Below are 55,887 nucleotides of genomic sequence, written 5' to 3'. Positions count from 1 at the left end.
GGTCGCCGAGATTCGCCCCCACCATGCCTATAAAGGTGCAGCCCAAGGGATCCGGTGTCACTGGGTGTCATCCGAATGCCGCGAGGTGCGATCAAACGGTGGATGAGTTCGTCGCCCTGTGCAGCCAAAGCCCGCTCTGGCGAGCGAGCCGGAGTTCTCACGGTGAGTAATGGCTACCGAGCGTGTTCGCTGGTGCTGTCCCGGACGACGAGGTCGGTCGCCAGCTCGACCCGAGGGCTGTCCGGCTGCTCACCCCGGGCCAGCCGCAGCAGGGTCCGGGTGGCCAGCATCCCCATCTCGCTCAGCGGCTGACGGACGGTGCTCAGCGGCGGTGAGGACCAGCGGGCCTCCGGCAGGTCGTCGAAGCCGACGACGCTCACGTCGTCAGGCACCCGCAGCCCGCGTTGGCGCAGGCCCTCGTACACGCCCAGCGCCATCTGGTCGCTGGCCGCGAAGATCGCCGTCGGCGGGTCCCGCAGGTCCATCAGCTCGCTCGCGCCCCGGAAGCCCGACTCGTGGTAGAAGTCGCCCGGTTTGATCAGGGTGTCGTCCACGTCGATACCGGCGGCGTCCAGGGCGGCGCGGTAACCGTCCAGCCTGGCCCGGCTGCACAGCAGGGCCGGCGGTCCGGCGATGAAGCCGATCCGCCGGTGCCCGAGCGAGGTCAGGTGCTCGGTGGCGGCCATGCCACCGGCCCAGTTGGTGGCGCCGATCGTGGGCACGTCCAGGGCCGGGCCGCCGGCCGGGTCGATCACCACGGTCGGCACGTTCAGCCTGCGCAGCTCCTCCTGGTGGGCCGGCTGAAGTGTCGACAACACCAGGATCACACCGTCGGAGGCGCGGGCGCGCAGGTTCTCCAACCACTGCCGGGTCGCTCCGGAGTGCCGGTGCACGGCGCTGACGACCGTGCCGAGGGCCGCGGCGTGCGCGACGTCCTCCACGCCCCGGATGATCTCGACGGCCCAGGGGCTGTCGAGGTCGTTGAAGACCAGGTCGATCAGGCCCGAGCTCTCCCTGCGCCGGGACACCCGCCGCCGGTAGCCGTGCTGGGCCAGCAGTGCCTCGATGCGTGCTCTGGTCTTCGGGGACACGTCGGAGCGGCCGTTGAGCACCCGGGAGACCGTGGGTACCGAGACCCCGGCCTCCTGGGCGATCACGGTGATCGTGACCTTGCGTTCGTCTGTGCTCATGGTTGGCTCACGGTCGCCCGCCCCCTGAACTCTCGAAACTCTTCCGGAAGGTTACCTGCCACCCATGCCGGCCAGCCCGGCGATCAGCCAGCGACGCGCCACGAGGTACAGCACGAACACCGGGAGCGCGGTCAGCAGCACCGCCATCATCATCCCCGGCAGGTTGATCTGGAACTCCTGGCGGAACTTCGTCAGGCCGAGCGTGAGCGTCCGCAGGTCCGGGTCCTGGGTCAGGATCAGCGGGAACAGGAACTGGTTCCAGGCGCCGAGCGCGGCGTAGGTGCCGACAGCGGCGATGCTGCCCCGGGACACCGGGACGACCAGCTGCCACAGGATCCGGAACGGGCCGGCGCCGTCCACCGTCATCGCGTCGTACAACTCGTCGGAGACGTCCCGGAGCGAGCCGGCGAGCACGAGGATCGCCAGCGGCAGGCCGAACGCGACGGTCGGCAGCACGATCGCGGTCAGCGAGTCGTACAGCTGGAGCCGGTTGATGATCAGGTAGAGCGGGATGATCGTCGCCTGGGCCGGGATCGCGAGTCCCAGCAGGAAGATCCGGAACGCCGTGCTCGCCAACCAGCTTCGCGATCGGACGATCGCGTAGGCCGCCGGGATCGCCGCCACCAGCGTGAGCACCACGCACGCGACCGTGACGATCACAGTGTTGACCAGGTACCTGCCGAAGCCGTCGTTGACCACCGTGAAGAAGTTCTCCAGCGTCAACGCGCGCGGCAGGGCGATCGGCCCGTTGTCGAGGAAGCCGTCGCGGGTCTGCAGGCTCCAGGACACCATCGTGTAGAGCGGAACCCCGACGATCACCAGCCAGGCCGCGGTGAACGTCCCGGCGAACCAGTTCGGCCGGTCGTGGGGGGTCGCGGTCTTCACATACCCTCCAAGGTGGACCGCATCTTGGCGAAGCCGGAGAACTTCACGATGACCAGGGAGACCGTCGTCGCCAGGACCACCAGCACGGTCGCGATGGCCGAGGCGTAGCCGAACTCCAGTGCCCGGAAGCCCCGGATGTACATCTCGAACGGCAGGATGTAGGTCGCCGTCCCCGGTCCGCCGTTGGTGAGCAGCAGCACGATCTCGAAGTGCGTCAGCGAGCCGACGACCATGATCGTGGACGAGGTGATGATCGTGTTCCGCAGCTGGGGCAGCGTGATCTGCCAGAACATCTGCGAACGGGAGGCGCCGTCCAGGGTGGCAGCGTCGTAGAGGACCTTCGGGACGTTCCGCGCCGCGGCTTGGTACAGCAGCATGTGGAACGGGATGTACTGCCAGCCGATCACGAACACGATCGCGGCGATCGCCCCGGTGCCGGTGCCGAGCAGGTTCCGCAGCGGGCCGAGCTCGGTGGCCAGGCCGAAGTACGGGTCGAGCAGCCGTTGCCACATCAGCGCGAGCGCCGCGGTGGACAGCAGCAGCGGCAGGAAGAAGATCGAGGACAGGATCGCCCGGTTGCGCTGTGGCCCGGCCGCCCACACCCCGAGCAGCAGGGCCGCCGGGGTCTGGGTCACCCAGCAGAGCACGGTGAGCAGCAGCGTCGTCCCGGTCACGTCGAGGACGCGCTGGTCGCCGAACAGTCGGACCCAGTTGTCCAGACCGATCAGCGCCGGGTCGCCGATGCCCTCCCACTCGGTGAACGACAGGAAGACCACCAGCACCAGCGGGAACGCGGCGAACAGGCCGAAGAGCAGGGCGGCCGGCAGCAGGTACCAGGAGCGCGGCCGGCTGACCGCGGGACGTGCGGGTTCCCGGGGACCGGGGCGGGGCGACTCGTCGCTGGCCGCCTCCTCCCCGGTTCTCGTGTCGACGCCGGCTACCACTAGCTCGCGTCCTCGTTCGCCTTGACGAACCCGGCCGCGTCGAGCTGGCCGAGGAAGACCTTGGCCAGCGCGTCGAGCATCGGCTGCGCGAGGTGGCGCTCGACGGCCTGGTCCCAGGACAGCTGGAAGCTCGGCGCCTCGGCGACCATGTCGTAGACCAGCTCGGCGAACTCGGGATCGGTGGCGGCGTCCATCCGCTCCTCGAGGTTGGTCACCGCCGGCACGTCGCCGGCCTTGAGCCAGGCGTCGATGTACGCGTCGGAGGCCATCTCGTCCTTGAGGAACTTGATCGCGGCGTCGACGTTCGGCGTGTCCTTGGAGATCGAGAAGTAGTTCGTCGGGTTGCCCACGATCGCCTTGGGGTCGCCGGTGCCGCCATCGACCACCGGGAAGTCGGTGAAGCCGAGGTCGTTCGCCGCGTACTCCGGCTGGTCGGTGACCTGGTTGGTGTACTCCCAGGAGCCCATCAGGTGCATCGCGGCCCGTCCCTGGGCGATCAGCGTCGAGGCACCGGCGCCCTCCCAGCGGACCGACGCGAAGCTGTCGCCGAAGGCACCGCGCTGCACCAGGTCGGAGATCATGGTGATCGCCCTGGTGATCGCGGGGTCGCGCCACGCGCCCTGCTCCCCGGCCGCGATCCGCTCGAACACCTGCGGGCCGCCGATCCGGTCCACCAGGTACTCCGGCCACACGAGCTCGGTCCAGGGGTCCCCGCCGGCCAGCGCGAACGGGATGATGCCGGCCCGCTTGATCCGGTCGGTCACGGCCAGCAGCTCGTTCCACGTCTTCGGCGGTTGGACGCCGACGTCCCGGAAGACCGCCTTGTTGTAGAACAGGATGATCGGCTGCATGCCGCGGGCCGGGATGCCGAAGTACTTGCCGTCGATCTGGCCGGCGTCGAGCACCGAGGGGATGAACCTGTCCTTCCAGGCCTGGTCCTCGTTGAGGTGCGGGGTGAGGTCGACCAGCAGGTCGTCGCGGGCGTACGCCCGGATGCTGCCGCCGCCCCAGTTGTAGAAGACGGCCGGCGGGTTGTCCGATCCCATGGCGACGTGCAGCTTGTCCCGGTAGCCGTCGTTGCTGTAGGAGACGAGCCGGGCCTTGGTGTCCGAGCCCTGGTTGAAGTGGTCCAGCGCGACGCGGTGGGCGACGTTCTGGGCCTCCTCCTGGAGAACCCATACCTGCATCTGGCCGCCGCCGTCGCCGCCGCCGGTGGCGTCCGTTCCGCAACTGGTTGTGCCGACGAGACCGGCGCCGACCCCCGCGCCGACGAGACCGAGGAACCTTCTCCTGGGGAGGGTTGACATGAGCCGCGCGCCTTTCCACGAAGTGGTCTACGACGCCAGGGCCCGCCGACTAGCGACCGCCCCAGCGCGATCACAAAAATTTCGGTCAAGATTCGATAATTGCGACAAGTTGAGGGCAGGTTACGGCCCGGCTATTCGGGCGTCAATCCCTTGATACCGTCGTAACCAGAGGGTTAGCGTGGGTACAGTGGTTCCGGAAAATTTCGGAACATGACCGAACAGGACGTCGGCATGCGCAACGAGCCCGAGGGTACGGTGACGGTCGCGGAGCCATGGCGAGATCCGCGGCTGCCGGCTGCGGAGCGGGTGGCCGACCTGATGGCCAGGATGACCCTGCCGGAGAAGGTGGGGCAGCTGTACGGCATCTGGTTGGGGATGTCCGACGGCGACGACGACGTGGCGCCGTTCCAGCACGAGCTCGTGGACAACGTCCTGGACTGGCCGCGGTTGATCGAGCAGGGGCTCGGCCAGCTCACCCGCCCCCTCGGCTCGGCACCGGTGACCCCGGTCGCCGGGACGGCTCGGCTGGCCGCGATGCAGGCCGACATCGTGGCCGCCGGGCGGTTCGGCATCCCCGCGCTCGTGCACGAGGAGTGCCTGGCGGGGCTGATGGCCTGGGGCGCCACCGTCTACCCGACCGCGCTGGCCTGGGGTGCGAGCTTCGCCCCCGAGCTCGTCGAGGGAATCGCCGAGCAGATCGGCGCGACGATGCGGCAGCTGGGGATCCACCAGGGGCTCGCCCCCGTTCTCGACGTGGTCCGGGACCCGCGCTGGGGCCGGACGGAGGAGACCGCCGGCGAGGACCCGTACCTGGTCGCCACGATCACCACCGCCTACGTGCGCGGACTCCAGTCGACCGGGATCGTCGCCACCCTCAAGCACCTGGTCGGGTACTCGGCCTCCCGGGCGGGGCGCAACTTCGGCCCGGTCGCGGTCGGTCGCCGTGAGCTGGCCGACGTGCTGCTGCTCCCGTTCCTGCACGCCGTGACCGAGGGCGGCGCGGGGTCGGTGATGCCCTCCTACGCCGAGGTCGACGGCGTTCCGCCGACGGCGGACCCCAACCTGCTCACCCGGCTGCTGCGCGAGGACTGGGGGTTCGACGGCACGGTCGTCTCCGACTACTTCGCGGTCACGTTCGTCGAGACCCAGCACGGGCTGGCGGCGGGCCCCGCGGAGGCCGCCGCGCTCGCGTTGGAGGCGGGTGTCGACGTGGAGCTGCCGACCGTGCGGTGCTACGGCCAACCGCTCATCGAGGCGGTGCGCACCGGGCTGGTCGACGAGTCCGTCGTGGACCGGGCGGTCCGGCGGGTGCTGCGGCAGAAGTGCGAGCTCGGCCTGCTCGACCCGGACTGGGAGCCCACGACGGTGGACGGCCGGGTGACGCTCGACCCGGAGCCGGGGCGCGAGCTGGCCAGGCGCCTGGCCGAGGAGTCCGTGGTGCTGCTGGCCAACGACGGCACCCTGCCGCTGCGCGCCGGCACCCGGATCGCGGTCGTCGGCCCGCAGGCCGACGACGTGAGCGCGATGTTCGGCTGTTACAGCTTCCCCAGCCACGTGGGCAGCCAGCACCCCGAGGTGCCGATGGGGGTGGAGATCCCGACGCTGCTCGAGGCGCTCGCCGCCGAGGTGCCGCCCGAGCTGGTGGAGTACGCCCGCGGCTGCGACGTCTCGGACCTGAGCACCGACGGGCTCGACGAGGCCGTCGCGGTCGCTCGGCGAGCGGACGTCTGCGTGGTCGCCATCGGCGACCGGGCCGGGCTGTTCGGCCGGGGCACCTCCGGCGAGGGCTGTGACGTCCCCGACCTGCGACTGCCCGGGGCGCAGCACCAGCTGGTGGAGGCGGTACTGGCCACTGGGACCCCTGTCGTCCTCGTTCTGCTGAGCGGCCGGCCCTACGCTCTCGGGCCCTACGCCTCCCGGACCGCCGCCATCGTCCAGGCGTTCTTCCCCGGCGAGGAGGGCGGCTCCGCGGTGGCCGGGGTACTGAGCGGGCGGGTCGAGCCGGCCGGTCGGCTCCCGGTGAGCGTGCCCGCCGACCCGTACGCCCACGCGGCCGGCTACCTCGCCCCGCTGCTCGGCCACCAGAACGGCGCGAGCAGCGTGGACCCCACCGCGCTGTTCCCATTCGGGCACGGCCTGTCCTATTCGGACTTCAAGTGGGACTCGTTCGCCCTGTCCACTCGGGACGTCCCGACCGACGGCGCGACGACGCTCTCGTTGACCGTCACCAACACCGGCGAGCGGGCCGGCGCGGACGTCGTGCAGCTGTACCTGCACGACCCGGTCGCCCAGGTGACCAGGCCGGTGGTGCGGCTGATCGGCTACGTGAAGGTCCGCCTGGCGCCGGGCGAGTCGCGGCGGGTGGAGTTCGACGTCCCGGCGTCGGCCGCCGCGTTCACCGGGCGCGCCGGGCACCGGGTGGTGGAACCGGGTGAGCTCGAGCTGCGGCTGAGTGCCTCCAGCACGGCGGTGCGGCACGTGGAGTCGCTGCGTCTGGTCGGGCCGGAGCTTCCGGTGGGACCCACCCACGTGGCCAGGGTCGGCGTCACCGTGCGGTGAGATGACCGCCCCCGTCCGGAGCGCGATCGTGGGAACCGGCGCCGTCGCCGGTTTGCACGCCGCTGCCCTGTCCCGGTTCGGGGACCGGTCGCGGATCGTCGCCGCGGCGGACGTCGACCTCGCGGCCCGCACCGCCTTCGGTGAGCGGTGGGGAGTGCCGGCGTCCTACCCGGACCTGGACGCGCTGCTGGCCGCCGAGTCCCCCGACCTGGTGCACCTGTGCACCCCGCCGGGGCTGCACGCGCCGCAGGCGGTCGCCGCGCTGACCCGCGGGCGCCATGTGCTGTGCGAGAAGCCCCCGGTGCTCAGCCTCGCCGAGCTGGACGAGGTCGCGGCCGCGGCCGAGCGGGGCGCAGCCTGGTTCGCCACCGTGTTCCAGCACCGGTTCGGCTCCGGCGCGGCGGCGTTGCGGGAGCTGGTCGGCGACCCGCGTCTGGGCCGGCCGACCGCCGCGGTCTGCCACACGCTCTGGTTTCGTGCCGACGAGTACTTCGCGGTGCCGTGGCGCGGCGGGTGGGACGTGGAGGGCGGCGGGCCGACGATGGGCCACGGGATCCACCAGTTCGACCTGCTGCTGTCGATCATGGGGGAGTGGCGTGAGGTGGTCGCCGTGGCGGCCAGGCAGGTGAAGCCCACCGCGACCGAGGACCTGTCCTGCGCGATCGTCACGTTCGCCAACGGCGCGGTGGCCACCGTGGTCAACAGCCTCGTCTCACCGCGGGAGTCCAGCTACCTGCGGTTCGACTTCGAGCATGCCACGGTCGAGCTCGAACATCTGTACGGCTACGGCGACGAGAACTGGACGGTGACCGGCGCGCCCGGCCACACCGCGGAGGTGGCCCGTGCCTGGGCCGCCGCACCGACCGGGGTGCGCAGCGGCCATGACGCCCAGCTGGCGGCCGTGCTCGACGCGCTGGCCGCCGCGGTCCCGCCGCCGGTGACACTCGAGCAGACCCGTCCTACCGTCGAGCTGGTGGCCGCGATCTACGCGTCGGCGTTCACCGGTGAGCGTGTCGCGGCCGGTGAGCTCGGCCCCGACTCGCCCTTCTACCACCGCATGCGGGGCAGCGGTCCGCCCTGGGGAGGCGCGCGATGACGATGAGCCTGGTCGAGGAGCACGGCAGGTCGATGCGGGTGCTGTGCGGGGACGTGGAGATCGCGCGGTACGTCTACGCGCCGTGGGACCGGCAGCTCGAGTCGCCGCGGCCCTACCTGCACCCCCTCCGGACGCTGGGTGGGAGCCTGGTCTCGCTGTACCGGCCGCACGACCACGTATGGCACAAGGGGATCGCCTGGTCGCTGCCGAACGTCGGCCCGGCGAACTTCTGGGGCGGCCCCACGTACCGGCGCGAACGCGGGTACGAGCAGCTGGCGAACAACGGCGCGATGCGGCACGTCGACTTCTCCGTGGTGTCCACCGAGAAGGGGCAGGTCCAGCTGGCCGAGTCGCTCGCCTGGGAGACCGAGCAGGGCGAGACCTGGTTCGTCGAGGAGCGAGAGCTGGGCTTCGAGGTGCTCGACGGCGCCTGGGCACTCCGCTTCCGGACCAGCTTCACCAACGTCTCCGATGCCGGGATCGTGATCGGCAGCCCGACCACCGAGGGACGCCCGAACGCCGGCTACGGCGGGCTGTTCTGGCGCGGGCCCAGATCGTTCACCGGCGGCGGGGTGCACGTGCCGGGACGGGTCGGCGGTGACGAGCTGATGGGCGTGCGCGCGCCCTGGCTCGCCTTCCGCGGCCGCCACGACGAGCAGGGCGGCGAGTCGACGCTGGTGTTCGTGGCTACCGACGAGCCGAAGTGGTTCGTCCGCTCCCAGCCGTTCGCCGCCGTGTGCCCGGCGCCGTTCTTCGACCGGGAGGTGCTGGTCGTCGAGGACGGCACGCTGTGCTTCCGCTACACCGTCGTGATCGCCGACGGCGCGCCGGACCCGGCGGCACTCGCCAGGATCGCGGGCTGAGTAATCTCCGCGTCATGCCGTTACGTGGTGTGGTTTCCGGGGATGACGTCGACTTCGCCGTGGGCGAGGCCATCGACCGGGGTTCGCCCGACGAGACGATCGACCGAATCATGGCGGCGGTGCACGACCCCGCCCTGCGCGGCGCCGAGTTCAGCGTGGCCTACGCCCTGGTCGCGGTCAGCGAGCTCCAGCTGAGGTTCGGCCGTGGGCCCGAGGCGGAGGCGACGCTGCGGCTCGGCGTTTCAGAGGACGTGCGCGACGAGCTGGTGGTGGAGCTGCGGGCCCACCTCGCCGCGCTGCTGGCCAGGGCCGGCCGCCCCGAGGAGGCGGCACGCGAGTTCGCCCGCCTCGAGGAGCAGGGTCGGGCCGGGGCACAGGAGCACCTGGTCTACGGCGACGCCCTCGCGGACACCGGTGACGTCGAGGGCGCGCTCCGCGGCTACCAGGCCGGCGAGCGGCTGGCGCGGGAGCCGGCGCTGGCGGCGCAGTTGCGCAAGTCCGCCGACCGGGCTCGCTCCAGCGCCTCGGAAGCCGCGGCTGACCGTCGGCCCGCGGGCGGTGTGCCCAGCGTTCTGTTCTGGCGGCGGGTGGACCACACCAGGGCCGTCGCCGCCTGGCCGACCCTCAAGGACGACCTCGGCGCGGACTGGGACGAGCACCGCACGCTCGTCGAGCGCGCCCTGGCCCGCGCTGCCGAGCCGACCTACGCGGTGGCCGACTTCGACTCCTTCGCCGCACACACGCGGGGTCTGCCGCCGATCGGCACGACGCTGAGCGCCTACCGGCGGATGTCCGCGGTGAGCGGAACCTGGCCGCCCGAGGGCGCCGCCACCTGCTGGTGCGGCTCCGGGAAGAAGTACAAGCGCTGCTGCCGGCTGCGCGGCATCGGCGCCGGGTGACCGCTCAGCCGAGCTCGTCCAGGGTCCTGCGGGCGATGGCGAACGCCGAGTTGGCCGCCGGGACGCCCGCGTAGACCCCGGTGTGCAGCAGGACCTCGGCGATCTCGGCCGGGGTGAGGCCGTTGCGGACCGCGGCCCGCACGTGCATCGGCAGCTCCTCGTGGGCCCGCAGCGCGGTGAGCACGGTCAGCGTGATCACGCTGCGGGTGCGGCGGTCCAGGCCAGGGCGGCTCCACACCGTCCCCCAGGCCACCTCGGTGGTGTAGTCCTGGAAGGGCTTGGTGAACTCGGTCATCGTGGTCATCGCCCGGTCCACGTGCTCGTCGCCGAGCACGGCTCGCCGCATCGCGGTCCCTGCCTCGTAGCGCGACGGCAGCAGGTGCTCGAGGATGAGCGCGGTGAACTCGGCCGGCTGTTCGACGTTGCCCAGGTGCGCGGCCCCGTCCACGACCGCCATCCTCGCTCCCGGGATCGCCGCGGCGATCCGCGCGCCGTGGTCGACCGGGGTCGCCTGGTCCTGCAGGGTCGAGATGACCAGCGTCGGTGCCGTGATCGAGGGCAGGTCGTCCTCGACGGTCATCGTCTCGATCGCGGTGCAGCAGGAGGCGTAGCCCTCGGCCGGTGTCGCCGTGAACATCGCCCGGAGCCCGCTCGCCAGCGCCGGTCGCGCGTTCGAGCTCAGCCAGCGGCCGACGGCGGCGTCGGCCAGGGCCTCCATCCCGGACTCGCGCGCCGCGCGGGCTCGGTCGACCCACAGCTGCGCCGGTCCGATCTTCGCCGAGGTGCAGCACAGGACCAACCGCTCGACCCGCGCCGGCTCGTGGGCGGCGAGCCACATCCCGACCATGCCGCCCAGCGACAGGCCCACGATCGACGCCTTGGGCACGTCGAGCCGGTCGAGCAGGGCCACCAGGTCGCCGGCCAGCTCCTCCAGCGTGTACGGCCCCGGTGGAGCCGGGGAGTCGCCGTGCCCGCGGTGGTCGTAGCGAACCACCCGCAGGCCGGCCGCGGCCAACCGTTCCGCCTGCGCGGCCCACATCCGCACGTTGGTTCCCAGCGCCCCGGCCAGCACCACCACCGGCCCGTTCTCGGGCCCACTCACCTCGTAGTAGACCTCGACGCTCATTGGCCGTCCTTTCGTCGGGCGTGGGCGGCCAGGGCGCGGTCGACGAACTCGCCTGCCGCGCCCAGGTAGCCCGCCGGGTCGAGCAGTTCGGCCGCGCGCTCGCGGTCCAGGCCGAGCGCGGGGTGCTCGGCCAGGCGCTGGGCCAGGTCGCCGCCGGCGCGCACGCACTCGGCGACCGCGTCGTGGGCGACCAGGCGGCCGACCCGGGGCGTCAGCTCCGTGGTCACCCGCTCGGCGAGCAGCGCACCGCCGGTGCGGGCGAGGTTTTCCCGCATCCGGTCCGGGTGCACGGCCAGCCGGGAGACGCTCGTGCGTAACCACCACACCGCCGACCCGGTGGCCGCCAGCAGCTCGGTCAGCGGGCGCCACTCCGCGTGCCAGGCACCCGCGGCGCGCTGGTGCTCGTGGCCGGAGTTCGCCAGCAGGGTCGCCACCATTCCCGGCGCCTGGGCGGCCGCCGCCCGCGCGGCGACGGCGGCGACCGGGTTCCGCTTGTGCGGCATGGTCGAGGACCCGCCCACACCCGGGCCGGCCACCTCGCTCAGCTCGCCGACCTCGGTCTGCGCGAGCAGCACCACGTCACCGGCGATCTTCCCGACCGACGCGCTGACCCGGCCCAGCCCGGTGGCCAGGTCGAGGACCCGGCCGCGGTCGGTGTGCCAGGGCATGTCCGGCTCGGCCAGCCCCAGCCGCCGGGCGTACTTCGCCAGCACCGCGGGACCCGCCTCGCCCAGCGACGCCAGGGTGCCGACCGCGCCGCCGAGCTGGGCGGCCGGTCGCACGCCGGCGAGTGCCCGTCCGGCCGCGCCCAGCGAGGACAACCACCCGGCCACCGTGAGCCCGAACGTGGTCGGCAGCGCCTGCTGGAGCAGGGTGCGCCCGGCCTGGACGGTGTCCCGGTGCTCCGCGCACAGCGACCCGAGTGCGTCGCAGCAGGCCCACACGTCAACCAGGACCGCCGACACCGCGCGCCGTGACACGAGCATCGCCGCGGTGTCCACCACGTCCTGGCTCGTCGCGCCGAAGTGGACGTACCGGGCGGCGTCCGCGGAGACCAGGGCGGTGAGCGCCCGGGCGAGCGGGGCCGCCGGGTTCCCCGAGTCGGCGGCGTCCCGGCCGAGCTGTGCGACGTCGAACCGGGCCGGGTCGCAGGCGCCGGCGATCTCGTCGGCCACGGACCGCTCCACGAGCCCGACGTCGGCCTGGGCGGAGGCGAGCGCCGCCTCCGCCTCCAGCATCGCGCGCAGCCAGGCACCGTCGGAGACCAGGTCGCGCACCGGGCCGGCGGCGAGGACCTCGTCGAACAGCATCAGTCGAACAGGTCGGACTCGGCGATCCCGGGTTCCGCGCCGACCCTGATGAACCACTCCGTGCCGAAGGCGTACCGGAACATCTCCTCCGGCATCGCCAGGAAGAACGACTGCTCGCTGATCTGGCTCGCATGCGCCCGCATGGCCCGGCGCTTGTGGTCGATCCACTGCGTCACGTCGACCGCCGTGGTGAGCTCCGCCTCGGGGGTGCCGAAGTCGTCGCCGAGGTCCGGCGGGGTGAAGTCGACGTCGCCCGCGACCTGCTCCTGCCTCCGCTTCATCGCGTCGCGGTTCATCGTGGCCTGGAAGACGCGGGGGGTGCCGGCCAGCTCCGCGGCCCGCATGCCCACCCGGTGCACCTGGATGTGGTCGGGGTGGCCGTATCCGCCGTGGTCGTCGTAAACCGTGAGTACGTCGGCGTTCTCCTCGCGAAGGATCGCCGCGAGCTTCTCCGCGGCCTCCTCCACGTCCGCGGTCCAGAACGTCCCGGGTGCGTCGTTGGTCGGCTCACCCATCATTCCGGAGTCGGTGTAGCCGAGGAACTCCACGCGCGCGGCGCCGAGCACCTCGGCCGCCGCCTTGGTCTCCTCGACCCTGCGCTGCCACAGCTGCTCACCGTCGGCGAGGAAGCCCTCGGGCACCTCGCCGAGCTCGCCCCGCGTCGCCACCACCAGCACCACCCGGTGCCCCTGCTCGTAGGCCTTGCGCATCACACCGCCGCAGGCGATGGACTCGTCGTCGGGGTGGGCGTGAAAGGTCACCATCGTCGCCATGGAGCCGAACCTACGCGAGCCGACCGACGCCGCGGTGGCCCACGCCTGACAGGATCTGTGAGGTGTCCGTCGAGATCGTCTTCTGCGAGGGATGGGACCCCGGAACCCGCTCGGCGGTGCGCCCGCTGCCGGCGGACACCGCGGCCGAGCGGGACGCGGGCGGCGAGCAGTACGCGCTCCTGCTGACCGGGGAGCGCCCACTCGCCCTGGTGGAGGTGTGCTGGGCCGCCAACCACGCCGCCGTCTGGCGCATCGACGAGCAGGGCCGCCGCGATCGCCGGCTCGAGCTGCGGCGTTGGCCGGACGGCCGGCTCCGGGTGCGGGAGCTGCGGCAGTGGGCCTACGAGTCGTCGGCCGAGGCCGAGTTCCAGGCCGGTCGGCCGGCCTGGCGAACCCCGCGGTGGGTGGCCGCCTACCGGCCCGACGGCGAGCGGACGGTGTCCACCGGCGGCTGGTCCGGACCCGACCTCGAGCTCGCGGTCACCTCGTGGCCGGTGCCCACCCCCGAGGGGTGGCCGGCGGTCGTCGCCGAGCTGCTCGGCGAGCCGGTCCAGGCCTCGCCGGCCGAGGACCCGGCCGAGGTCGCCGACCCGCCGCTGACCGCCCCCTGGCACCCGCCGGTGCCGCTGCGGCCCGTGCACGTGCGGGAGGCCTTCGACGAGGGGGCGCGGTTCGAGATCGACGGGGGCCTGGTGCGGGTGGAGGTGGTCGACGCCGGCCCGCTGCGGCTGCCCACCGGCAGCCTCGTCGTCGCCGACCCGGACCCGTGGCTGGCCGACGTCGCGCCGTTCGTCGAGACCGCGCCGCCCGGGGAGTACCCGGTGCGGCTGTCGGTGGTGCGCTTCGCCGACGACCCCGACCACACCCGGGTCGCCGCGGCGGCGGTGGTGCTGTCGGACGCGGACCCGGTCGTCTTCGACCACGCCTGGCGACCCGGCGAGCAGGAGCTGCTGCTCGGCGACGGCGAGTTCTTCGGGGTGGGCGTGGACGGCGGGCGGGTGGCACTGGTCGACGCCTCGGCCGGGGCGGCGTTCGCCGAGCTCGTCGAGGGCGCCTATGGCGAGATGACGGGCTGGGCGCACGAGCTCGCCGCGGACGGCGCCAACCTGGTCAGCGTCGAGTCGGGCTGGGGCGACGGCTCCTACCCGGTGTGGGTCGGCCGCGACGAGCAGGGGCGGCTCACCTGCTTCGTGGTGGATTTTCTTCTGCTGGCGCACGCTCGGCCGGCGAGCTGACCGGCAGCTCGGCCGCCACCGCCTCCTCCGGCGTCGGGTGCTGCCGGTCGGTCGCGGCGCGGGGCAGGGTCTCCGGCGCCGGCAGCCAGACCAGCGCGGCGACCAGGCACAACGCCCCCGTCACGGCGAAGGCGGTGGCGTAGGAGAGCTGGTCGGCGAGTACCCCGGCGACGATCGGCCCGAGCACGGCGCCGATGTCGGCCGACATCTGGAACGTCGCGAGCACCGGCCCGCCCCGGCCGGTGGAGCCGATCACGTCGGCCACCGTCGCCTGCTGGGGCGGTGCGAGCAGCCCGGCGCCGAGCCCGGCGACCACGGTCGCGATCATGAAGGTGAGCACGTCGTCGGTCCAGCCGACCCAGATCGTCCCGCCGGCGGCGACCAGCAGCCCGACCAGCACGACCGGCTTGCGCCCGATCGAGTCGGCGAGCTTGCCGGCCAGCAGCAGCATCGCGACGTTCCCCGCGGCGAACACCGCCAGCGCGGTGCCGGCGAAGGCGTCGTCGCGGTGCAGCACCTCGGTGACGAACAGCGGCACGAGCGACACCCGCACGCCGAACACCGCCCAGCCGTTGGCGAAGCTCGAGCCCATCGCCGCGATGTAGGCGCGGTGCCGGAACGCCTCCCGGACGGTGATCGCGGGCGCCTGCTCCTCGGTGATCCGGGCGGCGAGCGTGGAGTTGCGCAGGAACCACCAGACGATCAGCACGGCGATGAACAGCATCCCGGCGTAGACCAGGAACGGCGCGCGCAGCGAGATCGTCAGCAGCCCGCCGCCGAGCAGCGGGCCGGCCACGTTCCCGAGCAGGAACCCGGTGCCCCACAGGCCCGAGGCCCGGCCGCGCAGCGGGGCCGGGGTGACCCGGATGAGCAGGGCGATCGCCGACACGGTGAACATCGTCGAGCCGATCCCGCCGATCGAGCGGAACAGCACGAGCTGCCAGTACGCCCCGGCGAAGGCGCAGGCGCCGGTGGTGACCGCGACGATCGAGATGCCGGTCAGGTACACCCGCTGCTCACCGAACGCGCTCACCAGCCGTCCGCTGGCCGGGGCGAACACCAGCCGCGCCACCGCGAACGCGCTGACCACGATGGAGGCCGCGGTGACGCTGACGTCGAAGCTGCGGGCGAAGGTCGGGAGGGCGGGGGCCACCAGCCCGAACCCGGCCGCGATCACGAAGTTGGCCGCGACCAGGACCCAGACCTCGCTGGGTAACCGTGTGGTGCTCGGGGTCGCCGACATCGCCTCCGGTGCGGCGCTCACCCGCGATCACCTGCCCGTCCTGGTTCGGCCGTCCTCGTCGGATCGGCTACGCCCGGCATAACCGACCCGACGACTCCAGCATTCCAACCAGGACCGCCCCGGACCACGCCGCACGAGCGGCGGCGTGGTGATCCTCTAGCTCATCCGATGTCGCGCCGGCGGAAGGCGGACAGTCCCACGGTGAGCAGGATCGCGGCGATCAGCGTGAGCGAGACGAGCGGGGTGAGCTCCAGTTCGGCGCCCGGCAGCTTGGGCGTGTGCCCGAACGGGGAAAGATCGATCATCCATCCGGGCAGCCGCATCAGCGAGCCCAGCTGACCGAGCAGCAGGAACAGCACCAGCGCGGCCCAGGAGAGCACCGCCAGCCTCGGCGCCGCCCCGACCAGCAGCACGGTGATGCCGGTCAGCACCCACACCGCGGGCAGTTGCACCAGGGCTGCGGCCAGCACCCGGCCAATCTCCCCGAAGTTCTCGGTGGCCGCTCCGTGCGCGAACCCGGCGCCGAGCCCGACCGTGACCAGCAGCAGGGCCGCGCCGCCCAGTGCGACGATCACATGGCTGGCCGCCCAGCGCAGCCGACCCACGCCGGTCGCCAACACGGGTTCGAGCCGGCCAGCGGTCTCCTCCCCGCGCATGCGCAGGGCGGCGGAGATCCCGTAGGCGGCGACGACCACGCCGAGGATGCCCAGCTCGGTGGCGAGGAACGCGTCGGTCAGCCCGCGCTCGCCGCCCAGCCGCCTGATCATCTCCCGGGCCTCCGGGGTGTCGGCCAGCGCGCCGACCTGGGAGGCGATGCTGCCGAACAGGAGCCCACCGAGCGCCATGCCGACCAGCCAACCGACCAGCGCACCGCGGTGCAGGCGTGCGGCCAGGGCCAGCGGGCTGCGCAGCCGGGGTTGTGCGGCGGCTCGGCCGGGCCGGGCCGCGACCAGGCCGGCGCCGTGGTCGCGGCGGGCGACCAGCGCGTACGCCGCGGCGGCGACCAGCGCCGCGAACACCAGCAGGTTGACCAGGACCCACCAGCGGTCACCGGCGAACGGGCGCACCTGCTGGGCCCAGCCGATCGGCGAGAGCCAGGAGGGCCAGGTCGAGTCGTCGACGCCGGTCACGTCGCCGGTCGCCCGCAGTAGGTAGGCCACGGCCAGGACGGCCGCGCCGATCCCGTTCGCGGTTCGGGCGCTCTCGGTGACCTGGGCGGCCAGCGCGCCAATCGCCGCGAACGCGACACCCGCCCCGGCCCAGGACAGCCCGAAGGCGAGTGCGCCGTCGGCCGGCAGTCCGGCCCCGACCAGGGACAGCGCTGTGAGCAGCGCGAGCACGATGCTGGTCCCGATGGCCAGCAGCAACGCCGCGGTCAGCGCGGAGTAGCGGCCCACCACGGCCGCGCCGACCAGCTCGAGCCGTCCCGCCTCCTCCTCGCCCCGGGTGTGCCGGACGACGCTGAAGATCGCCACCAGGGCGACCAGCGCCGCGCCGAAGGCGCCCAGCTTGATCAGCGAGACCGCCCCGAGTGAGGTGGGGTCGAAGACCCGCCCGTAGAGCGCGACCATGGCGGGCGTGTCGTTGATCGCCGACGCGGCCCGCACCCGGGCCTGCTGGGTCGGGTAGACGCCCTGCGAGGCCGCGGCCGAGCCGGCCGCCATGGCCACGAACACGAGGATCCAGCAGGTGGCCAGGACCCGGTCCCGGCGCAGCGCCAGCCGCAGCAGCGCGGTGGTGCCGGTGAACCCGGTACGCCACCCGCCGCTGCCCACCCGCGCGGGCGTGGGCAGCGCCGTCGTGGTGGTCATCGCGACGCCTCCTCGTAGTGGCGCAGGAACAGCTCCTCCAGCGTCGGCGGCTGGCTGACCAGGCCGCGCACCCCGACCCTGGTCAGCTCGCGCAGCACCGGATCGAGCTCCGCGGTCTCGACGTCGAAGCGCACCCGGTGGCCCTCGACGTGGAGGTCGTGCACGCCGGGGTGCTCACCCAGCCGGTCCGGTACGCCGGCCAGCTCGGCCGAGATCGAGGTGCGGGTCAGGTGCCGCAGCTCGGTGAGGGTGCCGGTCTCGACGGTGCGGCCGAGCCGGATGATGCTCACCCGCTCACAGAGCGACTCCACCTCGGCGAGGATGTGGCTGGAGAGCAGGACGGTGCGGCCGCGCTCGTGCTCCTCGCGCACGCAGTCCTTGAACACCGCCTCCATCAGCGGGTCGAGGCCGGAGGTCGGCTCGTCCAGGATCAGCAGCTCGACGTCGGAGGCGAGCGCGGCGACCAGGGCGACCTTCTGCCGGTTGCCCTTCGAGTAGGCCCGGCCCTTCTTCGTCGGGTCGAGGTCGAAGCGCTCGAGCAGCTCTGTCCGGCGCTTCGGGTTCAGGCCGCCACGCAGCCGGCCGAGCAGGTCGATGACCTCGCCGCCGGACAGGTTCGGCCAGAGTGAGACGGCGCCCGGGACGTAGGCGAGGCGGCGGTGCAGCTCGGTCGCGTCGGTCCAGGGGTCGCCGCCCAGCAGGCGGACCTCGCCGGCGTCGGCTCGGAGCAGGCCGAGCAGGACCCGGATCGTCGTGGACTTGCCTGAGCCGTTCGGGCCGAGGAAGCCGTGGACCTCGCCGCTGCGCACGGTCAGGTCCAGCCCGTCGAGTGCACGTGTCGGGCCGAACGTCTTGACGAGGCCCGAGACGGAGATTGCGGTTGTCACGTATTCGACCGTACAGAGTTTTCACAAACTTGTGAAGACACGAAAACAGTTAAACTGATCGTGATCACACGGCCGGAGTGGAAGATGCGGGATGTGCCGGAGAGCGGGAACGACCAGGTGAGCGCGCGGGCCGACGACGAGGTGGCCCGGTTCGTGGAGCGCTTCGCGCTGCTCCTGGTCGAGGCCGGGATCGCGAGGATGCCGGCACGGGTGTTCGGCGCGCTGCTGGTGGCCGAGGACGGCACCCGCACCGCGGCCGAGCTGACCGAGCAGCTGCGGGTGAGTCCGGCCGCGATCTCCGGGGCGGTCCGGTACCTGACCCAGGTGGGGCTGATCTCCCGTGGGCGTCATCCCGGGGAACGGCGCGACCACTACGAGGTCACCGACGACCTCTGGTACGAGGCCTACGCCAACCGGGACAAGCAGCTGGAGCAGTGGGCGCTGCTGCTGGGGGACGGCGCGGCCATCGTCGGCGAGGACACCAGGGCCGGCCGGCGCCTGGCCCAGAGCCGGCAGTTCTTCGACTTCCTCCGCGGCGAGATCGACGGCATGATGCGGCGCTGGCGCGAGTACCAGCGTGAACACGGCGCCGACTCGAGTCGGTAGCGTTGCCGGGTGGCCGACACCGTGAACGCGCTTGCCGACGAGTACCTCGAGCTCACCTTCACGGCGGACCCCCTCTGGGCGACGCTGCTGGGCTTACCCGGGCACGACGACGCCCTGCCCGACCGGTCAGCCGAGGGTGAGGCGGCGTTCCGGGCCGGCTGTCTCGACATCGCCGCCCGCGCCGAGGCTCTGGACGCCTCGACCCTCGACCGGGACGGGTCGGTGACCCGCTCGATGCTCGTCCAGCAGGCCCGCTCGACGGTCGACCAGCTGGACTCCCACCAGGTCGAGTACGGCATCTCCAACCTCTTCGTGAGCCCGGCGCCCGAGCTGCTGGCGCTGTTCCCGATGCTCGTGCTGTCCGACGAGGACCGGACCCGTGCCTACCTCCAGCGCCTGCGTGCGGTCCCCGGCTACCTCCGCACGGTCGCGGGGCGCCACCGCGAGGGTCTCGCCGCCGGGCGGGTCCCCGTCGCCCGCCTCGTCCGCTCCGCGGTGGCGCACCTGGACCGCTACCTCGCCGCGCCGGTCGAGGAGGACCCGGCCGCCCGCCAGCCGCTCGAGGGCGAGTTGGCCGCCGAGCGCGGCCGGCTGCTGGCCGACGTCGTGCGTCCGGCCTTCGCCGAGTACCGGGCGGCGCTGTCCGAGCTGGTCGAGCACGGTCGCGACGAGGAGCGGGTCGGCCTGTGCTGGCTGCCCGACGGCGAGGCGATGTACGCGGGCCTGGTCCGCCACCACACCACGACCGACCGCACGCCGGAGGAGCTGCACCAGACCGGGCTGGAGCTGATCGAGCGGCTCACCGAGGAGTACGCCCGGATCGGCGAGCGGGTCTTCGGGACCAGCGACCAGCAGGAGGTCTTCCGCCGGATGACCACCGACCCCGCCATGCGCTGGCACGACGCGGAGGAGCTGCTGGCCAGCGCCCGCGAGGCGGTGGCCAGGGCGGAGGCCGAGCTGCCCCGGTGGTTCGGGCGCCTCGCCCAGGCCGAGTGCAAGATCGAGCCCGTGCCCGCGGCCGACGCCCCGGGCAGTCCCGCGGCGTTCTACCTGGCCCCCTCGGTGGACGGCGCGCGGCCGGGCACCTACTTCGCCAACACCTACCGGGCCGAGGAACGGGACCGGTTCACCTCCGAGGTGATGGCCTTCCACGAGGTGGTGCCCGGCCACCACTTCCAGATCGCGCTGGCCCAGGAGCTCACCCACCTGCCGATGTTCCGCCGCGTGGTGACGCCGACTGCCTACGCCGAGGGCTGGGGCCTCTACACCGAGCGCCTGGCCGACGAGATGGGCGTCTACAGCTCCGACCTCATGCGCCTGGGCATGCTGGCCACCGACTCGATGCGGGCCGGTCGGCTGGTCGTGGACACCGGGATGCACGCCTTGGGCTGGTCGCGGGAGCGGGCCGTGGCCTACCTGCGGGAGAACACGCCGATGGCCGACCTGGAGATCGGCGACGAGATCGACCGCTACATCGTCTACCCGGGCCAGGCGCTGTCCTACATGGTCGGCCGGCTGGAGCTCCAACGCCTGCGCGGCCTTGCCGAACAGCGCCTCGGTTCCGGCTTCGACATCCGCGCCTTCCACGACACCGTGCTGGGCAACGGCTCGCTGCCGCTGTCGGTGCTCGACGAGGTGGTCGGCGCCTGGCTGGCCGGGTAGCTCCTCAGCCGAGGGCGGTGGAGGCCAGGATCTCCTGCGCGACCGTCTTGGGCAGCGGCTTGGGGTCGGCCGGTCCGCCCGAGACGTCGCTGACCACGACGAGCATGGCCACCCCGGCGGGTTCGCCGTCCGCCTCCAGCTCGACACCGATGATCGCGACCTCGCCCTCGGTCGCCTCGCAGCCCGGGATCGTCACCTTGGGCGTCACCTTGGCGGCCAGCGTCATCGCCGGCCTGCCGTCGACCTCGGTCTCCGTCGGCTCGGGCACCGAGACGGTGGCGGTGTCCTTGAACGAGGCGAGGGCGAACGAGTTCGCGAAGTCCTTCACGGTCTTGGCCAGGTCCAGCTCGGCGCCGTCCTTGGCCTGCACGTCGCCGCTCGTCGCGTAGCTGCGGACGTAGTTCGCACCCTCGCACCGGTAGCTGGCGTAGTCGGCGGTCCCGGTGAAGTCGACGCCGAGCCCGCTCGCGCGGGTGTCCGGTACGGCCTTCCACTCCGGCGGCACCTCGTAGACCAGGCCGGAGTCCGCGCTGTTGTCGATCTTCTGCCAGCCGTCCCGGGTGCCGGGGCCCTCCGAGGTGGGTGCCTCGCTCGAGCTGGGCCCGGAGCGGGTGGAGGGGCCGGGACCGGAGTCGGTCGGCTCCGTCGTGGGGGCCGTGCTCTCCGTCGACCCCGCCGTCGGCTCCCCGCTGTCCCGGTTGACCAGCACGATCGTCACGACCACGCCGACGATGATGACGATCGCCAGCACGCCGAGGACCATCGGGAGCTTCGGCCGCGCCGGCGGCGGGGGCGGGGGGAAGCCCTGGCTCGGGAACCCGCCGGTCTGGTAGCCCTGGGCAGGAAACCCGCCGGTCTGGTAGCCGCCGGGATAGCCGTACTGGGACGGCTGGCCGCCGTACGGGTCCTGCCCGTAGGGCTGGTTGCCGTAGTAGGGCGCGCCGCCGTACGGCTCCTGGGGCTGGTTCCCGTACGGCTGCGAGCCGTAGGGCTGCGTGCCCTGCGGTCCCCACGAGCCCTGGCCGCCCTGGTCCCCCTCGTTGCCCTGCCAACCGGTCACACGCAGGACCCTAGCCCGCTCGGCCCGGGCGTTCATAACGGTGTGCTATCGGGTTTCACCCACTCCGCGGGTCGCGACCCCCGGAAAGCACGCCGTTATTTGACGTTAAGTAGGCTCCCCGCTCACCCGATCGTGGATCTTCCGTCCCCGGTCGGGGGAGATGCGGTAGCGGAGGACGAGGAGTGCCCATGCCGAGCAGGTTCCAGGCCGCCCGTGCCCGCGTCGGTGCGTTGGGCGCCGCCGTGGCCGTGGTCGCGACGATGACCGGCGGAACGCTCTCCGCCAGCGCCGAGCCGGCCAGCGGCATGGTCGCCGGCGAGACCCTCGGCTACCACGTGAACATGGGCCGCGGGAAGCTCAAGGACATCATCACCAAGGTGATCGGCCTGCAGCTCTCCGACGGCAGCAAGCTCGGCATGTACTGCGTCGCGATCCGCACCGGTCTCGACCCCAAGCAGGAGCTGGTCGAGACCCCCTGGGCCGAGTTCCCCGAGCCGGGATCGGCGTTCAACACCAACCGCGACCGGATCAACTGGATCCTGCACAACGGCTTCCCGGCCACGCCGCGCAAGCAGCTGGCACAGACCCTTCGGGACAGGGGCGTCACCCTGCACGGCGGGCTGAACCCGGAGGAGGCCATCACCGGTACCCAGGCCGCCATCTGGCACTTCAGCGACGGCGTGGAGATCAACCGGAAGAACCCGCTGCCGGTGGTCGGCAAGAAGTTCGACGCCGACGTGCTGGCCCTCTACGACTACCTGACCGGTGAGGACAACGTCGGCATCGGGGACCAGCCCGCCCCGGCGCTGGAGGTCGCCCCGGAGGAGCTCAGCGGCGAGGCCGGCGAGCGGATCGGGCCGCTCACGGTCAGCACCACCGGCGAGGTCACCGACCTCGCCGCCGAGCTGCCCGAGGGCGTCCGGATCACCGACGCCGAGGGCGACGAGCTGGGTGCCGAGGACATCGTCGACGGCACCGAGCTCTACCTGGACGTGCCGGAGGACGCCGCGGCTGGCGAGGTCACCGTCGAGCTGGCGGCAACGGCCCAGGTGCGCACGGGTCGGCTGTTCGTCAGCCGGAACTACGCCCAGAAGAAGAGCCAGCCGGTCATCGTGGCCCAGGTCGCGAGCACCGAGCTCAGCGCCTCGGCCACCGTCACCTGGACCGCCGCACCGCCGCCGAGCAGCACCACCAGCCCGCCGTCGAGCACCACGACCCCGCCGTCCAGCACGACGGCGCCCACCAGCAGCTCGACCACGACCTCGGCGACCACCACCACCAGCGCGGCGCCCGTGCCCCAGGGGCGGAACGACGGCGGCCTGGCCACGACCGGTGCCTCGGTACTCGCGCCGGTCGTGATCGGTCTGGTGCTGGTCGGTGCGGGCGCCGGAGCGCTTCTGTTCCTGCGTCGGCGCAGAAACGCCTGAGCTCGTAGTAGGTTGGATTCGCTCGGCCGCCGGGGACCGGGCGGAAGGAGCGCGTCAGTGAGCTCGAGCCGCAAGCCGCTCATGATGACCTGGCAGGGGGTGACCGCTCCCTACCTGGAGTCGGTCCGCCTGATGGTCTCCGACGGCCGGCTGCGTGCCTCGGGCCGCATCGTCGCCGCGGCCAACCCCGAGCGGGCCACGCCGGCGTTCAACGCCTCGTTCGAGTTGAGCGTCGCCCGGACCGGCGACGTCGGTCGAGGGTTGCTGCGCACGATCACGGCGGACGAGGAACGCCAGGTGTCGGTCGGGCGCACCGAGGACGGGGTCTGGCTGGTCGACCGGGGGGACGGGACCCAACGCAACGAGTTCGACGGGGCGGTCGACGTCGACGTGGCGGGGGCGGTGACGTTCACGGCGTTGCCCATTCGGCGGTTGAACCTGCACCGGGAGCCCGGGGAGCACGTGCTGCCGGTGCTGTACGTGTCCATGCCGGACCTGTCGGTGCGGCTGGTGCACCAGACGTATCGGACCGTCTCGGTGTCGGAGTCGGGTGCGGTAATCAACTACTCGGTGCCGGACTTCAGTGCGGATCTGACCGTGGACACGTCAGGGCTGGTCGTGGACTACCCGGGAGTCGCCAAGCGCGTGTGATTGTCGGTGTTTGATGGTCGCTCCCGCGACTGCGCTTAGACACCGTCTTCCCTCGTCGCGTCCTCGGCGCTGGCGCGCCTGCGGGCGCTCCTCAGTCCAGACGGTGTCCGCTCCGTCGCTCCCGCTCCTTGGGGGCAGCCGCGGGCCTTCACCAGCTCCCGCTCGCGGGTTGGCTCTTACGCCACCCCTGGATCAGCTGGCGCCCTGTTGCGTATGGGGATTGGGTGACGGTGGTGGTCAGCCGGGCAGGTCGGCTACTGCCTCGTTGCCTTCCAGGTGGAGGATTCTGCCGCCGCCCGCGGCCAGGGCGCGGAGGTCCTCGAAGGCTTCCGGGTCGGTGAGGTCTATGCGGATCTGCTCTCGGTCCGCGGCCCGTAGGTCGTCCAGGGCTGTGCGGGCCTCGTGGCCGGCGCGGATGGTTGCCGCCAGGCCGCCGGTGGAGGCCAGTGCGCCCCGGGCCGCGCCGAGGCGGCCCAGGGCCTCGTCCACGGCGGCCAGGAGCGGGACTCGGTTTCCCTCGCACATCGCGAGGACCAGCTCCGGTCTCGTGCCGGCCACCCGCGTTCCGTCGGTGAAGGAGCCGGCGGCCAGGGCCAGGGCCAGGGTGCCGCCGTCCGCGCCCGTCGCGGCCAGTACCGCGGCCAGTAGATGCGGCAGGTGCGATATGCGGGCCACGGCCGCGTCGTGTTCGCTCGCGGTGGTGGGTACCACGTGGGCGCCGCAGTCGAGGGCCAGTTCGGTCGCCGCGCGCCAGGCGTCGGGTGGGGTTTCCTCGTCGGTGGCGACGACCCAGGGGGCGCCGTCGAACAGGTCCGCCGAGCCGGCTGCCCAGCCCGACACCGAGCGTCCCGCCATGGGGTGGCCGCCGGCGTACCTGGTCGTCGGCGCCAGGCGGGCCACCGCCTCCGCCACCGGCTGCTTCACGCTCACGACGTCGGTGAGCAGGCAGGTCGGCGCGGTGGACGCCACCACGCGCAGCACCTCGTCGACCGCCGGAAGCGGGACGGCCAGGACCACCAGGGCGTCCCGCTCCGCGGCCATGGCCAGGGCCTCGGCGGTGGGCAGCACAGTCGCGCCGTCCGCGGCGGCCGCGGCGGCGTCCGGCTGGGACGTCGTCGCGCCCCAGGCCGGACGGCCGGCGCGTGCCGCCGCCCGGAGGACCGAACCGCCGATGAGGCCGAGACCGATCACGCACACCGCTCGCATGGCGGTCATCATTCCGGATCGGTCAGCGGAGGGTGTCCAGGGCGAAGGCGGAGTACATCGCCACACCGTTGGCGAACGCCGACTCGTCGAAGTGCACCCGGTTCGAGTGGTTCGGCGGTGCCTCGTCGGGCTCGATGCCCGGCGGGCAGGCGCCGAGGAACGCCAGGGTCGCCGGCACCTTCTGGGCGATGTAGGAGAAGTCCTCCGCGGCCATCAGCGGGTCCGGCATCACCGGGCCGAACCGCGTGCCGAGCACCGCGCCGGCCAGCTCGAGCACCCGCCCGGCGACGGCCTCGTCGTTGCGCGTGGGCGGGTACCCGGTGGTGACCTCGAACGACGTCGCGCAGCCGTGTGCGGCGCCGATGTACTCGCACACCTTCGGGATCTCGGCCAGCGCCTGCTCGCGCACCCCCTGCGAGAGCGTGCGCAGGGTGCCCTCGAGCTCCGCGGTCTCCGGGATCACGTTCGACGTGGTACCCGCGGTGATCCGGCCGACGGTCAGCACGGCCGGGTCGAACACCGAGAACCGCCTGGTCACCATCGTCTGGAGGGCGCCGACCATCGCCGCGGCCGCCGGCACGGGGTCGATCGCGTGGAACGGCATCGCGCCGTGCCCGCCCCGTCCCGTCACCTTCACCGTCCACGCGTCCGCGCTCGCCATGATCGGACCCGGTCGGCAGGTGACGACGCCCGAGGTGGCGGTGGCCGTGATGTGCAGGGCCAGCGCGCGCTCCACCGGGCGCCCGCCCGCGGAGAGCACGCCCTCCTCGATCATGTGCCGGGCGCCGTGCTGGCCCTCCTCGCCGGGCTGGAACATGAAGATCACCCGTCCGGCGAGGGCGTCCCGGCGGGAGTGCAGCAGCCGCGCGGCGGAGGCCAGCATCGCGGTGTGGGTGTCGTGGCCGCAGGCGTGCATCCGGCCCGCCTCCTCGGAGGCGAAGGCGAGCCCGCTCTCCTCGGGCACCGGCAGGGCGTCCATGTCGCCACGCAGCAGCACGGTCGGGCCCGGCCGGGCGCCGTTGAGCACCGCCACCACCGAGTCGCAGGACTCGCCCTTGGTGACGTGCAGGTCCAACCCCTCCAGCGCGTGCAGTACCGCCGCCTGCGAGCGCGGCACCCGCAGACCCAGCTCCGGGTGCTTGTGCAGCTGACGGCGCAGGGCGACCGTGCGTGGCTGCAACGCGCGGGCGGCCTCGAGCAGCCCGGTGAACCGGGGGTCGGCGGCCAGGGCGGTGGCGGTCTCGGCGGGAGTCATGTCTCGATGATCGCACCGCTGGACGGGGTGTGAGTGGTTCACTACCGCGTGCGCAGGGCGCGGGGCAACCCCCTCTTCTTTCGGGCCGGCGCCATCAGGAATACCGTGTCCCCATGTCCGAGCAGGATGCGGTCCCCGGGTTCGCGATCGCCGTCGTTCGTGAGGACGGCAAGTGGCGGTGCACCGCGATGGATCCAGGAGTCCTCGGCGAGCTGGACGCCGCGATCACCGAGCTGCGCAAGGTTCGCTCGACCGGCGCGGTGTTCGGCCTGCTCGGTGTCGACGACCAGTTCTTCCTGTTGCTGCGGCCGAGCCCGGGCGGCATCTCGCTGCTGCTGTCCGACGCCGCGGCGGCGCTCGACTACGACATCGCCGCCGACGCGCTCGACCTGCTCCGGGTCGAGCCGCCGACCGAGGACGACGAGGAGATCTGGCCGGAGGGCGCGCTGGACATCCTGGCCGACCTCGGGCTGCCCGCGGCCGAGCTGCAGGTCATCATCGGCGAGGTCGACCTGTACCCGGACGAGCAGCTGCAGATGATCGCGCAGCGCTGCGGCTTCGCCGAGGAGTTCGGCAAGCTGATGGACAGCATTCCGCAGTGACCGAGCCGCTGGTCCGCCGGGCGATCGAGGTCGCCCGGGAGGCCGTGCGCACCGAGGACGTGCCGATCGGCGCCGTGGTCCTCGCCCCCGACGGCACCGAGCTGGCCGCGGCCTGCAACGCCAGGGAGGCCCTGGGCGACCCGACGGCGCACGCCGAGATGCTCGCCCTGCGGGCGGCGGCGGCGCGCTTGGGCGACGGGTGGCGGCTGACCGGGTGCACGCTCGTGGTGACCGTCGAGCCCTGCACGATGTGCGCGGGCGCGCTGGTGCTGGCGCGGATCGCCCGCGTGGTGTTCGGTGCGTGGGAGCCGAGGACCGGCGCGGTGGGGTCACTCTGGGACGTCGTGCGCGACCGCCGGCTCACCCATCGCCCGGAGGTCGTCGGGGGTGTCCTCGCCGGGGAGTGCACGGCGTTGCTCGAGGAGTTCTTCGCGGGTCATCGGTAACGGAGGGGTGCGTTTCCGCGAGCTTGTTCCCAAGACTCCCCAGGGCGACGACAGCTGGTAATGGCCCGGTTACGATAGGGCCGAGTCCTGGGGAGAGGATATGGGGGACCGAGCCGCCTCGGCGGGGATCGGGTCGTGGCCCGTCTGGCGCCTGCCACGACGTGTTCTCTGGTGCGTACTCGTCGTCGAGGCCGCGGCCGTGCTCACGGCCCTGTACACCGGCCTTCGGCACCCCGTGACCGACCCGGACTGGGAACGGGCGGCCATCCTCGCCGCCTGCGCCCTCGTACATCTCGAGGTCACCCGGGCGAGTGCACGGCAGAGCCGGATGGCGTCCGGCCCCGGCCCGTACGTGGACCAGAAGTCGGTGTGGAACTTCGCCGCCCTGGTGATCCTGCCCCCGGCACTGGCGACCGCGATGGTCCTGTTCACGCACGGGTACTCCTACCTGCGGATCTGGGTCGCGCAGAAGGGGTATCCGGGCTACCGCTGGGTCTACTCGGCCGCCACCGTGGTCCTCGCCACCCAGGCGGCCGCGGCGGTGCTCCAGGTCGGGATCCCCGACCACCCGGCGCTGCCGGTCGGCATGGACGGGCTGCTCGTCGTCGCTACCGCGGCCGCCGTGCGCTGGGCGGTCAACTACGCCCTGGTCATCCTGGTGCTGGCCCTCTCCCAACCCCGGATCGGGATGCGGGAGGTGCTCGGCAACGCCAGGGACCAGCGGATCGAGGCGAGCTCGGTCGCCTTCGGCTTCTGCGCCGCGGCGCTGCTCGTGTTCCAGCCCGTCTACGTGGTGGCGCCCCTGCTCGCCCTGCTGGCCACCCAGCACACAGTGCTGATCAAGCAGTACGAGCGCGCGGCCCAGACGGACGCGAAGACGGGCCTGCTCAACAGCGACTGGTGGTGGAAACGCGCCGAGCAGGCCATCCAGCGGGAGCTGACGAGGGGATCCCAGGTGGGCGTCCTCATGGCCGACCTCGACCACTTCAAGGCCGTCAACGACACCTACGGCCACCTGACCGGCGACGACGTGCTGGTCACGGTGGCCGGCACGATCAGCGCGCACCTGCGCCGCGACTTCGACCTGGCCGGCCGGTTCGGCGGCGAGGAGTTCGCCGTGCTGCTGCCGGAGATGGGCGAGGACGAGCTGCGGGCGACCGCCGAACGGCTGAGACAGAAGGTCGGCGCGCTGCGCGTGCCGGTACAGGGGAAGGGCGGCGGGGTCGAGAGCGTGCGCGTCACGGTCTCCATCGGCGCGGCCGTGTGCCCCCGCAACGGCACCGACCTCGACGAGCTCGTGCTGTGTGCCGACGACGCGCTGTACGACGCGAAACGCCTCGGCCGCAACCGGGTCTGCCTGTACGGGGACGTGGAGTTCGAGGAGTCCAACGCGGCCGGGTGAGGCTCAGCGCCGCGACCGCAGCGCGGGTACGAGCAGCAGGATGCCCAGCGCACTGCCGGCCCCCGCGACCGCGAACGCGGCCCGCGGCCCGATCGCCGCGAGCACCGGGCCCGCCGCCGCGTAGGCGAGGGCGGAGCCGAGCTGCGCCGCCGTCGCCAACGCGCCGAACGCCCGCCCGAGCAGGTGACGGGGGACGAGGCGCTGCATGAGCGTGTCGCCGGCGATGTTCTCGGCCGCGTTGCCGACGCCGGCGAGGAGCTGGGTCACCGCCACCACGGCGACGACGGGTGCGGCCGAGGTCGCGGCGGTGCCGAGCGCGAACAGCCCGATGCCCGACACCAGCAGGACGGCCGGTCGCCGGACGAGGACGAAGCCCAGTACCGCCGACGCGGCGAGCATCCCGATCCCGTAGCCACTCTGGACGAGCCCGAAGTCGGCTGCCGAGCCGCCGACCTCGTCCTCGACCAGGAACACCAGCGCCACGTTGTCGAGCGCGGCGAACGAGACGAGCAGGAACAGCGACACGACGATCGCGCGCGGGCCAGGGCTCGCCGCGACGAACCGGAGCCCGGCCACGGTGTCCGCCCACAGCCCGCTCGACCCGTCGGCGCGCTCGGGCGCCAGGCGGGGAAGCCGGGTGAGCACGAGCGCCGACAGCACGAACGCGGCCGCGTTCACCGCGAAGGCCGTGCGCGGGCCGGCGACCTCGGTCAGCACGCCGCCGACGACCGGGCCGACCGCGAGCTGGATCGTCACGGCCATGCCGAGCAGCGCGTTGGCTCGGCCCAGCTCCGCGTCCGGCACGAGGCGCGGGACCACGCCGCGGCCGGCGGGCAGCAGCGCCGTGGCGAACGCACCCGAGGTCAGGACCAGGACGAGCAGCACCGGCAGCGGGGGCATGGCGACGGCGACCGCGGCGAACACCGCGGCCTGCCCGAGCTCGCAGAAGGCCATCAGCCGCCGCAGCGGCACCCGGTCGGCGAGGGCGCCGGCGAGCGGACCCAGGAACCGCGGTGCCGCGGCCGCCAGCAGGACGAGGCTCACCGCACTCGGCCCCTGCTCCGCCGCCGCCAGGACCAGCGCCGTGCGTCCGATCCCGTCGCCGGTGACCGACACCGAGCGCGACCACCAGAGCGTGCGGAACGGACCGGGTCTGCGCAGCAGGGGCGAGCGGGCGGTGGTCATGCCGAGACAGTTGCGGCCGGCGGGGCGACGAACAAAGATTTCGGCCTCAGCCGAAATCGAGGTGTCATGGCCGTCGTGTTCCGCTTCACGTCCTCCCACGACGTGCTGTCCTGCCGCTGGGCGGTGTCGCCGCTGCGCGAGACGCTGGCCGCGGTGCGCGTGCTGGCGCGCCCGCACCGCCAGGGCTATCACCTGCCCTGGCTGCGGTCGGTCTCCTCGACCCTCGAGCGCGTCGACCTCACCGTGCTGCCCCGGTTGCTCGGCCGGCAGTACACCCCGGACTTCCTGTGCCCGCCGCCGAACGGCCCGCGTCCCACGTTCGAGGAGGAGGTGGCGCGGGTGCGCTCGGCCGACCCGGACCGGGTCGCCGCCGAACTGGCCCGGTCGCCCGCCGCCGGGTTGGGTCTGCCCTCGGATCCGGCCGAGTGCCGCGACCTGCTCGCCGACGCGGTGGAGAACGTGTGGCGCGGCCTGCTCGCGCCGTGGTGGCCGAGGATCAGCGAGGTGCTGGAGAACGACATCGCCCACTGGACGCGCGTCCTCGCCGCCCAGGGGCTCGGTGCCGTGCTCGCCGACCTGCACCCCCGGGTGCGCTGGAACCGCGACGCTGTCACGGTCGCCCTGCCGGTCGACGCCGACCGCGAGATCGACGCGACCGGCCTGCTGCTGATGCCGTCGGTGTTCGAGTGGCCGGACGTCGGTGTCGCGGTCGACCCGCCCTGGGCGCCGACGATCGACTACCCGGCCCGGGGCATCGCCGCGCTGTGGCAGTCGGCGGCCACGCCGTCCGACGCGCTGGGGCGCCTGGTCGGGCGCAGGAGGGCGCTCCTGCTCAGCGCGCTGGTCGAACCCACGTCCACGACCGGCCTGGCCCGCCGGTGCGCGGTCCCGGTGAGCACGGTCAGCGAGCAGCTGCGGATCCTCCGGGACGCCGGCCTGGTGCACACCCACCGGGCAGGTCGCTTCCTGCGCCACGAGCGCACCCCGCTCGGTACCTCGCTGGTCAACGGGACGTGACGGCGCCGGCCCGACCGAGGGTGTCCAGCAGCGCCCGGACCTGACGCGCCTTGGCCATCCGGTTCTGCTCCCGGTACTGGCGCAGGCTTCGGCGCCAGTACCGGGCGGCCCCGTCGGTGTGCCCCAGCGCCAGCTCGACGTGGCCGAGGACCTCCAGGACCAGGGCGGTGAAGAAGGTGTTCCGCAGGGCCTCGAGCATGGCCAGCGACTGCCGGCAGTGGCGCAGCGCGTGGTCATGCCGGCCGGTGCGATGCGCGATGTAGCCCTGGACGGCCAGCGCCAGCGCCGTGCCGTTGGTGTTGCGGTGGCAGCGGTGCAGCAGCAGGGCGCGGTCCGCGTGGGCCTGGGCCTGGTCGTGCTGGCCGAGCAGGGCCGAGTACCAGGCGGTCTGGTTGAGGGCGCGTGCCTCCCACTCCTCGTCGCCCTGCTCCTGGAACAGCCGTAGGGCGAGCGTGATGTGGCCGAGCGCGGTCCGCACGTCGCCGTGCTCGCTGTCCGCCCAGGCGAGGATCCGGTGGGTGTGAGCCTGGCCGGTCCGGTCACCGGTCCGCTCGGCGAGGCGGAGCGCGGGGCGCAGGTGCTCGACGGCCTCGTCGCGCCGGCCCATCAGCGCGCAGGCCTCGGCGAGATGCCGGTAGGCCATGGCGTGGGCGGTCGGGTCCCCGGTCCTTGCGGCCGACTCGAGCCCGACCCGGCCGACCGCGACCTGGTCGTCGAGGCGTCCCCGCCGCCAGTGGTAGGTGTGCAGGACGAGGGCGAAATGCGCCGCCTGGCGATGCCACCCGCGGTCGGCGGCGAGCCGTTGGGCGGCCAGGAGACAGGCGTGCTCGCTGTCCAGCCAGGCGAGCGCGGTCTCCTCGTCGGGCAGCGGAAGCGGGGCGGAGCAGCCCGCCGGCGGGGACTCGCGGTGCGGGTCGAGCAGGTGGTCGGCGGCGTGGGTCGTGCCGAGGTAGAAGTCGACGACTCGGCGCAGCGCCGCGTTCCGGCCGGCGACGGTGCCGAGATCTGGGTGCTCGGTGGCGTACCGGCGGACGAGATCGTGCAGCTGGTACCGGTGGCCGTTGTGGTCGAGCAGCGAGAGCTCGTGGAGGTCGCGCAGGAGCGTCCTGGTCCGTCCGGGGGTCGATCCGAGCAGGGCAGTGGCCGCGGACAGGCCGATGTCCGGTCCCGGGGCGAGCGCGACGAGCTCGAACGCGGTGGCCTGGTCCGGCCGCAGCGCCCGGTGCGACCAGGACAGCACCGCCGGCAGGCTCGCCGCCGGGTCCGCGGAGTCGAGCGCCTCGAGGCCGAGCTCGCGAAGATCCGTGGCCAGGTCGGCCAGTGCGGCCTCGGGACAGGTCTCGGCCCGAGCGGCGACGATGCTCAGCGCCAGCGGGAAGCCCTGGCAGAACCCGACCAGGTCGGCCGCCGCGGCGGGTTCGGCCGCCGTCCGCGCGGTGCCGACGCGGGCGGCGAGCAGGGTGTGCGCCTGGTCGTCGTCCAGGACGCCGAGCGGCACGTGCCGCGCGCCGTGCGCGGCCGCCAGGCCCGGTAATCGGCTGCGGCTGGTCACCAGGACGACGCAGGTCGCACTTCCCGGCAGCAGCGGGGTCACCTGCTCGGTCGTGGCGGCGTTGTCCAGCACGATCAGCAGGCGTCGTCCCGCGACCAGGCTGCGGAACAGCCCGGCCTGCGCGTGCTCGTGACGTGGCACCTCCGCGGGGTGGATACCCAGGGCCTGGAGGAACCCCCGCAATGCCACCGAGGGAGACATCGGTGCGCCGGTCGGGCTGAAGCCGCGCAGGTCCACGAACAGCTGACCGTCGGTGAACCGGTCCGCGTTGTCGTGCGCCCAGCGCAGGGCGAGCCACGTCTTGCCGATGCCGCCCGCTCCGCTGATCGTCTGGAGCACGAGACCCCGGCCCGGCTCGACCGCCCTGCTCAGCGCGGCCAGCTCGGCGGTCCGACCGGTGAACGACCGGGGCGGAGCCGGCAGCTGTCGCGGGACCCGTCCCGCGCCGGGGCGGTCCACCGGGGCGGTGGGCTCGGCCGGGTAGGGGTGGTCCGGCAGGCTGAGCCAGCCGGTGGTCGAGGTCTTCTTCACCTCCACCGGAACCGGCCGGAAGGTCGCCGGGTCGGTGTGGTGGCTCTGGCGGACCACCTCCTCGAAGAACCAGCCCGAGGTGATCATCGCGAGTACCCCCGGCGACTCGGCGAGGGCTGTCCGCAGCGGGGCCGCGTCGACCAACCGGAACGTCAGGGTCACCGCCGCGCCGGTGACGCCGTGGTCGTCGTAGGTGACCTCGCCCGCGTGCAGGGCCAGCCGCAGCCGGAGCTGTTCCGCCGCCGCGTGGGTCCGGTTGTACGCCAGCACGCCGGCGACGAGCGCCCCCGGCATCACGTCGACGAGGAACGTCTTCGGCAGGTGGCCCGGGACCAGGACCACCATGCCGTCCCCCCGGTCCTCGTGGTCGCAGTCGGCCCACGGCACGCCGGAGTCCTCGATCGCCTGCGGCACCACCGTGTAGAGACCGTCCCGCATCGCGAGCTGGTGCCGGCTGGTGCGCCGCGGATCACCGAAGTTCTCGATGTCCACCACGACGATCGTGCGGTGCACAGCAGGGCGGGTCTGCGCCATTCCGAGCCTCCGCGCGTGCTGGTCCCACCCAGCATGGAGGACGGCACCGACGCCCGCCTACCGAGACGCGCCCCCGCAGCAGTCGCAACCGGATCCGCACCCGCTGGCGTCGTCGCGGGGCTCGTCCAGCAGCGGTACGGCGCAGCAGGCGTCCCCGCGCCAGGCGTTGAGCCCTTCCCGGATCGCGATCCCCGCGATGACCAGTGCGGCGAGGGGGTCGGCCCAGGACCAGCCGAAGGCGCTGTTGAGCGCGAGCCCGACCAGGAGCACCGCGGACAGGTAGGTGCACAGCAGGGTCTGTTTCGAGTCGGCGACCGCGCTGGACGAGCCGAGCTCGCGCCCGGCGCGCCGCTGGGCGAAGGAGAGCCCCGGCATGACCGCCAGGCTGACGGCGGCCAGCACCAGCCCGACCGTGGAGTGCTCGGCCTCGGCGGCGCCGAGCAGAGCGCGGACGGACTCCACGGCGACGTAGCCGGCCAGCGCGAAGAAGGAGAGAGCGATGATCCGCAGCGCGGTCTTCTCCCTTGCCTCCCGCACCGCGTGGTCCCGTGCGGAGAACTGCCAGGCGAGCGCGGCGGCCGAGGAGACCTCGATGACCGAGTCGAGCCCGAACCCGACCAGCGCCGTGGACGAGGCGATGGTTCCGGCGGTGATGGCGACGGCCGCCTCGACGACGTTGTAGCTGATCGTGGCGGCGACCAGCCACCGCACCCGGCGGGTCAGCACCGCCCGGCGCGCGGTGGAGATCGTGGTGGGGGCGGCCATCAGCAGCAGTCCGCGGTCTCGGCGTCCGGGCAGGCCCGCGGATCGACGGTGAGTGCCAGACCGAGCAGGTCCCCCAACGCATGGGCGATCTTCGGCTCGGCCAGCTCGTAACGGGTGCGCCGGCCCTCGGGCACCGCGACGACCAGCCCGCAGCCCCGCAGGCAGGCAAGGTGGTTGGACAGGTTGGTCCGCGACACCCCGAGCGTGTCGGCGAGGTCCCCCGGGTAGGCCGCCCCGTCGCGCAGGGCGAGCAGGATGCGGCTGCGGGTCGGATCCGACAGCGCATGGCCGAACCGGGCCAGCACCTCGGCGTGATGGGCTACGCGCACGGATCGATAGTACATCCAATCCTGAACTCAGCAAAACCTGAACAGTGTCGATGCGGTTGAATCGGGTGGTGACGGCAGGAAGGAGGTGCGGGTGACCGTGGCGACGAAGGCTGCCCGCTGGCAGCGCTACTGGGACCGCAAGGCGGGCAGCTACGACCGCGAGATGGCGGTGTGGGAGCGGCGTCTGTTCGGCGACTCCCGCCCGTGGGCATGCGGGCAGGCCGTCGGCGAGGTGCTCGAGGTCGCCGTCGGGACCGGCCTCAACCTGCCCTTCTACCCGGCGCAGGCACGGCTGACCGGCATCGACATCAGCGAAGCCATGCTCGACATCGCCCGCGACCGGGCCGCCGAGCTGGACCGGTCGGTCACCCTCCGCCAGGGCGACGCGCACGCCCTGCCGTTTCCCGAGGCCTCCTTCGACATGGTGGTCTGCACGTTCGGCCTGTGCGCGATCCCCGACGTGGAGGCCGCCGTCGGCGAGATGGCCCGCGTCCTGCGGCCCGGCGGCCGGCTGGTCCTGGTCGACCACGTCGCGGGGTCCTCCCGTCTGGTCCGCGTCGTCCAGCGGTTGTTGGAGCTGGTCACCGTGCCCCTGGCCGGGGAGCACTTCCTGCGCCGCCCGCTGGACCAGGTGCGCGCCAGCGACCTGGAGATCGAGCAGCGGCAGCGGTTCAAGGCCGGACTGGTGGAACGCGTGGTCGCCCGCAAGCCGGGCGGGTGACCGGTCGCGCCTGTCAGGCCTCGCGGCGGCGTGCCGACCGCAGGTTGTAGTAGGCGACGCCGTCGTCGTCCGGGCTCGCGCGGTGTTCGCGCAGCTCCTTGAAATCCGCCCCCAGCAGCTCGGCGGTGACCTCCGCGAGCTCTCTCGAGTAGGTCGGGTTGCCGGGCGCGCCCAGGGTGGCCTCGACGCGGGGCGGGGGAGGCCGGCGGACCGGTGGGCGTGGGACCTCCTGCGGCTGCGGCCGCGTGTCGAACAGGGGGCGGAGCTCGGCGAGCTCCTGGTTGATCTGGGCGAGCGTACGGCCGGTCGCCTCCGCGGCCGGTCCCGCCGACCCCGGCTGGGCCGGGCCGACGAGGCTCGCGCGGTACCGGTCGAGAGCGCGGACGCCGTCGTCGCAGAGATCGGCGACGAGCCGGCAGCGGTCGCGCAGCTGGCCCCGCCGCTCGGCCCAGCGCTCCTCCGCCAGACCGTTCCAGGTGTCGACCTTCATCCCGTCGATGTCCTCGGCGGTCAACCGGAGCTGGTCGCGCAGCGAGCTCAGCCGGAGGATCTCACCGTCCAACGGGGCCGGGCCGGCAGTGCTGACGACGTTGGTCATCGGGGCCTCTACCGGGGATCGGTGGGCAGCGAGGCCCGGATGTCGGTGGCCCGAGCCTCGTCGGTCTCCTCGTAGCAGGCCGCGGTGAGCCGCAGCCGCTCGCCGGCCTCCAGGGCGTCGTCCCGCAGGCTCGTCACGGCAGCGGCGACCAGCCGCTGGAACTCCTCGATCCTGGGCTCCAGCTCGGGGTGCCCGATCTCGCGCGGGTTCATCGAGTAGCGCAGCGCGACGTTCTGGTCCAGCTCGCCGCCGAGCCGCGACAGGTCGTCGGCCGCGGCACGCAGATCTGCCGGGACGACCGCGAAACCGTCGATGGCCACGTTGTCCTCCGCTCCTACCGCAACCTGCTGGCGATCATGGCCACCTGAAGCGCGCTGATGCCCAAGGTGTTGACCACGGCCTGCTCGTCCTCCCGCGCCGGGGGGTTGATCAGCAGACCGAGGTCGTAGCTGGCCAGGTGCACCCGCCGAACGAGCGTCGAGCCGGGCATCCTGGCCGCGTCGCCGGCCCAGGTGGGTTGGGTGGCGAGCTGGAACGACTCGAGGAGGTCCTCCCGGGTGAACGCGTAGACCCAGCACCCCCGGGTGCGGGTGGCGGCGAGGAGGAACCGGCCGGTCGCGCCGACCGGCACGTGGACGTCGGAGGTGAGCAGGCTGCCGACCGTCGACTCCCAGCTGTGGCCGTGGACGGTGGGGATCAGTGTCTCGAGCGAACCGGCTCTCCCGGCCGGGCCGGACAGGGCGCGCTGCGCCTGCTCCCGCTCGACACCCGCCTGGATCTCGGCATCAGGGGGAACGGGCAGGTTCTCGGCGGTCAGCCGGCGGGTGAGCTCGGCGTCGATCTTGGCGAGCCACCGTTCCGCCTTCCGGCGCCTCTCGCCGACCGCACGGTTCAGGCGGTCCCCGAGGTTGAGCTCGCGCAGGTCGGCGTCGAGGTCGATGTTGAAGGCGAAACGCGCGAAGTCCCACTCGGGCGTGCTCATCGTGGTGATCTTGGTGAGGGACTGGGTGACCTGCCAGACCGCCTTGGCGCGAACGACGTCCAGGTCATCCTCGTCGCGGATGTGCCACTTCTGCCTGAGCTCGAGTGGGAGAAACGCGGCGAGGTCGGCGCGGCGCAGCCCGAGGCGTTGTCTCAGCTTTTGCGAGAACGGCTTGTCGCTGCTCACTCTGGCCGCCCCAGGTCTGAAGAAGATCGGCTGGGAAGTTGCCGGAAAGTATAGAGCAGAACCTGCCGTCCGTGTGGGAGTTCGCCCCGGAATCCGGGTGACCTGGGAAATTGCCGGGGTCTCGACATGAAGTCGACAGAAACTCGACAACATCTCCGCGGTCGGGACCCGCGCTCCGCTGGTCGAGAATCTGTCGACAATCCGGGATTCTGTGGTGCGGAAACGGTGAAGAAAGGCGGAGATGGAAACTTTCCTGTCGAATTTGACAATGGATTTCTCTGTGCGTTTGCTTGACGGCGACGGAAACGACGAACGGATGGTCGCGCGATGGCAGAGAGCACCGTCAGCGAACGGTCCCGGCGCTGGTCGACGTACTGGACGGACGACGACGTGCGGGTCCGCCCGCCCCTGGTTCCGCTGTACCGCTCGATGATCGCGGTGGACATCGAGCGGTCCTCCGCCCGACCGGACCTGGAGAAGGCGCGGCTGCGCGGGGAGCTGTACCGCCTGGTGCACGTAGCGCTGCGGGCCTGTGGCATCGGCCCGAGCGACCACGACCCGCTGGTCGACCGGGGCGACGGCGTGCTGATCCTCGTCCGTCCGTCGGACCGCGTGCCGAAGACGACGCTGCTGAGCAGGTTCGTCCCGGCGCTCGTCCGGCTGCTCGCCGACCACAACCTGCGCGGGCCGGCGTTCCGGTTGCGAGTCGCGATCCATGCCGGCGAGGTGCTTTACGACGCCTGGGCGCCCTTCGGCGAGTCGGTCGACATCTGCTGTCGGCTGCTTGACGCCCCGGAGCTGAAGTTCGTGCTGCACGACACCACGGCGCCGCTCGTGCTGGTGGTGTCCGAGGACATCTACAACTCGACCCTGCGACACGGGTATGACGGCATCGACTGCCGGGTGTTCCACCCGCTGGTGCGGGTGACCGTGGGTGAGCGCGAGCACCGGGGATGGGTAGCGACAGGTCGGGCGGCGCCGATCTGCGTGGAGTGAGAGGTCTTGTACGCCGGGCACGGCGCCCGACCCGTCACATTTCACCGCGCCGTTTCGTCGGGTTGGGTGAGTACGAACACGACCCGAGGAGCCGCGGCATGACCCCGCCACAGCCCGGCCCGCTCCTGGCCGAGCGGCGCCAGCTGATCAACCTGGCCTATCGCCTGCTGGGTTCGCTCGCCGACGCCGAGGACGCCGTCCAGGAGGCCTACGCCCGCTGGTACGCCATGACCGCCGACCGGCAGGAGGCGATCGCCTCTCCCGGCGCCTGGCTGACGACGGTCACCGGCCGCATCTGCCTCGACCTGCTCGGCTCGGCCCGCGTGCGACGCGAGCGCTACGTGGGCGAGTGGATTCCCGAGCCCGTGCCCGAACCCACGGAGTGGGTCAACACCCGCTCCGACCCGGCCGACCGGGTCACCCTCGACGAGTCGGTCAACATGGCCTTCCTCGTCGTGCTCGAGTCGATGACCCCAGCCGAGCGCGTCGCGTTCATCCTGCACGACGTCTTCCGCTACCCCTTCGCCGACGTCGCCGAGATCGTCGGCCGCACCCCCGCCGCCTGTCGGCAGTTGGCCTCGTCGGCCCGCCGTCGCCTCCGCACCGCCGAGCGCTCCACGTCCCCCAGCCCGCGCCCTGCCCAGGTCGTCCGGGAGTTCAAGCAGGCCTGGGAAGCGGGGAACATCGACGCGCTCATCGCCCTGCTGGCCCCCGACGCGACCGCCACCGGCGACGGAGGCGGGTTGGTCCCCGCCGCGCTCCGACCGGTGTCGGGCGCCGAGGCCGTCGCCCGCTTCCTGGCCGGACGGGCCGCGCTGCTGCCGGGGATGACCTTCCTGGAGCGGACGGTCAACGCCCAGCCCGGGTTGGTGGCCCAGCTGGACGGCGCCACCGTGGCCGTCCTGGCGTTCGACGTGGTGGAAGATCGCGTCCGGAGCATCTGGGCCGTGCTCAACCCCGACAAGCTCAGACCGTGGGCGACGGGCTAGACGAGTAGGTCCGAACTGATCAGTGGCCGTGGGTGATGGGGCGGTGGGGTGGCCGGTGGCGCGGTTGTGCCGGATGACTGCGGTCACGGCGAGGATGCGTTGGGCGATGCGGGCGGTGATGCCGTCGATGGTTCGTCCGCCGTGGCTCGAGGCCGAGTTGGCCTTCAGACCGGTCTCACCGTGATCGCGGTGGCGGTTCACCCACTTCGACGCGCGCTGCCGCGAGCCCTCCAGCTCAGCGGCGACATGCTTCTCATCCTGCCGCCGAAAGACCCGTTCCCTCGCCTCAGCCCATACCCGCCGTCACCAGCGTCATAGTCGCAACATCTAGACGAGTAAGTCCTAGTCCGGGCGGTGTCTGGAGACGGATGAAGGGTGTTCAAGATCAGTTTGTGAGGACTGACCTGAACACCCTTCTGACCGCACTCCACGTCAAGATCGATGACCACCTGGGCAGGCCCGTCCGGACAGGGCGTCCACCACGGCTGAGCGACGCCGAACTGCTCACCCTTGCCGTGGCCCAAGCCCTGCTCGGCATCCGGTCCCCAGGCCCGCTGGTTACGGTTCCTGCCCCGGCACCTGCCTGGCGCTTTCCGTTACCTGCCGCAGCAATCCGGCTACAACAAGCGCCTGCGCAACGCCGTTCCACTGCTCAAACACGTGATCCGGATGCTCGCTGCCGACACCGACCTGTGGACCGACGCGACCTGGGTCGTCGACTCCACACCGGTCGAGCCCGCTCCCGCGAGACCACCAAGCGCTCTGAGCTGGCCGGCTACGGCTACTGCTCGTCACACTCAACTCGACGAACGCCAGGTGCTGATGGCGATCCTGGATCACGACCCGTCCGTGCCGGCCGACCGGCCTGGCCTGCTGATCATCGCGGACAAGGGCTACGTGTCGCGCGAGCTCGACGCCTACGTGGCCGAGCGCGGGGTGCGGCTCCTGCGCCCGAACTACCGCAATCGCACCCCACACCCAGCCCAGCACCTGCTCAACCCCCGTCCGACAGCTCATCGAGTCCGTCAACGACACACTGAAAGGCCAGCTCGATCTCCAACTGCACGGGCGGCCGCACCATCGACGGCGTGACCGCCCGCATCGTTCAGCGGCTGCTGGCGTTGGCCGCCGCGATCTGGCACAACCGCGCCACAGCCAGCCGGTCACCCGATCCCTGATCGCCTACGACCACTGATCAGTTAGGACTTACAGCTCGTTTCAGAATGATCGGTGTGTCTGCTGTCCGTAGTTGATCAAGGTTGGGCATGCTGTCTTCGTGATCGAGGAGTTGGTGCCTGAGGGCCTGTGGGAGCGGGTGGAGCCGCTGCTGCCTGCGCGCGCGCCGCGTCGGAGTAGGTATGCGGGGCGGTTGCCCGTTGATGATCGGGTGGCGTTGGCGGGGATCGTGTTCGTGCTCAAGACCGGGATCTCGTGGCGAGAGCTGCCGCGCGAGGTGTTCGGCTGCTCCGGTGTGACCTGTTGGCGGCGGTTGCGGGACTGGACCGAGGCCGGGGTGTTCGACGCCGTGCACAAGCTCCTGCTCGACCAGCTACGAGCACTCGACCAGCTCGACCTGGACGTCGCGGTCGTGGACGGCTCACACGTGCGGGCGTTGAAAGGGGGGAAGCGACGGGCCCCTCGCCCGTCGATCGGGCTCGGCCGGGTTCCAAGCATCACCTGATCACCGAAGGCAACGGCATCCCGCTTGTGGTGTCGGTGACTGGCGGCAACCGCCACGACAGCACCCAGCTCATCCCACTGATCGACGCTCTTCCGGTGATCCGGGGGAAACGCGGCCGGCCTCGCCAACGCCCGCGCTGGCTCTACGGCGACCGCGGCTACGACTACGACCACCACCGCAAGACCCTGCGAGACAAAGGCATCACGCCGCGCATCGCCCGCAAGAACACCGACCACGGCTCCGGTCTCGGCAAGATCAGATGGGTAGTCGGGCGGACATTCGCATGGCTACACCAGTTCAAGCGCCTACGAATCCGCTGGGAACGCCGAGCCGACATCCACCTCAGCCTCGTGCACCTGGCCTGCGTCCTCATCTGCTACCGCAAGCTACCAACCTCATTATGAAACGAGTTGTTACTCGTCTAGTCGTACAGTGGCGGGAGTGGAGAACGCGGTCCAGCTGGCCCAGGTGAACATCGCCCGCCTCCGCCACCCCCTCGACGACCCGCGGCTGGCCGAGTTCACCGCCGCCATGGCCGCCGTCAACGCCCTGGCCGAACGCTCACCCGGCTTCGTCTGGCGCCACACCGCGGACGGCGGCCACCTCAGCGCCGGTGAGCTGCTGGGTGACCCCCTGGTCGTGATCAACCTGTCGGTCTGGGCGGACTACCCGTACCTGCACGAGTTTGCCTACCGCAGCCAGCACGCCCACTTCCTCCGCCGCCAGGCCAGGTGGTTCGCGCCGATCGCCAGACCCACGACAGCGCTGTGGTGGCTTCCCGCCGGTAGCCGTCCCACGCCCGAACACGCCCTGGCGCGGCTCACCCACCTGCGCCGCTACGGCCCTGGGCCGAGGGCCTTCACCACCCGCCACCGCTTCACCGCCGACGGCGTGCCCGTTCCCCGCCGCCGCTCACCCCGCGAAGAAGTCCCGCACGCGGCCGGTCCAGGTCAGAACGTCCGCCAGTGACCGAGACACGTGCAGCTCCGAGTTCGGGACCGCCTCGTGCAGCCTCTCCGCGGTCTCCACGGGGTGGAGGGGGTCGGTGTCCCAGGTGAGGATGAGCGTCGGGTGCGGCAGGGTCGCCAGGCGGGCGGGGTCCGGCAGGTCGGACTGGCCCACACCGCGGAGTGCCGAGGACACCAGCTCGTCGTCGATGTCCGGGGTGAGATCGAACCCCTTGTGCTCCGCGAGCAGCGGGATCGGTTCGGCGTTGGCCCACCCGCGCCGCCACGCGGCCGCGCCCTCGGCATCGATCGCGTCCGCCGTGTCCAGGTACCACCGCCGCACCGGAGCGTCTCCGCCCTCCCACGCGACCGGCGGGATCAACAAGGCCAGCCGGCGGAACTTCTCGGGGGCGCGTAAGGCCGCCCCCAGCGCCGCCGCGGCCCCCAGCGAGGACCCCATGAAGTCCAGCGGCTCACCGAGGTCCGCCGCGTCGACCAGGGCGAGCAGGTCATCGGCGACCGAGTCGAAGGTGTAGTCCGCCGCCACCGGGCGACCGGTCGAGTGCCCGTGGCCGCGCTGGTCGTAGGTGAGCAGCCGCCGATCCGCCGCCACGGCGTCGATGTCGAAGAGCGCCATCCGCCGCACCGCCGCGCGGCTGAGCAGGACACCGTGCCCGTAGCCGAGCGGAGTGCCAGCCCCGGTGATCTCGTAGGCAATGCGCGCCCCGTCCCGAGCCAGGTAGTGATCGTTCGACATGCGTGCCCTCCCGTCGGTTTCTCACCTTCCTATACCCCTAAGGGGTATTATGGCAAGCGCTCGACGGCGGTGGCGAGGATGCGGATGCCTCGGCTGATCTGGTGCTCGCTGACGTTGCCGAAGCCGAGCACGAGGGCTGGCGAGCGGGGGTCCGGCTCGGGTGTCGCGTCCGCGGACGCGAACCGGTAGTGGCTGAGCCCGTTGACGCGCACCCCCATGCTCGCGGCCGTCGCCACGACCGCGCGCTCGGAGGTCCCATCGGGAAGGCGCAGCAGGGCGTGGCAGCCGGCCGCGAGCCCGTGCAGCCGGCCCGGCCCGAAGGCCAGTTCGGCCTCGGCCGCCAGCACGACCCGGCGTGCGTGGTAGATCTCCCGCACGCGCCGCAGGTGGCGGTCGAACCGGCCGGTCTCCATGAACAGCGCCAGCGCTTCCTGGTCCAGCACGGGAGCGCCGCGGCTGGTGAGCCGTTGCTCCTCGACGATCCCCGCCACGAACCGCGGCGGCGCGAGCACCCAGCCCAGCCGGATCGCGGGTGCGAGCGTCTTGCTGACCGATCCCAGCGCGATCACGCGGCCGGGGCTGAGGCCCTGCAGCGAGCCGACCGGCTGACGGTCGTACCGGAACTCGGCGTCGTAGTCGTCCTCGAGGATCACCCCGTCGACCTCGTCCGCCCAGGCGACCAGGTCGCGTCGCCGGGACGGGCCGAGCGCGACGCCGGTCGGGCACTGGTGGGCCGGCGTCAGCAACACCGCCCGTGCCCCGGTCTCGCGCAGGCGCTCCACGTCCAGGCCCTGGCCGTCGACGGGAACCGGCACGGCGGAAAGGCCCGCCCGGCGGGCGATGACGTCGTGCTCGCGAGGGCCGGGGTCCTCGAGCGCGATGCGCTGGATGCCGTGTCGGGCCAGCGTCGCGAGGGCGAACGCCAACCCCTGCCGGAACCCCGAGACGACGACGGCGTCCTCGACGCTCGCGCAGCCCGACCGGACGCGCCGGTGGTAGGCGGTGACGACCTCTCGCAGGTGCCGCGACCCGGCCGGGTTCTGGTCACCCAGCTCGGCGGTCGGCAGGGTCCGCGTCGCCTCCGACACCGCCCAGCTCCAGTCGCGCAACGGCGCCGAGCCGAGGTCGGGGATGCCGTACTCGAAGTCGACCTGGGCCGGCCGGGGCGGTGTGGACGGGGCCGCGACGCCGGGCGGGTGGCGCTTCGGTTCCCCGGCCAGTATCGCGGCCACCCGCGTCCCGGAGCCGACAACCGACTCGACGTATCCCTCGGCCAGCAGCTGCTCGTAGGCCTCGACGACCGTGCCTCGGGAGACGCCGAGCAACTCGGCCAGCCGTCGGGTCGACGGCAGCCGTTCTCCGGCGGAGAGCCGACGGTCGCGGATCGCCGCCCGCAACTGGTCCTGGAGTTGGGTTCCGAGCGAACCAGCGCCGCGGTCCAGCGTCACGAGAAGGTCGGGGCCGCCGCGCGCCCATTCCACTGGCATACCCCAGTACACCAAATGGTCCGCTCGTAGGGGTCGCGAGTGGACCTTCAGACTGGACCGCATCGGCGTCAGGCTGGACGGCATGTTCCTCGGAATCCTCCTGGCACTCTCGTCTGCTCTCGCGTACGGGGCGTCGGACTTCATCGGCGGCGTCGGCTCGCGCCGGTACTCGTCGTGGCAGGTCGTTCTGGTCGGGCAGGCCGCCGGGGCGTTGGCCATGCTCGTGGCCGGCCTGACGCTGCCGGGCAGCCCCGCCGCCGCGGACTTCGCCTGGGCGCTGCTGGCCGGAGCCGGCTCGGCGACCGGCAGCATCTTCCTGCTCCGCGGGCTGGCCAGCGGCCGGATGGGGCTCGTGGCGCCGGTCTCGGGTGTGGGGGCCGCGGTCCTGCCGGTTCTGGTGGGTGTGGCCCTCGGTGAGCGTCCCAGCTGGCTGGTCTGGGTCGGGGTGCTCGTCGCACTTCCGGGGATCTGGTTGGTGTCCAGGGAGAGCACGTCCGACCGGTCGGCGAGTGCGCGGCGAGCACTCGTCGACGGCGCCGTCGCGGGCGTGGGTTTCGGGACCCTGTTCATCGCACTCGCCCAGATCTCGGAGGAGGCCGGTCTGCTGCCGCTCGCCGCGAACCAACTCGTCGGCGCGATCCTGACCATCCTCACCGCCACAAGCCTTGGGCAGCGGTGGCGTCCCTGCCGCGGTGTGATCGGGTGGGGCAGTGCGTCGGGCCTGCTCGGCGCCTCGGGCACCCTCGCTTTTATGGTGGCCACCGGAATGACCAGCCTCGCCGTCGCCGGAGTCCTCGCCTCCCTCTACCCGGCCGTCACCGTCCTGCTCGCGGCCGGCGTGCTCAGAGAGCGAATCGACCTCGGACAACGAGCGGGCATCGCGATCTGCACCCTCGCCGTTGCTGCCCTGGCTCTGGCCTGAGCCACACCCATCAAGACGAACTAGAAGGCAGGAGACAACGAATGAACGACATCGCGACGGGGCCGAGCCCATGCTGAGGCAGGTCGCCGAGGGCGTGCTGGTCCACGAGAGCGAGTTCGTGCAGACCAACACCATCGTCGTGCAGGGCGACGCCGGCGTGCTGCTCGTCGATCCCGGCGTGCAGGACCACGAGCTGGCCTGCCTGGCGAACGACCTGTCCGACCTGGGCCAGACCGTCGTCGCGGGCTTCTCGACGCACCCGGACTGGGACCACCTGCTTTGGCATCCACAACTCGGCGCACCCCCGCGCTACGGCACGTCCCGCTGCGCCGCCACCGTCCAGGACCAGCTGTCCAACCCCGACACCAAGGCCGAGATAACCGCCCACCTAGAACCGACCGGCATCGCCGACAAAGTCCCCCTGGACCTCTACGGCTTGATCACCGCCCTACCGCCCGGGACGACGCAGCTCCCCTGGAACGGCCCCAAGATCCGGATCATCGAACACCAGGCGCACGCCCCCGGCCACGCGGCGCTGTTCATCGAGGACCGCGGCGTCCTCGTCGCAGGCGACATGCTCTCCGACGTCCTGGTTCCGATGCTCGACCTGACCAGCGCCACCGACCCGATCGAGGACTACCTCACCGCGCTGAGCCTGCTGGAAGCCGTGGCAGACGCCGCCGTCATCGTCCCCGGCCACGGCTCAGTCGGCGAAGCCGGCGAGGCCCGCGCCCGGATCGAGCGGGACCGTGCCTACGTCCTCGCCCTGCGCGAAGGTGAGGTTCCCGACGACCCGCGCGTGGGCCCATCGGCCAAGCCAGGCTGGGAGTGGGTGTCCGACGTGCACAGCGGCCAGGCCAAGCGCCTAGCCGAGCACGGCGCCACCCGCGCCTGACCAGCGCAGGACCAAAGTGACCGCACGACTTCCCGTTCATGGTCGATAATGCGGCAACGGCAACGGGTCGCCTCACCGTGACGGGCGGGAACCATGACGACTGACAAGGGTTCGAGTCGCTCTGAGGTGGAGCTGCGCGCCGCGGTCCTCGACGGCTGGCATCATCTCGTGGCCAGTGTGGAGCCCGGCAGCGACACGTTGGACACACTGGCTTCACGGACTGGCATACCGTTTCGCCAGCTGGACATGGCCCGCCGAGTCCGCAACCAGATCGCCCATCCGGACCAGGCTGTCCCGCATGAGCGGCTGCTGGCGGCGTTTCGCACGATTGCGGAAGCCGAGCAACGACTTGCCTCTCGTGGGCGGTCGAGATCGGGCGGAGCAGACCAGCGGACGAGTCGCGGCCGGGCGACGGGTTATGAACGACTTTCGCTCAGACGACCCGCTCCGCGCCCAGCGAGCGGGCGCAGGCAGGACACCGAGCCAGCTCGACGTGCCGAGCAACCGGCACCAGAACCACAACACCTCGAGCTCCACGTCCCAGCGGGCAAGACCTCAACGTCAAGGGTGCTCTCGCTGACCGAACTCGGGCTCGACACCCGCGCCGCAACCGTGACCTGCGATGTCCCGTGGCTCGACTGTGCGATCGTGGGACGCTCGGTCAGGCTGGTCGCTACGGCTGGTCGGAAGGCCAGTAGGCAACGTGGCTCGGCACGGATCTCCAGCCAGGGTCGCTCGGTCATGATCACCGTCGACCTGCAGGTAGCAAGTCCACCTCGGCAAACCGGTTCGGCTGCGTCCACCGGCCGCCAGGAGGCGGGCTGGACGGTTGCCCGAGCGGTGACCGTTGGGCTCGTACTCGGCCTCTTGTTGTTCCTCGCCTTCGTCATCGCGAGTTGAACCAGGCGGGGCGGGCCAAGGCTGAAGTGAGACTGAAACCGGGACTGAATGAGAAACGCCGGACGAGCCTACGAAGGCTCGTCCGGCGTTTCTCCTGCTCAGAGCGGTAGCGGTGGGATTTGAACCCACGGACGGGGTAAACCGTCACGCGCTTTCGAGGCGCGCTCCTTCGGCCGCTCGGACACGCTACCGCCGAGAACGATACCGGACCCCGCTCCCCGGGCTCGCTGGTGGTGGAGGGGAGGTGTCCCGCTTCTGTCGGGGTCGTGGGGAATACTGCTCCCATGATCAGCTGACGTGGGATACGAGGAGGACGTCATGCAGGCTGACCAGCAGGAGAAGCAGGGGGCGCCCACAGAGGAGGAGCCGCGGCAGGGTCGCCACTCCGCCCCCGAGGGCGCCGAGCGGCACCCCCTGATCGACCTCGAGCGGGACCCCACCCCGGGCGTCGCCAACCACGCCAAGCCCGACGACGAGGAGTAGCGCTACCGCGCCGGCGAGGTCAGGCCGCGGCGGGGCGGCCTCAGCTCGATCAAGTACGCGCCGACGGCGTCGTTGACGCACTGGCTCCCCTCGTCGCGGTGGTACACCGTGTGGGCCCAGCCTCGTAGGTGACGAGGCGGGCGCGGCTCTGCCGGGCGGCGGTGCGGCTCCACTCGTAGACCGTCGCGTAGTCGTGGACGTGCCGATCATCACCAGGGGCGGGGCGCCGGTGATCCGCAGCGGATGCTGCGGGTTCGAGGTCACCGTCGGGTCGCCGACGCAGGTCGCCACGTCGGCGACCTGAGGCCGGCCGCCGCGAAGATCGTATGCTGTCCGATGTGGAGTCCCCGCCGCAGTTCCGGTTCAGCCCCAACGCCTACGAGCTGGGCATCATCGTCGCCGAGCCAGTCCGCTGCTCGTGCTGTGAGCGAGACCGCGAGTGGCGCTACAACGGCGGCATGTACACCGAGAAGTCCGATGTGGAGCTGTGCCCGTGGTGCATCGCCGACGGTAGTGCGGCCGAGCGCTTCGACGGCTCGTTCATCGACTGGCTCGACATCGAAGGCGTTCCCGACGACCCCGACGAGATCGAGGGCGCCACACCCGAGCCGATGACCGTCGATGCCGATGCCGCCCGGGAGGTGGCCACCCGCACCCCGTCCTACCCTTCCTGGCAACAGGAGCGCTGGCTCTCCCACTGCGGGCTGCCGTGCGCGTTCCTCGGCTTCGCCGGCGCCGACGACCTACCCGCCCTGCTTCCCGACCCGGTCCTGACCGCCGATATCGAAGGCGGCAACGGCTACCCCGCCGACCTCCTCCGCAGCCACCTCACGCGTGACGGTGACCTGGTCGGCTACCTGTTCCGCTGCCTGACCTGCGACGCCCACCGCCTCCACATCGACGCGTCCTAGCCCTTGAGGGTCAGGGACCACGAGGTGAGGCAGTCCACCTCTACCAGGATCGGCCCGGGCGGCAGCTCGACGCCGCCGCGGAACGGCCCGAGACCAACCGTCCTGAGCTCCTGCTTACCGGTCCCGTCGACGGCGAACCGATGGAGCTGCGCGTAGCCCCTGCCGAGAACCTCGAACGTCGCCGCGGTTGCGGGCCCGTTGTACAGCAGGACGTCGGGATGCCGGCCCTGAGCCGCGGTCAGTAGTTCGGGACAGGTGTCGGCGGGACGGAAGCCGAGCCGCCACCGCGTGAGTAGGGCGATCTTCCCCGTGCCCATGCTGATCTTCACGTGGGTGTACTCCCGCGGAACGACAGCCCGGAGCCTCTGCCTGCTGTGGTTCTGCGTGCACAACATCAGGCCCTGTTCGAGGGTGTCCGGCGTGTCCACCAGCCCGTAGACGTAGTAGCTGCTCAGCCAGTTGCCCTGGATCTCCATCACGGTCGCCACCCCCGGCGGCGCGTGGTCGACCGGCACCGAGGCGCGGCCCCACCCCCGGTGCGGCAGCTCGATCATGTCCACCGGGCGCGTCATCAGGGGCTCGGCAGCGGCTCGGTGGATCCGGCGGCCAGTGCCTGGCTCACCTTCTCCAGGATGCCCTTGACCAGCTCGCCGTAGGGGTCCTCACCGAGGGCGTCGGCCGTGGCTCGTGCCTTGTCGAGGAACTCGTGGGCGCGGTCGGCGTCACCGAGCCGCCGGTGGTCGTCGGCGAGGCTCAGGTACAGCGAGGGCATGAACCCCCGAACTTGCAACGACTGGTCGTACTCCTGCGCACGCTCGTCGGTCACACCGTCGACCGCGGCGAGGGCGCGCTCGTCCCACATCAGCTCGTCGTGCTGGTTGTCCTGCAGGTCGGCCAGGAAGTGGGCGATCACGCACCGGTGGAAGTCGTCGCCCCCGTCCCGTTCGACCTCGGCCCACATGCCCTCGAGCTCCTGCCGGGCGCTCGCGCGCTCGCCGGCCTGCCCCCGCTGCACGGCCGCGGTCACCCGGGCCATCACCTCGTCGTCCATCCACGCCCTTCCATGGGTCGGATCCTCCGAAACGACGAACGCCCGGCGTCCATGATCACGGACGCCGAGCGTTTCGCCTGTTCGGGTGCGGAGGATGCGGGATTTGAACCCGCGAGGGCTATCACACCCAACACGATTTCCAATTCCGCTCCGACCCGTTCAGGCTGGTCCCACTCTGTCGTTCCGGCAGGTTACAGCCGTTGGACGAACGACCTGGACCTAGGCCGAACCGTACGGAACTGAGACCCGAACTGAGACCCCTGCTCAATCTCCGACCACACGCACTCAGTGTCGGCAAAGCGGTCCCAGCAGACAGAGCTGGGACACGACATGTGGACGGCGCTAACGAACGAGCAGATTCCCCCTGACCTGGGCTTTTATGGCAGAGGGGACGATAGGACCCAACCCACGTTCTCAGCTTGGGAACTAGCCTAATCCCCCTATCTAGGGGGCCTGACCTGCGGTTCGGTTTGGACGGGGGTACCCGTTGTTGACCCTTGCGGACCGTCCTCTGCAGCACGCAGACAGCACGAAGCTGGACCCATCTGAGGCTACATGGGCTTGATTCGCCTCTCCTAGTCTGAGGCATCAGGGTGTTGTCGGCGCATTCCCGCTGGTCACGTCTCATCCGTCGACGTATCTTCGTGCGGCGCTCGTGCTTCTGCGAGATACCGCTGTACTTCCTCCGGTACCGGATCAACGAACGTCGTCGACCGCAACACGGCGATCCGGGGAAAACTCGCGGACACGAAGTTAGCGGCGCCCTTGAAGGTGGCCGACGCGAAGTTGACGATGCCGGTGAAGGTGGCCGACTCGAAGTCGGTGATGCCGTTGAAGGTGGTCGACCTGAAGTAGGCGGCGTTGTTGAAGATGGTCAACATGAAAAAGGCGGTGCCGGTAAAGGTGACGGAATCGAAGTAGGCGACGCTGTTGAAGGTGGCTGACCAGAAGGTGGCGGCATTGGGAAAAGAGGGTCTCCCGAATTTGGGGATGACGGTGAAGGTGGGGCCGGTGAAGGTGGTCGACCTGAAGTTGGCGGTGTCGAGGAAGGTGGCCGACGCGAAGTTGACGGGGACGGTGAAGGTGGTCGACGTGAAGTAGGCGGGGCCGGTGAAGGTGGCCGACGCGAAGTTGACGCTGTCGGTGAAGGTTGCCGAATCGAAGTGGACCCTGTCCGTGAAGTTGGTCGACCTGAAGTCCGCGCTGCGGATGGCGCAGTTGTCGAGGTTGAGGCCAATAAGGGTAGCGCCGGTGAGGTCAAGGTCGATGTTCTTCCAGAAGGTGGGTGCGGGGTGGGGGTCGGGGCCGGGCTTGAGGTGGTCGGTGAGGATGCGTTGGGCGGTGAGTCGGACCTGTCGTTCTTGGGCCGTCTCGTGGTGCTCCTTCAGGACTGTCTCGGCGTCGGCTTTGGATGGTTGCTCGGGGGGTGGGGTGTAGGGCATGCGAAGGTAGGCGCAGATGACGTTGACGATGGTCTGTCGCTGGTCGGCGTGGTCTTGGGCTACGCGTTCGAGTGCGTAGAAGCCGCCGAGGCGAACCGGTGCTTTGTCTGAGCCGAGCTGCTCGACCGCTTTGGTGTAGAGGTCGGTGATCCGGCGCGCTGCGGCGTCTTTCTCCGTCGCGGCGGCTACCTGTTCCGCGTGTTTCAACGCGATTTCTGTGCTGCGTTGGCGTCGCGCGGCGAGCAGCAGTGCGGCGGCGCCTCCGGTGCCGACGACGATGGTGCCGGCGGTGCGGATGGCCTCGAGTTGTGTTCGGTTGGCGCTGGCGTTTCCGTCGGTGTAAGCCAGCAGTAGCCAGACGGTCATCCCCAACCCGAGCAGCACGATCAGTACCGCCCAAATCACGATCGCGCGGGCGGACAACACACGGTACCTGGGCGGCGTCTCATCCCCGGTGTCGGCGCGCAGCAGGGGTTGGCCAGAGGAAGAGGTCATATCCCCGCTGTCGCGGTCTGTACGCAGTCGTTACGTCGAGTGTTTGAATCGTTGACTTCTTCTCTATCAGGCAAGATCGGTCCGCCCTTGACCCCGCTCCTCGCCTGGTCAGAGTCGGTATAGCGTCCGCAGTCGTCCGGGGCAGTCCACCAGCCTCCGGGGCGGTTGTCACTCAGTTCGTCACTCAGAAGAACGGCTGTACCAGCGGATATGGGCTCATAGGGCCTGTGGGCTTTGCCGGGGTGCGATCACTCCACTCCAAGCTCGTGCGCGGCTCTACGGCCATTCTGAGGGCGCGGTCCTCCCCCCCACCCTCTGGTACAGCTGTCTCCACCCAAACGAGAGTGACACGGACGATGTGTGGGGACCTCGTGTTACGCGCGTAGGTCTAGGCCTCTTTAGAGGATCTTGACGCCTTGCTCGCCCCCATTGGGGTCTCTGATCACGAGTGCGTTACCCGCGCGAAGTTCAGCCTCGATGAACTCATAGAGCACCAGCGCCCTGTTGGCGATGTCGACCTTCTTAAAGCCGGTTCGCTTGAGCAGCTTCTTCAGCGCCTCGCTGGCCTGGGCGGTCAGTGCCACGTTGAGTCGATCGACAGCAGTAACACGATCCACGGTGTCGTTCTCTCTTGCTGGCACACGCTCCTCCACGTTGCGGGGTCGACAGGTAGGCGAACCTATCTTCGCACAAGCGGCCTGATTTCGCACCAGAAACGCACCGTTTCGGTGGTGTTTCGCTGCTTGCGCTGGCCTCCGGTCAGGTACGCTTCCCGGCAACCTGCCCGTACGGGGCGGGCAGGTATCTCAGAGAGAGGGAGTGGCTGGATGAGAGATGAGGAGGCTGCACGCAGGCCTGCGTGTGCCGAACCTTCGACAGCTCGTTGCCTCGGATTACCGATGAGTCACCGGGGTGGTGAGCAAGTCGACCCCCAGTCCTTGAGCAGGGGGAAGGACTGCTCGGGTTGGCAGGCCTGCTGAACGGACCCGGGTAACGCAGGATCCTCGCGTCGCGGGGACGTCGCTCGGGAGAAGGGAGGGTGTGGCCGATGGGCACCACCCTCGAACCAGCGGAAGACTCCGCTGGTGGGCGGAAGCAGGACTCTCACGACGTCGGGATGCCCACGCACGACGCGTGGCTGACCATCGAGAAGGCCGATCTGAAAGGTGGACTTCGGTTACCGGGCCACCAAGCAGGTCTCCTTGTGAAGGCGCTCGTGGCGATGACTGCAACGATCGCGGGAGCTGTTGGGCCCACCATGGCTATCCACGCCATGCCAGCCGACTCGCCGACGGGGCTGGTTGCCGCCGTCGTGTTGGGGCAGCTCGCTGTGTGTCTGTCGGCCATCGGCTTGATCTGCCGTCGTGATCGTGACGGCGAGGCGCGCAGCGTCCCGTAGCACAACTGCAAGAGAGCACTGAGGGGGAGACGTTCCCTGGGCGTCTCCCCCTCAGCCGTTCAAAGGATCCGATGTCTGACCGGCGTCCTCACCGCAGTCTGACCCGCGACCTCAGGGGGTCGCTCGCGCGTACCTCGACGTTTCACGGTCTGAATGGATTTCTCTCAGTGTGGACAAGAACTGACCATAATGCGCGCGGACTAGACCATTCGGGTGATGATGATCACGTAGACAGCCCGGAAGGCTGGGCTTTGGGGCAGGTCTGCGTATGTGCACCAGGTCAGCGTCACCCGATAGTGCGGAGGGGTTGGTGCCCTGATCGGAGTAGTCCAGAAGCACCGCGTTCGGTGTGTCGCGGTTCGTCACCTGTCTGCCGGACGGGAGCAAGCGCACAGGTGGGACAACCCGATGGTCGTAGGGATCGTCACCGAATAACGGCGTAGCGCGCCGGCTGTACCAAGAGAAGCAGTTGGGCCATGCGGATGCCTGACGGTGGCCGCCCAGAGGTAGAGGTGAAGGCCCTCCGTGCGGTTCTAGCGTCGGCGCCGGCGCGGACCGCACCCCGCGGAGGGTTCAGGCTGCAAGCTCGCGTGTCGCGCTCAGGCCCCCGGCAGGGTTGGCCACGGCCGACGGGCGGGCAGCGCTCCGCTTGCTGGCTCGCAGTCATGCCGCCTCTCCCTCGCCTACCCGCCCTCTCTCTGGTGCAGCCTCTTTTCTCGTAACCCCGTGACACAGAGCGTGTGTGGGGATCTTCGACTGAGCCGACCTGTCACAAGCCTGTAACTCCTGTTGTGCTGGTCACGGCGTCAAGAGTGACAGGTGTGACAGGTGTGACAGCGGTGACCGGTCACGCGGCAGGCAAGATCGGTCCGCCCGTGACCCCCCTCGGATCCTTGGGACGGCATGTTGTCATCTGTTGGGGTGGGGGCATTGACGGAGCTACAACGGCGGTAATAGCGTTGCATCTCGCAACAGCACATCACGGCTCCCGCTTCGCTGCGTGCTTCGGGTGTCGCCGAGCAGGGAGGCAGCCCTGCCCGGCGACAGTGTTAGCGACCTAGAACGTCGATCAGCACTCGAACCACGAGAGCGATGACCTGGATCACTATGTTGATGGTGCTGGCCTGGGCGGGGCTACTAGTCCCGTCCTGGCCAGCCCGCGACCTGCTCTTGACAGGACCACCAGTCCGCCTTCGGCGGCGTTTGGCAGCTACTTTTTGGCGGCGGTTTGCCAACTTCACCTCCTCGCCGATTGGGTCGATGTTGGGTGAACCGGGATCGGCTTTCCCGGCGCAACCGCACCGCGCCGCGCAGCGGGAGCACCCCACGACCTTCGGATATGCGGCACTCGTGGCAACTGCGCGTAGCGATGAGCAAAGTCTCACTCACCAAAGGGCGCTGTGCAACACCCGTCAACCGCACCCTGTGGATAACTAGGGGAAGGACGCCCCATCCGAAAGCCTCTGCTGTGGATATCGTGAGGACAAGACGTCGGTACTGTGGATGACCTCGATAAAAGACCCGGTCAACCCCGTCCGCAGAATGTGGACAAAATATCCCATGTATGACACTGATGTGAATAAAAAAATATTGCGGACGGCGCGTCGCGCCTCGGACGTCGCCGCAAGTCCTAGCGCCCGGCTACCATCGACGTCCTTTGCGATCCACTCAACACACCGCTACGTGTCACCAATGACAGAGAGATGGTGTGAGACGTACATAGCCGGGGCGGGTGTCACGTCTAAGTCACAGGTGTCTTCGCTGGTCAAGCGCTGGGAGTGACAGAGTGACTGGTGTGACAGGGCACATCGGTCCTCGTCACTGAGCTGCTGACGTGGGTAAGTCGTCATCAAGGTCGATCGGTCTGACGGGAGGCCGTGCGCAGCTGCCCATCGAGGAACGGTGGACCGGTCAGCATGATCGGCGGCATCTCTCGACCCTCCACTTCTGCTTCGTCGAGAGCTAGTTGCCACAGTAGGTACTCGCTAGAAATGTCTCGATCAGCGGGGTGTAGATCTCCGGGCTGACGCCGCAGAGCGGCGGTTGAGTACCAGCGCCAATCGGGCGTCGGCTCCACGGCACCACCGGTGATATCAGCAAGGTTCTCGGCCTCGGCACGGTCGGTGCCGTAATGCACCATCCGACCGTCAACAAAGACCGTATAGATCATCACCGGAGGCGTCCGCCGTCCCAGCATGATCAATCCGCTGACGTAGCCGAGCGGGAAGGCTGCGACCCACAGCACTGGGGTGTACCTGCCGAAATGCGGCTCAAGCTCATAGGTCGTCCAGGTGAGACAGACGATGCCGGCTACCCAGATCACGGCCACCCCGACACCCCTCGTCACGCAGTGAAACGTATGGATGAGCGTGCGCATGGCGCCGGCTAGCGAGTACCGGGTGGTAGCGCTTCACGGAGCTGGAGAGTGCCCTGCATGACCCGGATCGCACTCGCCAACTGTTCAAGTCCATCGACGAATTCAGCGCACTGAGTCGCGGTGACCTGACCGTTAACGCCGTGCGCGACGAACAGATCAGCAAGGCGTCGAATGAGTCCTACAGCATAGAGAACGTCTGGGTCGAGAGGGTTGCTCTGGGTGAAGCTGATCAGTTCACCAGTCAGAGAGGGCTTGTCGGTCATGGTGTGGGTTCACCGCCCTGTGGTTGGTGCCTGGCGAGCGCGGCGGGAGAGTTCAGCCGCGCCCGCCAGGGGCCGGGATGGGTCGGAGAGGAGCGCAGTAGCCCCTCCCCGACCCGGGGGACCGGGGGAGCGCGTCGACTGGCACGGGTCGACAGGCCGCCGCTCCTCCGGTCCCGGGTGCCGGCTGGCCAAAGGGGAGGAAGAAGGACCAGCCGGCGGCTCTCATATGGCCTGCATGTCGGGCTCCGTTCAACGGGACGAATCGCTACCATGTTGGGCGTACCGGCCTCTGTGTTGGGCCAACACTGGCACTGTTGGCCCAACACCGCAACCATGTCTGGCAGGAGTCACCCGAATGCCCAGGAGATCGCCCGGAGCACGCGCTGTCGGTATAGGCGCGGAGCTGCGAGTCATCCGCGAGGGGGAAGGCTTGTCCCTCCGGCAGCTCGCGAAGCGCGCGGGATGGGAAGTGGGGCGGCTCTCTCGGATTGAGACTGGCAAGCAGAAGCCGACCGTCGCCGACGTGGCCACCCTCCTCGCGATTCTCGGCGTGACGGGTGAGCAACGTGAGCGGATCCTCGACGAGGTCCAAGCGGTCGATGAACCGGGATGGTGGGAGCGCCATCTGGGCATGACGAAGGAGTCCGCCGCTCTCGCCGACTACGAGTCGCGGGCCATCGAAATCACCGACTGGGCACCGCTCGTCATCCCCGGCTTGCTGCAGACCATGGACTACGCGGCTGCCTGCATGGAGACCATCGGCATCGCTTCGAACGACATCGGCTCCAGGATCAGCGCGCGCCGAGAACGGCAACGCGCGGTCGCCGACACGCCGTACACCGCCTACATTGGCGAAACCGCGCTCCGCACAGTCGTGGGCAGCCCGCGCGTGCTCGCGGCCCAACTACGGATGCTCCTCGCCAACCACGACAGCGCTCCGGTACGCGTCGTACCAGCTGACGCGCCTGGTCACCCAGGTCAGTTCGGCGGGTTCCTGATGCTTAGTGTCGTGAGTCGTTAATTCGTTCGCAGTATGCGGCGAGGGTG

At 71.0% G+C, this 55,887-nt stretch carries 53 protein-coding genes, 1 tRNA gene and 2 pseudogenes (1 of these 56 only partly in view); 25 read left to right on the top strand and 31 right to left on the bottom strand.

From position 1 onward, the window contains the following. The 5 genes from BU204_RS13325 to BU204_RS13305 form a co-directional block, all read right to left on the bottom strand. A protein-coding gene (locus BU204_RS13325; protein WP_075125958.1) for a hypothetical protein crosses the window boundary here: on the bottom strand, positions 1-25 show its start. The gene continues 1,052 nt to the left of window position 1, outside the view; only the first 25 of its 1,077 coding nucleotides appear in the window; the start codon lies at positions 23-25; its stop codon lies off the left edge, out of view. 148 nt (positions 26-173) lie between these two features. Beyond that, positions 174-1,190 carry a LacI family DNA-binding transcriptional regulator gene (locus BU204_RS13320; protein WP_075125957.1) on the bottom strand — a complete coding sequence of 339 codons (1,017 nt, stop codon included), beginning with the start codon at positions 1,188-1,190 and terminating at the stop codon, positions 174-176. A 51-nt stretch (positions 1,191-1,241) separates the two neighbouring features. Further along, on the bottom strand, positions 1,242-2,075 hold the full coding sequence (locus BU204_RS13315; RefSeq protein ID WP_075125956.1) for a carbohydrate ABC transporter permease: 834 nt from the start codon (positions 2,073-2,075) through the stop codon (positions 1,242-1,244). Beyond that, the gene (locus tag BU204_RS13310; RefSeq protein WP_075125955.1) at positions 2,072-3,019 is read right to left on the bottom strand and encodes a carbohydrate ABC transporter permease; all 948 of its coding nucleotides are present in this window, start codon (positions 3,017-3,019) and stop codon (positions 2,072-2,074) included. Before BU204_RS13310 ends, BU204_RS13315 begins: the two co-directional genes overlap by 4 nt. Continuing rightward, on the bottom strand, positions 3,019-4,326 hold the full coding sequence (locus BU204_RS13305; protein ID WP_075125954.1) for an extracellular solute-binding protein: 1,308 nt from the start codon (positions 4,324-4,326) through the stop codon (positions 3,019-3,021). The genes BU204_RS13310 and BU204_RS13305 overlap by 1 nt, the downstream gene beginning before the upstream one ends. A gap of 210 nt (positions 4,327-4,536) precedes the next feature. Between BU204_RS13305 and BU204_RS13300 the strand changes: the two genes are divergently transcribed. From BU204_RS13300 to BU204_RS13285, 4 genes are read left to right on the top strand one after another with little or no spacing between them, the layout of a single operon-like run. Next, positions 4,537-6,885: a beta-xylosidase/alpha-l-arabinosidase gene (locus BU204_RS13300; protein WP_083661283.1), complete on the top strand. Its 2,349-nt coding sequence runs from the start codon at positions 4,537-4,539 to the stop codon at positions 6,883-6,885. 1 nt (position 6,886) lies between these two features. Further along, positions 6,887-7,981 carry a Gfo/Idh/MocA family protein gene (locus BU204_RS13295; RefSeq protein ID WP_075125953.1) on the top strand — a complete coding sequence of 365 codons (1,095 nt, stop codon included), beginning with the start codon at positions 6,887-6,889 and terminating at the stop codon, positions 7,979-7,981. Beyond that, entirely contained in the window at positions 7,978-8,844 is an 867-nt protein-coding gene (locus BU204_RS13290; protein WP_075125952.1) for a DUF6807 domain-containing protein, read from the top strand. The genes BU204_RS13295 and BU204_RS13290 overlap by 4 nt, the downstream gene beginning before the upstream one ends. 14 nt (positions 8,845-8,858) lie before the next feature. Further along, complete coding sequence (locus BU204_RS13285) at positions 8,859-9,743, top strand: SEC-C domain-containing protein (RefSeq protein ID WP_075125951.1); 885 nt, start codon at positions 8,859-8,861, stop codon at positions 9,741-9,743. A 4-nt stretch (positions 9,744-9,747) separates the two neighbouring features. Here BU204_RS13285 and pcaDC read toward each other — a convergent pair whose 3' ends face one another. The 3 genes from pcaDC to BU204_RS13270 are packed head-to-tail and all read right to left on the bottom strand — an operon-like array spanning position 9,748 to position 12,952. Then, entirely contained in the window at positions 9,748-10,869 is a 1,122-nt protein-coding gene (gene pcaDC, locus BU204_RS13280) for a bifunctional 3-oxoadipate enol-lactonase/4-carboxymuconolactone decarboxylase PcaDC (RefSeq protein WP_075125950.1), read from the bottom strand. Then, positions 10,866-12,179: a 3-carboxy-cis,cis-muconate cycloisomerase gene (pcaB, locus tag BU204_RS13275; RefSeq protein WP_075125949.1), complete on the bottom strand. Its 1,314-nt coding sequence runs from the start codon at positions 12,177-12,179 to the stop codon at positions 10,866-10,868. Before pcaB ends, pcaDC begins: the two co-directional genes overlap by 4 nt. Further along, positions 12,179-12,952, bottom strand: a complete 774-nt coding sequence (locus BU204_RS13270) for a PIG-L family deacetylase (protein ID WP_075125948.1) — start codon at positions 12,950-12,952, stop codon at positions 12,179-12,181. Before BU204_RS13270 ends, pcaB begins: the two co-directional genes overlap by 1 nt. Before the next feature lie 62 nt (positions 12,953-13,014). Between BU204_RS13270 and BU204_RS13265 the strand changes: the two genes are divergently transcribed. Further along, a complete protein-coding gene (locus BU204_RS13265) occupies positions 13,015-14,187 on the top strand; it encodes a DUF4241 domain-containing protein (protein WP_158073456.1) in 1,173 nt (390 codons plus the stop codon). Here BU204_RS13265 and BU204_RS13260 read toward each other — a convergent pair. The 3 genes from BU204_RS13260 to BU204_RS13250 all read right to left on the bottom strand — a co-directional run bounded on the left by BU204_RS13260 (position 14,132) and on the right by BU204_RS13250 (position 18,128). Continuing rightward, positions 14,132-15,430, bottom strand: coding sequence for an MFS transporter (locus tag BU204_RS13260; protein ID WP_083661294.1), 1,299 nt, complete (start codon positions 15,428-15,430; stop codon positions 14,132-14,134). The two genes, BU204_RS13265 and BU204_RS13260, sit on opposite strands and share 56 nt — an antisense overlap. A 161-nt stretch (positions 15,431-15,591) precedes the next feature. Then, positions 15,592-17,241 (bottom strand): ABC transporter permease, encoded by a 1,650-nt coding sequence (locus BU204_RS13255; protein WP_083661282.1) that lies wholly within the window; start codon positions 17,239-17,241, stop codon positions 15,592-15,594. Next, positions 17,238-18,128: an ABC transporter ATP-binding protein gene (locus BU204_RS13250; protein ID WP_075125946.1), complete on the bottom strand. Its 891-nt coding sequence runs from the start codon at positions 18,126-18,128 to the stop codon at positions 17,238-17,240. Before BU204_RS13250 ends, BU204_RS13255 begins: the two co-directional genes overlap by 4 nt. Before the next feature lie 60 nt (positions 18,129-18,188). Here BU204_RS13250 and BU204_RS13245 point away from each other — a divergent pair, with 60 nt between their 5' ends. Continuing rightward, positions 18,189-18,734, top strand: coding sequence for a GbsR/MarR family transcriptional regulator (locus tag BU204_RS13245; RefSeq protein WP_233160187.1), 546 nt, complete (start codon positions 18,189-18,191; stop codon positions 18,732-18,734). Positions 18,735-18,743: 9 nt separating this feature from the next. After that, positions 18,744-20,396, top strand: a complete 1,653-nt coding sequence (locus BU204_RS13240; protein WP_075125945.1) for a DUF885 domain-containing protein — start codon at positions 18,744-18,746, stop codon at positions 20,394-20,396. A 4-nt stretch (positions 20,397-20,400) separates the two neighbouring features. Here BU204_RS13240 and BU204_RS13235 read toward each other — a convergent pair whose 3' ends face one another. Further along, on the bottom strand, positions 20,401-21,456 hold the full coding sequence (locus tag BU204_RS13235; protein WP_143229487.1) for a hypothetical protein: 1,056 nt from the start codon (positions 21,454-21,456) through the stop codon (positions 20,401-20,403). A 188-nt stretch (positions 21,457-21,644) separates the two neighbouring features. Between BU204_RS13235 and BU204_RS13230 the strand changes: the two genes are divergently transcribed. Together BU204_RS13230 and BU204_RS13225 are read left to right on the top strand one after the other, a co-directional pair. Next, positions 21,645-22,883 carry a thioester domain-containing protein gene (locus BU204_RS13230; RefSeq protein ID WP_075125943.1) on the top strand — a complete coding sequence of 413 codons (1,239 nt, stop codon included), beginning with the start codon at positions 21,645-21,647 and terminating at the stop codon, positions 22,881-22,883. 57 nt (positions 22,884-22,940) lie between these two features. Continuing rightward, on the top strand, positions 22,941-23,534 hold the full coding sequence (locus BU204_RS13225; RefSeq protein WP_233160179.1) for a putative glycolipid-binding domain-containing protein: 594 nt from the start codon (positions 22,941-22,943) through the stop codon (positions 23,532-23,534). A 237-nt stretch (positions 23,535-23,771) separates the two neighbouring features. On the opposite strand, the gene BU204_RS13220 is transcribed toward BU204_RS13225, so the two are convergent. Beyond that, positions 23,772-24,740, bottom strand: a complete 969-nt coding sequence (locus tag BU204_RS13220; RefSeq protein WP_075126015.1) for a prephenate dehydrogenase — start codon at positions 24,738-24,740, stop codon at positions 23,772-23,774. Positions 24,741-24,762: 22 nt separating this feature from the next. Continuing rightward, positions 24,763-25,995, bottom strand: a complete 1,233-nt coding sequence (locus tag BU204_RS13215) for a M20 metallopeptidase family protein (protein WP_075125942.1) — start codon at positions 25,993-25,995, stop codon at positions 24,763-24,765. Between the two features lie 113 nt (positions 25,996-26,108). Here BU204_RS13215 and BU204_RS13210 point away from each other — a divergent pair, with 113 nt between their 5' ends. From BU204_RS13210 to BU204_RS13200, 3 genes are all read left to right on the top strand, one after another. Then, positions 26,109-26,597 carry a tRNA adenosine deaminase-associated protein gene (locus BU204_RS13210; protein WP_075125941.1) on the top strand — a complete coding sequence of 163 codons (489 nt, stop codon included), beginning with the start codon at positions 26,109-26,111 and terminating at the stop codon, positions 26,595-26,597. Then, positions 26,594-27,043, top strand: a complete 450-nt coding sequence (locus tag BU204_RS13205; protein ID WP_075125940.1) for a nucleoside deaminase — start codon at positions 26,594-26,596, stop codon at positions 27,041-27,043. Before BU204_RS13210 ends, BU204_RS13205 begins: the two co-directional genes overlap by 4 nt. Positions 27,044-27,143: 100 nt before the next feature. Further along, positions 27,144-28,445 (top strand): GGDEF domain-containing protein, encoded by a 1,302-nt coding sequence (locus tag BU204_RS13200; RefSeq protein WP_083661281.1) that lies wholly within the window; start codon positions 27,144-27,146, stop codon positions 28,443-28,445. A 3-nt stretch (positions 28,446-28,448) separates the two neighbouring features. Here BU204_RS13200 and BU204_RS13195 read toward each other — a convergent pair whose 3' ends face one another. Beyond that, positions 28,449-29,630: an MFS transporter gene (locus BU204_RS13195; RefSeq protein ID WP_075125939.1), complete on the bottom strand. Its 1,182-nt coding sequence runs from the start codon at positions 29,628-29,630 to the stop codon at positions 28,449-28,451. Positions 29,631-29,696: 66 nt separating this feature from the next. Between BU204_RS13195 and BU204_RS13190 the strand changes: the two genes are divergently transcribed. Continuing rightward, positions 29,697-30,647 carry an ArsR/SmtB family transcription factor gene (locus tag BU204_RS13190; protein WP_075125938.1) on the top strand — a complete coding sequence of 317 codons (951 nt, stop codon included), beginning with the start codon at positions 29,697-29,699 and terminating at the stop codon, positions 30,645-30,647. On the opposite strand, the gene BU204_RS13185 is transcribed toward BU204_RS13190, so the two are convergent. The 3 genes from BU204_RS13185 to BU204_RS13175 are packed head-to-tail and all read right to left on the bottom strand — an operon-like array spanning position 30,634 to position 34,358. Beyond that, positions 30,634-33,264, bottom strand: coding sequence for an ATP-binding protein (locus BU204_RS13185; protein ID WP_075125937.1), 2,631 nt, complete (start codon positions 33,262-33,264; stop codon positions 30,634-30,636). The genes BU204_RS13190 and BU204_RS13185 overlap by 14 nt on opposite strands. 57 nt (positions 33,265-33,321) lie before the next feature. Next, complete coding sequence (locus BU204_RS13180; RefSeq protein ID WP_075125936.1) at positions 33,322-34,029, bottom strand: cation transporter; 708 nt, start codon at positions 34,027-34,029, stop codon at positions 33,322-33,324. Then, positions 34,029-34,358 carry an ArsR/SmtB family transcription factor gene (locus BU204_RS13175; protein WP_233160177.1) on the bottom strand — a complete coding sequence of 110 codons (330 nt, stop codon included), beginning with the start codon at positions 34,356-34,358 and terminating at the stop codon, positions 34,029-34,031. The genes BU204_RS13180 and BU204_RS13175 overlap by 1 nt, the downstream gene beginning before the upstream one ends. Positions 34,359-34,449: 91 nt before the next feature. On the opposite strand from BU204_RS13175, the gene BU204_RS13170 reads away from it, so the two are divergent. Beyond that, positions 34,450-35,079, top strand: a complete 630-nt coding sequence (locus BU204_RS13170) for a class I SAM-dependent methyltransferase (RefSeq protein WP_408608006.1) — start codon at positions 34,450-34,452, stop codon at positions 35,077-35,079. A 13-nt stretch (positions 35,080-35,092) separates the two neighbouring features. Here the strand turns inward: BU204_RS13170 and BU204_RS13165 are convergent, their stop codons facing one another. From BU204_RS13165 to BU204_RS40060, 3 genes are read right to left on the bottom strand one after another with little or no spacing between them, the layout of a single operon-like run. Beyond that, positions 35,093-35,677: a hypothetical protein gene (locus BU204_RS13165; RefSeq protein ID WP_075125934.1), complete on the bottom strand. Its 585-nt coding sequence runs from the start codon at positions 35,675-35,677 to the stop codon at positions 35,093-35,095. Positions 35,678-35,685: 8 nt separating this feature from the next. Next, positions 35,686-35,997: a type VII secretion target gene (locus BU204_RS40065; protein WP_075125933.1), complete on the bottom strand. Its 312-nt coding sequence runs from the start codon at positions 35,995-35,997 to the stop codon at positions 35,686-35,688. A 14-nt stretch (positions 35,998-36,011) separates the two neighbouring features. After that, positions 36,012-36,845: a hypothetical protein gene (locus tag BU204_RS40060; RefSeq protein ID WP_075125932.1), complete on the bottom strand. Its 834-nt coding sequence runs from the start codon at positions 36,843-36,845 to the stop codon at positions 36,012-36,014. A 327-nt stretch (positions 36,846-37,172) separates the two neighbouring features. On the opposite strand from BU204_RS40060, the gene BU204_RS13150 reads away from it, so the two are divergent. Both BU204_RS13150 and sigJ read left to right on the top strand, forming a co-directional pair. Beyond that, positions 37,173-37,841: a hypothetical protein gene (locus tag BU204_RS13150; RefSeq protein WP_233160156.1), complete on the top strand. Its 669-nt coding sequence runs from the start codon at positions 37,173-37,175 to the stop codon at positions 37,839-37,841. Positions 37,842-37,939: 98 nt separating this feature from the next. Continuing rightward, a complete protein-coding gene (gene sigJ / locus BU204_RS13145; RefSeq protein WP_075125931.1) occupies positions 37,940-38,830 on the top strand; it encodes an RNA polymerase sigma factor SigJ in 891 nt (296 codons plus the stop codon). Positions 38,831-38,848: 18 nt separating this feature from the next. Here sigJ and BU204_RS42400 read toward each other — a convergent pair. Beyond that, positions 38,849-39,005: pseudogene (locus BU204_RS42400) on the bottom strand (IS982 family transposase); the annotation flags it as partial. Positions 39,006-39,222: 217 nt separating this feature from the next. On the opposite strand from BU204_RS42400, the pseudogene BU204_RS13140 reads away from it, so the two are divergent. The 3 genes and pseudogenes from BU204_RS13140 (at position 39,223) to BU204_RS13125 (ending at position 41,480) form a co-directional block, all read left to right on the top strand. Beyond that, positions 39,223-40,025: pseudogene (locus tag BU204_RS13140) on the top strand (IS982 family transposase). 81 nt (positions 40,026-40,106) lie between these two features. After that, positions 40,107-40,915 (top strand): IS5 family transposase gene (locus BU204_RS13130; protein WP_143229485.1). Its coding sequence is split into 2 segments (ribosomal slippage): positions 40,107-40,458 and positions 40,458-40,915, totalling 810 coding nucleotides; the frame shifts between segments, so codons are not numbered across the junction. Positions 40,916-40,952: 37 nt separating this feature from the next. Further along, positions 40,953-41,480, top strand: coding sequence for a DUF3291 domain-containing protein (locus BU204_RS13125; RefSeq protein WP_075125929.1), 528 nt, complete (start codon positions 40,953-40,955; stop codon positions 41,478-41,480). Here the strand turns inward: BU204_RS13125 and BU204_RS13120 are convergent. Together BU204_RS13120 and pdxR are read right to left on the bottom strand one after the other, a co-directional pair. Next, entirely contained in the window at positions 41,424-42,215 is a 792-nt protein-coding gene (locus BU204_RS13120; protein ID WP_075125928.1) for an alpha/beta fold hydrolase, read from the bottom strand. The two genes, BU204_RS13125 and BU204_RS13120, sit on opposite strands and share 57 nt — an antisense overlap. Positions 42,216-42,262: 47 nt before the next feature. Then, entirely contained in the window at positions 42,263-43,702 is a 1,440-nt protein-coding gene (pdxR, locus tag BU204_RS13115) for a MocR-like pyridoxine biosynthesis transcription factor PdxR (protein ID WP_075125927.1), read from the bottom strand. 82 nt (positions 43,703-43,784) lie between these two features. On the opposite strand from pdxR, the gene BU204_RS13110 reads away from it, so the two are divergent. Both BU204_RS13110 and BU204_RS13105 read left to right on the top strand, forming a co-directional pair. After that, positions 43,785-44,624: a DMT family transporter gene (locus BU204_RS13110; protein WP_075125926.1), complete on the top strand. Its 840-nt coding sequence runs from the start codon at positions 43,785-43,787 to the stop codon at positions 44,622-44,624. A 70-nt stretch (positions 44,625-44,694) separates the two neighbouring features. After that, positions 44,695-45,519 carry an MBL fold metallo-hydrolase gene (locus BU204_RS13105; protein ID WP_075125925.1) on the top strand — a complete coding sequence of 275 codons (825 nt, stop codon included), beginning with the start codon at positions 44,695-44,697 and terminating at the stop codon, positions 45,517-45,519. Positions 45,520-46,523: 1,004 nt separating this feature from the next. Here the strand turns inward: BU204_RS13105 and BU204_RS13095 are convergent. Beyond that, positions 46,524-46,610 (bottom strand) — tRNA-Ser (locus BU204_RS13095). Between the two features lie 106 nt (positions 46,611-46,716). On the opposite strand from BU204_RS13095, the gene BU204_RS13090 reads away from it, so the two are divergent. Together BU204_RS13090 and BU204_RS13085 are read left to right on the top strand one after the other, a co-directional pair. Continuing rightward, positions 46,717-46,902: a hypothetical protein gene (locus BU204_RS13090; RefSeq protein ID WP_075125923.1), complete on the top strand. Its 186-nt coding sequence runs from the start codon at positions 46,717-46,719 to the stop codon at positions 46,900-46,902. Between the two features lie 338 nt (positions 46,903-47,240). Further along, positions 47,241-47,813 carry a CbrC family protein gene (locus BU204_RS13085; RefSeq protein WP_198942860.1) on the top strand — a complete coding sequence of 191 codons (573 nt, stop codon included), beginning with the start codon at positions 47,241-47,243 and terminating at the stop codon, positions 47,811-47,813. On the opposite strand, the gene BU204_RS13080 is transcribed toward BU204_RS13085, so the two are convergent. The 4 genes from BU204_RS13080 to BU204_RS13065 all read right to left on the bottom strand — a co-directional run bounded on the left by BU204_RS13080 (position 47,810) and on the right by BU204_RS13065 (position 51,442). Beyond that, positions 47,810-48,385, bottom strand: a complete 576-nt coding sequence (locus tag BU204_RS13080) for a hypothetical protein (protein WP_075125921.1) — start codon at positions 48,383-48,385, stop codon at positions 47,810-47,812. The two genes, BU204_RS13085 and BU204_RS13080, sit on opposite strands and share 4 nt — an antisense overlap. Beyond that, positions 48,385-48,864, bottom strand: a complete 480-nt coding sequence (locus BU204_RS13075) for a hypothetical protein (RefSeq protein WP_075125920.1) — start codon at positions 48,862-48,864, stop codon at positions 48,385-48,387. Before BU204_RS13075 ends, BU204_RS13080 begins: the two co-directional genes overlap by 1 nt. A gap of 617 nt (positions 48,865-49,481) precedes the next feature. Further along, positions 49,482-50,801 (bottom strand): pentapeptide repeat-containing protein, encoded by a 1,320-nt coding sequence (locus tag BU204_RS13070; protein WP_075125919.1) that lies wholly within the window; start codon positions 50,799-50,801, stop codon positions 49,482-49,484. Between the two features lie 398 nt (positions 50,802-51,199). Then, entirely contained in the window at positions 51,200-51,442 is a 243-nt protein-coding gene (locus BU204_RS13065) for a hypothetical protein (protein ID WP_233160148.1), read from the bottom strand. A gap of 407 nt (positions 51,443-51,849) precedes the next feature. Here BU204_RS13065 and BU204_RS13060 point away from each other — a divergent pair, with 407 nt between their 5' ends. Further along, a complete protein-coding gene (locus BU204_RS13060; RefSeq protein WP_075125917.1) occupies positions 51,850-52,200 on the top strand; it encodes a hypothetical protein in 351 nt (116 codons plus the stop codon). 1,849 nt (positions 52,201-54,049) lie between these two features. Here BU204_RS13060 and BU204_RS13055 read toward each other — a convergent pair. Then, positions 54,050-54,529, bottom strand: coding sequence for a hypothetical protein (locus tag BU204_RS13055; RefSeq protein WP_143229484.1), 480 nt, complete (start codon positions 54,527-54,529; stop codon positions 54,050-54,052). Positions 54,530-54,585: 56 nt separating this feature from the next. Then, positions 54,586-54,840: a hypothetical protein gene (locus BU204_RS40055; RefSeq protein ID WP_158073455.1), complete on the bottom strand. Its 255-nt coding sequence runs from the start codon at positions 54,838-54,840 to the stop codon at positions 54,586-54,588. On the opposite strand from BU204_RS40055, the gene BU204_RS40050 reads away from it, so the two are divergent. Continuing rightward, entirely contained in the window at positions 54,839-55,861 is a 1,023-nt protein-coding gene (locus BU204_RS40050; protein WP_332888577.1) for a helix-turn-helix domain-containing protein, read from the top strand. The genes BU204_RS40055 and BU204_RS40050 overlap by 2 nt on opposite strands. The last annotated feature ends 26 nt before the right edge of the window (positions 55,862-55,887 follow it).

The sequence above is a fragment of the Actinophytocola xanthii genome, from assembly GCF_001921205.1.
Lineage (GTDB): Bacteria > Actinomycetota > Actinomycetes > Mycobacteriales > Pseudonocardiaceae > Actinophytocola > Actinophytocola xanthii.
The sequence above is the reverse complement of the archived record's forward strand: the minus strand, read 5'-3'. Positions and strand labels throughout refer to the sequence as shown.

Coding starts and splice junctions, on each gene's coding strand:
- BU204_RS13320 (WP_075125957.1), bottom strand. CDS start 1,190: ATGAGCACAGACGAACGCAAGGTCACGATCACCGTGATCGCCCAGGAG.
- BU204_RS13305 (WP_075125954.1), bottom strand. CDS start 4,326: ATGTCAACCCTCCCCAGGAGAAGGTTCCTCGGTCTCGTCGGCGCGGGG.
- BU204_RS13300 (WP_083661283.1), top strand. CDS start 4,537: ATGACCGAACAGGACGTCGGCATGCGCAACGAGCCCGAGGGTACGGTG.
- BU204_RS13295 (WP_075125953.1), top strand. CDS start 6,887: ATGACCGCCCCCGTCCGGAGCGCGATCGTGGGAACCGGCGCCGTCGCC.
- BU204_RS13290 (WP_075125952.1), top strand. CDS start 7,978: ATGACGATGAGCCTGGTCGAGGAGCACGGCAGGTCGATGCGGGTGCTG.
- BU204_RS13285 (WP_075125951.1), top strand. CDS start 8,859: ATGCCGTTACGTGGTGTGGTTTCCGGGGATGACGTCGACTTCGCCGTG.
- pcaDC (WP_075125950.1), bottom strand. CDS start 10,869: ATGAGCGTCGAGGTCTACTACGAGGTGAGTGGGCCCGAGAACGGGCCG.
- pcaB (WP_075125949.1), bottom strand. CDS start 12,179: ATGCTGTTCGACGAGGTCCTCGCCGCCGGCCCGGTGCGCGACCTGGTC.
- BU204_RS13270 (WP_075125948.1), bottom strand. CDS start 12,952: ATGGCGACGATGGTGACCTTTCACGCCCACCCCGACGACGAGTCCATC.
- BU204_RS13260 (WP_083661294.1), bottom strand. CDS start 15,430: ATGTCGGCGACCCCGAGCACCACACGGTTACCCAGCGAGGTCTGGGTC.
- BU204_RS13255 (WP_083661282.1), bottom strand. CDS start 17,241: ATGACCACCACGACGGCGCTGCCCACGCCCGCGCGGGTGGGCAGCGGC.
- BU204_RS13230 (WP_075125943.1), top strand. CDS start 21,645: ATGCCGAGCAGGTTCCAGGCCGCCCGTGCCCGCGTCGGTGCGTTGGGC.
- BU204_RS13220 (WP_075126015.1), bottom strand. CDS start 24,740: ATGCGAGCGGTGTGCGTGATCGGTCTCGGCCTCATCGGCGGTTCGGTC.
- BU204_RS13215 (WP_075125942.1), bottom strand. CDS start 25,995: ATGACTCCCGCCGAGACCGCCACCGCCCTGGCCGCCGACCCCCGGTTC.
- BU204_RS13210 (WP_075125941.1), top strand. CDS start 26,109: ATGTCCGAGCAGGATGCGGTCCCCGGGTTCGCGATCGCCGTCGTTCGT.
- BU204_RS13200 (WP_083661281.1), top strand. CDS start 27,144: ATGGGGGACCGAGCCGCCTCGGCGGGGATCGGGTCGTGGCCCGTCTGG.
- BU204_RS13195 (WP_075125939.1), bottom strand. CDS start 29,630: ATGACCACCGCCCGCTCGCCCCTGCTGCGCAGACCCGGTCCGTTCCGC.
- BU204_RS13190 (WP_075125938.1), top strand. CDS start 29,697: ATGGCCGTCGTGTTCCGCTTCACGTCCTCCCACGACGTGCTGTCCTGC.
- BU204_RS13185 (WP_075125937.1), bottom strand. CDS start 33,264: ATGGCGCAGACCCGCCCTGCTGTGCACCGCACGATCGTCGTGGTGGAC.
- BU204_RS13180 (WP_075125936.1), bottom strand. CDS start 34,029: ATGGCCGCCCCCACCACGATCTCCACCGCGCGCCGGGCGGTGCTGACC.
- BU204_RS13165 (WP_075125934.1), bottom strand. CDS start 35,677: ATGACCAACGTCGTCAGCACTGCCGGCCCGGCCCCGTTGGACGGTGAG.
- BU204_RS13150 (WP_233160156.1), top strand. CDS start 37,173: ATGGCAGAGAGCACCGTCAGCGAACGGTCCCGGCGCTGGTCGACGTAC.
- sigJ (WP_075125931.1), top strand. CDS start 37,940: ATGACCCCGCCACAGCCCGGCCCGCTCCTGGCCGAGCGGCGCCAGCTG.
- BU204_RS13120 (WP_075125928.1), bottom strand. CDS start 42,215: ATGTCGAACGATCACTACCTGGCTCGGGACGGGGCGCGCATTGCCTAC.
- pdxR (WP_075125927.1), bottom strand. CDS start 43,702: ATGCCAGTGGAATGGGCGCGCGGCGGCCCCGACCTTCTCGTGACGCTG.
- BU204_RS13110 (WP_075125926.1), top strand. CDS start 43,785: ATGTTCCTCGGAATCCTCCTGGCACTCTCGTCTGCTCTCGCGTACGGG.
- BU204_RS13105 (WP_075125925.1), top strand. CDS start 44,695: ATGCTGAGGCAGGTCGCCGAGGGCGTGCTGGTCCACGAGAGCGAGTTC.
- BU204_RS13080 (WP_075125921.1), bottom strand. CDS start 48,385: ATGACGCGCCCGGTGGACATGATCGAGCTGCCGCACCGGGGGTGGGGC.
- BU204_RS13075 (WP_075125920.1), bottom strand. CDS start 48,864: ATGGACGACGAGGTGATGGCCCGGGTGACCGCGGCCGTGCAGCGGGGG.
- BU204_RS13070 (WP_075125919.1), bottom strand. CDS start 50,801: ATGACCTCTTCCTCTGGCCAACCCCTGCTGCGCGCCGACACCGGGGAT.
- BU204_RS13060 (WP_075125917.1), top strand. CDS start 51,850: ATGGGCACCACCCTCGAACCAGCGGAAGACTCCGCTGGTGGGCGGAAG.
- BU204_RS40050 (WP_332888577.1), top strand. CDS start 54,839: ATGGTGTGGGTTCACCGCCCTGTGGTTGGTGCCTGGCGAGCGCGGCGG.
- BU204_RS40055 (WP_158073455.1), bottom strand. CDS start 54,840: ATGACCGACAAGCCCTCTCTGACTGGTGAACTGATCAGCTTCACCCAG.